Origin of the sequence: Geotalea toluenoxydans JCM 15764 (genome assembly GCF_001311985.1) — a bacterium.
In the GTDB taxonomy this organism is placed as follows: domain Bacteria; phylum Desulfobacterota; class Desulfuromonadia; order Geobacterales; family Geobacteraceae; genus Geotalea; species Geotalea toluenoxydans.
In genome coordinates this window covers 114,654-159,932 of record NZ_BBCJ01000005.1, presented here as the reverse complement: position 1 = coordinate 159,932, position 45,279 = coordinate 114,654, and the positions used below count along the sequence as shown (strand labels likewise).

At 52.6% G+C, this 45,279-nt stretch carries 53 protein-coding genes and 6 pseudogenes (1 of these 59 cut by a window edge); 44 read left to right on the top strand and 15 right to left on the bottom strand.

The features are described 5' to 3' along the window. Positions 1-76 precede the first annotated feature (76 nt). The 5 genes and pseudogenes from JCM15764_RS04740 (at position 77) to JCM15764_RS27850 (ending at position 4,312) form a co-directional block, all read left to right on the top strand. Positions 77-1,387: pseudogene (locus tag JCM15764_RS04740) on the top strand (succinyl-CoA:cyclohexane-1-carboxylate CoA transferase). 101 nt (positions 1,388-1,488) lie between these two features. After that, positions 1,489-2,082: a sugar phosphate isomerase family gene (locus tag JCM15764_RS21860; protein WP_243688365.1), complete on the top strand. Its 594-nt coding sequence runs from the start codon at positions 1,489-1,491 to the stop codon at positions 2,080-2,082. After that, a pseudogene (locus JCM15764_RS21855) lies at positions 2,034-2,674 on the top strand (acetyl-CoA hydrolase/transferase family protein); the annotation flags it as partial. The gene JCM15764_RS21860 and the pseudogene JCM15764_RS21855, both read left to right, overlap by 49 nt. 6 nt (positions 2,675-2,680) lie before the next feature. Beyond that, positions 2,681-3,325, top strand: a complete 645-nt coding sequence (locus JCM15764_RS21850) for a GNAT family N-acetyltransferase (protein ID WP_369412249.1) — start codon at positions 2,681-2,683, stop codon at positions 3,323-3,325. Continuing rightward, positions 3,312-4,312, top strand: a pseudogene (locus tag JCM15764_RS27850) (histone deacetylase family protein). The gene JCM15764_RS21850 and the pseudogene JCM15764_RS27850 overlap by 14 nt, the downstream one beginning before the upstream one ends. 3 nt (positions 4,313-4,315) lie before the next feature. On the opposite strand, the gene JCM15764_RS21835 reads toward JCM15764_RS27850, so the two are convergent. Then, a complete protein-coding gene (locus JCM15764_RS21835; RefSeq protein ID WP_243688363.1) occupies positions 4,316-4,465 on the bottom strand; it encodes a hypothetical protein in 150 nt (49 codons plus the stop codon). 379 nt (positions 4,466-4,844) lie between these two features. On the opposite strand from JCM15764_RS21835, the gene JCM15764_RS04720 reads away from it, so the two are divergent. The 11 genes and pseudogenes from JCM15764_RS04720 (at position 4,845) to JCM15764_RS27835 (ending at position 14,391) form a co-directional block, all read left to right on the top strand. Beyond that, positions 4,845-6,515: a class I adenylate-forming enzyme family protein gene (locus tag JCM15764_RS04720; RefSeq protein WP_054693123.1), complete on the top strand. Its 1,671-nt coding sequence runs from the start codon at positions 4,845-4,847 to the stop codon at positions 6,513-6,515. A 294-nt stretch (positions 6,516-6,809) separates the two neighbouring features. After that, positions 6,810-7,001 (top strand): CsbD family protein, encoded by a 192-nt coding sequence (locus JCM15764_RS04715; RefSeq protein WP_054693120.1) that lies wholly within the window; start codon positions 6,810-6,812, stop codon positions 6,999-7,001. Positions 7,002-7,275: 274 nt separating this feature from the next. Beyond that, positions 7,276-8,121, top strand: coding sequence for an AI-2E family transporter (locus JCM15764_RS04710; RefSeq protein WP_243688362.1), 846 nt, complete (start codon positions 7,276-7,278; stop codon positions 8,119-8,121). Positions 8,122-8,335: 214 nt separating this feature from the next. After that, positions 8,336-8,911, top strand: coding sequence for a formylmethanofuran dehydrogenase subunit E family protein (locus tag JCM15764_RS04705; RefSeq protein ID WP_054693117.1), 576 nt, complete (start codon positions 8,336-8,338; stop codon positions 8,909-8,911). 52 nt (positions 8,912-8,963) lie between these two features. Beyond that, positions 8,964-9,614, top strand: a complete 651-nt coding sequence (locus JCM15764_RS27845) for a CBS domain-containing protein (protein ID WP_369412246.1) — start codon at positions 8,964-8,966, stop codon at positions 9,612-9,614. Continuing rightward, complete coding sequence (locus JCM15764_RS27840; RefSeq protein ID WP_369412245.1) at positions 9,583-10,611, top strand: putative manganese-dependent inorganic diphosphatase; 1,029 nt, start codon at positions 9,583-9,585, stop codon at positions 10,609-10,611. The genes JCM15764_RS27845 and JCM15764_RS27840 overlap by 32 nt, the downstream gene beginning before the upstream one ends. A 548-nt stretch (positions 10,612-11,159) precedes the next feature. Beyond that, a complete protein-coding gene (locus tag JCM15764_RS04695; protein WP_243688361.1) occupies positions 11,160-11,666 on the top strand; it encodes a DUF1440 domain-containing protein in 507 nt (168 codons plus the stop codon). 24 nt (positions 11,667-11,690) lie between these two features. Beyond that, entirely contained in the window at positions 11,691-12,029 is a 339-nt protein-coding gene (locus tag JCM15764_RS21830) for a hypothetical protein (protein ID WP_243688360.1), read from the top strand. Further along, positions 11,939-12,706 carry a sterol desaturase family protein gene (locus JCM15764_RS21825; protein ID WP_243688359.1) on the top strand — a complete coding sequence of 256 codons (768 nt, stop codon included), beginning with the start codon at positions 11,939-11,941 and terminating at the stop codon, positions 12,704-12,706. Before JCM15764_RS21830 ends, JCM15764_RS21825 begins: the two co-directional genes overlap by 91 nt. Positions 12,707-12,837: 131 nt before the next feature. Beyond that, a complete protein-coding gene (locus JCM15764_RS04685; protein ID WP_054693111.1) occupies positions 12,838-13,548 on the top strand; it encodes a hypothetical protein in 711 nt (236 codons plus the stop codon). 196 nt (positions 13,549-13,744) lie between these two features. Continuing rightward, positions 13,745-14,391 (top strand): annotated as a pseudogene (locus JCM15764_RS27835) (DUF6448 family protein). A gap of 92 nt (positions 14,392-14,483) precedes the next feature. Here JCM15764_RS27835 and JCM15764_RS04675 read toward each other — a convergent pair. Genes JCM15764_RS04675 through JCM15764_RS04665 form a run of 3 tightly spaced genes read right to left on the bottom strand, consistent with a single transcriptional unit; the run spans position 14,484 to position 17,249 of the window. Continuing rightward, positions 14,484-14,918, bottom strand: coding sequence for a response regulator (locus JCM15764_RS04675; protein ID WP_243688358.1), 435 nt, complete (start codon positions 14,916-14,918; stop codon positions 14,484-14,486). Beyond that, positions 14,881-16,662 carry a PAS domain S-box protein gene (locus JCM15764_RS04670; protein WP_243688372.1) on the bottom strand — a complete coding sequence of 594 codons (1,782 nt, stop codon included), beginning with the start codon at positions 16,660-16,662 and terminating at the stop codon, positions 14,881-14,883. Before JCM15764_RS04670 ends, JCM15764_RS04675 begins: the two co-directional genes overlap by 38 nt. After that, positions 16,659-17,249: a PAS domain-containing protein gene (locus tag JCM15764_RS04665; RefSeq protein WP_243688371.1), complete on the bottom strand. Its 591-nt coding sequence runs from the start codon at positions 17,247-17,249 to the stop codon at positions 16,659-16,661. The genes JCM15764_RS04670 and JCM15764_RS04665 overlap by 4 nt, the downstream gene beginning before the upstream one ends. A 409-nt stretch (positions 17,250-17,658) precedes the next feature. On the opposite strand from JCM15764_RS04665, the gene JCM15764_RS04660 reads away from it, so the two are divergent. The 13 genes from JCM15764_RS04660 (at position 17,659) to JCM15764_RS04600 (ending at position 27,232) form a co-directional block, all read left to right on the top strand. Continuing rightward, positions 17,659-18,084 carry a THUMP domain-containing protein gene (locus JCM15764_RS04660; RefSeq protein WP_054693098.1) on the top strand — a complete coding sequence of 142 codons (426 nt, stop codon included), beginning with the start codon at positions 17,659-17,661 and terminating at the stop codon, positions 18,082-18,084. 97 nt (positions 18,085-18,181) lie between these two features. Beyond that, positions 18,182-18,544: a CidA/LrgA family protein gene (locus JCM15764_RS04655; protein WP_054693095.1), complete on the top strand. Its 363-nt coding sequence runs from the start codon at positions 18,182-18,184 to the stop codon at positions 18,542-18,544. Continuing rightward, a complete protein-coding gene (locus tag JCM15764_RS04650) occupies positions 18,541-19,260 on the top strand; it encodes an LrgB family protein (protein WP_054693092.1) in 720 nt (239 codons plus the stop codon). Before JCM15764_RS04655 ends, JCM15764_RS04650 begins: the two co-directional genes overlap by 4 nt. A 6-nt stretch (positions 19,261-19,266) precedes the next feature. Beyond that, positions 19,267-19,449, top strand: coding sequence for a nucleoside/nucleotide kinase family protein (locus tag JCM15764_RS04645; RefSeq protein WP_243688357.1), 183 nt, complete (start codon positions 19,267-19,269; stop codon positions 19,447-19,449). Continuing rightward, positions 19,431-19,820: a shikimate kinase gene (locus JCM15764_RS04640; protein WP_054693086.1), complete on the top strand. Its 390-nt coding sequence runs from the start codon at positions 19,431-19,433 to the stop codon at positions 19,818-19,820. The genes JCM15764_RS04645 and JCM15764_RS04640 overlap by 19 nt, the downstream gene beginning before the upstream one ends. Positions 19,821-20,058: 238 nt before the next feature. Continuing rightward, complete coding sequence (locus JCM15764_RS04635; RefSeq protein WP_054693084.1) at positions 20,059-20,400, top strand: ArsR/SmtB family transcription factor; 342 nt, start codon at positions 20,059-20,061, stop codon at positions 20,398-20,400. A gap of 62 nt (positions 20,401-20,462) precedes the next feature. Then, positions 20,463-21,506, top strand: coding sequence for an ACR3 family arsenite efflux transporter (gene arsB / locus JCM15764_RS04630; protein WP_054693081.1), 1,044 nt, complete (start codon positions 20,463-20,465; stop codon positions 21,504-21,506). A 250-nt stretch (positions 21,507-21,756) separates the two neighbouring features. Beyond that, complete coding sequence (locus JCM15764_RS04625) at positions 21,757-22,350, top strand: DUF6036 family nucleotidyltransferase (protein WP_054693079.1); 594 nt, start codon at positions 21,757-21,759, stop codon at positions 22,348-22,350. Beyond that, the gene (locus JCM15764_RS04620) at positions 22,337-23,008 is read left to right on the top strand and encodes a hypothetical protein (RefSeq protein ID WP_054693076.1); all 672 of its coding nucleotides are present in this window, start codon (positions 22,337-22,339) and stop codon (positions 23,006-23,008) included. Before JCM15764_RS04625 ends, JCM15764_RS04620 begins: the two co-directional genes overlap by 14 nt. A gap of 142 nt (positions 23,009-23,150) precedes the next feature. Next, the gene (locus JCM15764_RS04615) at positions 23,151-23,432 is read left to right on the top strand and encodes a hypothetical protein (protein ID WP_054693073.1); all 282 of its coding nucleotides are present in this window, start codon (positions 23,151-23,153) and stop codon (positions 23,430-23,432) included. Further along, positions 23,414-25,051, top strand: a complete 1,638-nt coding sequence (locus tag JCM15764_RS04610) for a hypothetical protein (RefSeq protein ID WP_243688356.1) — start codon at positions 23,414-23,416, stop codon at positions 25,049-25,051. Before JCM15764_RS04615 ends, JCM15764_RS04610 begins: the two co-directional genes overlap by 19 nt. A gap of 70 nt (positions 25,052-25,121) precedes the next feature. Beyond that, positions 25,122-26,012, top strand: coding sequence for a hypothetical protein (locus JCM15764_RS04605; protein ID WP_054693067.1), 891 nt, complete (start codon positions 25,122-25,124; stop codon positions 26,010-26,012). Continuing rightward, positions 26,009-27,232, top strand: coding sequence for a hypothetical protein (locus tag JCM15764_RS04600; RefSeq protein ID WP_054693064.1), 1,224 nt, complete (start codon positions 26,009-26,011; stop codon positions 27,230-27,232). The genes JCM15764_RS04605 and JCM15764_RS04600 overlap by 4 nt, the downstream gene beginning before the upstream one ends. A gap of 308 nt (positions 27,233-27,540) precedes the next feature. Here the strand turns inward: JCM15764_RS04600 and JCM15764_RS21820 are convergent, their stop codons facing one another. Further along, on the bottom strand, positions 27,541-27,798 hold the full coding sequence (locus JCM15764_RS21820) for a hypothetical protein (RefSeq protein ID WP_243688355.1): 258 nt from the start codon (positions 27,796-27,798) through the stop codon (positions 27,541-27,543). Positions 27,799-28,006: 208 nt separating this feature from the next. Here JCM15764_RS21820 and JCM15764_RS04590 point away from each other — a divergent pair, with 208 nt between their 5' ends. After that, positions 28,007-28,249 (top strand): DUF6364 family protein, encoded by a 243-nt coding sequence (locus JCM15764_RS04590; RefSeq protein ID WP_054693058.1) that lies wholly within the window; start codon positions 28,007-28,009, stop codon positions 28,247-28,249. Beyond that, positions 28,246-28,668, top strand: a complete 423-nt coding sequence (locus tag JCM15764_RS04585; protein ID WP_054693056.1) for a type II toxin-antitoxin system VapC family toxin — start codon at positions 28,246-28,248, stop codon at positions 28,666-28,668. Before JCM15764_RS04590 ends, JCM15764_RS04585 begins: the two co-directional genes overlap by 4 nt. A 152-nt stretch (positions 28,669-28,820) precedes the next feature. Here the strand turns inward: JCM15764_RS04585 and JCM15764_RS04580 are convergent, their stop codons facing one another. From JCM15764_RS04580 to JCM15764_RS04545, 8 genes are all read right to left on the bottom strand, one after another. Next, positions 28,821-29,108: a type II toxin-antitoxin system RelE/ParE family toxin gene (locus JCM15764_RS04580; RefSeq protein WP_054693054.1), complete on the bottom strand. Its 288-nt coding sequence runs from the start codon at positions 29,106-29,108 to the stop codon at positions 28,821-28,823. Continuing rightward, a complete protein-coding gene (locus tag JCM15764_RS04575; RefSeq protein ID WP_054693048.1) occupies positions 29,108-29,374 on the bottom strand; it encodes a type II toxin-antitoxin system ParD family antitoxin in 267 nt (88 codons plus the stop codon). Before JCM15764_RS04575 ends, JCM15764_RS04580 begins: the two co-directional genes overlap by 1 nt. Before the next feature lie 214 nt (positions 29,375-29,588). Further along, positions 29,589-29,990 (bottom strand): type II toxin-antitoxin system tRNA(fMet)-specific endonuclease VapC, encoded by a 402-nt coding sequence (gene vapC, locus JCM15764_RS04570; protein WP_054693044.1) that lies wholly within the window; start codon positions 29,988-29,990, stop codon positions 29,589-29,591. Beyond that, positions 29,990-30,217, bottom strand: coding sequence for a type II toxin-antitoxin system antitoxin VapB (gene vapB, locus JCM15764_RS04565; RefSeq protein WP_054693040.1), 228 nt, complete (start codon positions 30,215-30,217; stop codon positions 29,990-29,992). The genes vapC and vapB overlap by 1 nt, the downstream gene beginning before the upstream one ends. A gap of 130 nt (positions 30,218-30,347) precedes the next feature. Further along, positions 30,348-30,719, bottom strand: a complete 372-nt coding sequence (locus JCM15764_RS04560; RefSeq protein WP_054693037.1) for a pyridoxamine 5'-phosphate oxidase family protein — start codon at positions 30,717-30,719, stop codon at positions 30,348-30,350. A 137-nt stretch (positions 30,720-30,856) separates the two neighbouring features. Beyond that, positions 30,857-31,633, bottom strand: a complete 777-nt coding sequence (locus JCM15764_RS04555; protein ID WP_054693034.1) for a sugar phosphate isomerase/epimerase family protein — start codon at positions 31,631-31,633, stop codon at positions 30,857-30,859. Continuing rightward, on the bottom strand, positions 31,633-32,373 hold the full coding sequence (locus JCM15764_RS04550; RefSeq protein WP_054693030.1) for a nucleotidyltransferase family protein: 741 nt from the start codon (positions 32,371-32,373) through the stop codon (positions 31,633-31,635). Before JCM15764_RS04550 ends, JCM15764_RS04555 begins: the two co-directional genes overlap by 1 nt. A gap of 98 nt (positions 32,374-32,471) precedes the next feature. Continuing rightward, positions 32,472-32,960 (bottom strand): universal stress protein, encoded by a 489-nt coding sequence (locus JCM15764_RS04545; RefSeq protein WP_054693028.1) that lies wholly within the window; start codon positions 32,958-32,960, stop codon positions 32,472-32,474. A 195-nt stretch (positions 32,961-33,155) separates the two neighbouring features. Between JCM15764_RS04545 and JCM15764_RS04540 the strand changes: the two genes are divergently transcribed. From JCM15764_RS04540 to metK, 9 genes and pseudogenes are all read left to right on the top strand, one after another. After that, positions 33,156-34,697 (top strand): hypothetical protein, encoded by a 1,542-nt coding sequence (locus JCM15764_RS04540; protein WP_054693015.1) that lies wholly within the window; start codon positions 33,156-33,158, stop codon positions 34,695-34,697. A gap of 428 nt (positions 34,698-35,125) precedes the next feature. Beyond that, positions 35,126-35,650 (top strand): FmdE family protein, encoded by a 525-nt coding sequence (locus JCM15764_RS04535; RefSeq protein WP_054693011.1) that lies wholly within the window; start codon positions 35,126-35,128, stop codon positions 35,648-35,650. 94 nt (positions 35,651-35,744) lie between these two features. Continuing rightward, positions 35,745-35,888, top strand: a complete 144-nt coding sequence (locus JCM15764_RS21815) for a hypothetical protein (RefSeq protein WP_243688354.1) — start codon at positions 35,745-35,747, stop codon at positions 35,886-35,888. Between the two features lie 8 nt (positions 35,889-35,896). Next, positions 35,897-36,595, top strand: a complete 699-nt coding sequence (locus JCM15764_RS04530; protein ID WP_243688353.1) for an ExeA family protein — start codon at positions 35,897-35,899, stop codon at positions 36,593-36,595. 23 nt (positions 36,596-36,618) lie between these two features. Then, entirely contained in the window at positions 36,619-37,065 is a 447-nt protein-coding gene (locus JCM15764_RS04525; RefSeq protein WP_054693009.1) for a hypothetical protein, read from the top strand. A 2-nt stretch (positions 37,066-37,067) separates the two neighbouring features. Continuing rightward, on the top strand, positions 37,068-37,331 hold the full coding sequence (locus JCM15764_RS04520) for a hypothetical protein (RefSeq protein ID WP_054693007.1): 264 nt from the start codon (positions 37,068-37,070) through the stop codon (positions 37,329-37,331). A 7-nt stretch (positions 37,332-37,338) separates the two neighbouring features. Then, positions 37,339-37,629, top strand: coding sequence for a YcgN family cysteine cluster protein (locus JCM15764_RS04515; protein WP_054693004.1), 291 nt, complete (start codon positions 37,339-37,341; stop codon positions 37,627-37,629). Between the two features lie 55 nt (positions 37,630-37,684). Next, positions 37,685-38,959 carry a DUF6178 family protein gene (locus JCM15764_RS04510; protein ID WP_243688352.1) on the top strand — a complete coding sequence of 425 codons (1,275 nt, stop codon included), beginning with the start codon at positions 37,685-37,687 and terminating at the stop codon, positions 38,957-38,959. Between the two features lie 112 nt (positions 38,960-39,071). Beyond that, a pseudogene (metK, locus tag JCM15764_RS04505) lies at positions 39,072-40,237 on the top strand (methionine adenosyltransferase). Positions 40,238-40,385: 148 nt separating this feature from the next. Here metK and JCM15764_RS04500 read toward each other — a convergent pair. Together JCM15764_RS04500 and JCM15764_RS04495 are read right to left on the bottom strand one after the other, a co-directional pair. After that, a pseudogene (locus JCM15764_RS04500) lies at positions 40,386-41,084 on the bottom strand (response regulator transcription factor); the annotation flags it as partial. Continuing rightward, positions 41,081-42,043 carry a sensor histidine kinase gene (locus tag JCM15764_RS04495; protein WP_054693001.1) on the bottom strand — a complete coding sequence of 321 codons (963 nt, stop codon included), beginning with the start codon at positions 42,041-42,043 and terminating at the stop codon, positions 41,081-41,083. The pseudogene JCM15764_RS04500 and the gene JCM15764_RS04495, both read right to left, overlap by 4 nt. A 395-nt stretch (positions 42,044-42,438) precedes the next feature. Here JCM15764_RS04495 and JCM15764_RS04490 point away from each other — a divergent pair, with 395 nt between their 5' ends. The 4 genes in view from JCM15764_RS04490 to JCM15764_RS04480 are tightly spaced (each overlapping or abutting the next) and all read left to right on the top strand, a layout consistent with a single transcriptional unit that may run on beyond the window. Then, positions 42,439-42,774 (top strand): RCC1 domain-containing protein, encoded by a 336-nt coding sequence (locus tag JCM15764_RS04490; RefSeq protein WP_054692998.1) that lies wholly within the window; start codon positions 42,439-42,441, stop codon positions 42,772-42,774. Further along, positions 42,749-43,036 carry an RCC1 domain-containing protein gene (locus JCM15764_RS27830; RefSeq protein ID WP_369412244.1) on the top strand — a complete coding sequence of 96 codons (288 nt, stop codon included), beginning with the start codon at positions 42,749-42,751 and terminating at the stop codon, positions 43,034-43,036. Before JCM15764_RS04490 ends, JCM15764_RS27830 begins: the two co-directional genes overlap by 26 nt. Further along, positions 42,973-43,776: an RCC1 domain-containing protein gene (locus JCM15764_RS04485; protein WP_054692995.1), complete on the top strand. Its 804-nt coding sequence runs from the start codon at positions 42,973-42,975 to the stop codon at positions 43,774-43,776. The genes JCM15764_RS27830 and JCM15764_RS04485 overlap by 64 nt, the downstream gene beginning before the upstream one ends. Further along, a protein-coding gene (locus JCM15764_RS04480; protein WP_243688351.1) for a hypothetical protein crosses the window boundary here: on the top strand, positions 43,773-45,279 show its 5' portion. 623 nt of this gene lie beyond the right edge of the window; only the first 1,507 of its 2,130 coding nucleotides appear in the window; it begins with the start codon at positions 43,773-43,775; its stop codon lies off the right edge, out of view. Before JCM15764_RS04485 ends, JCM15764_RS04480 begins: the two co-directional genes overlap by 4 nt.

The window sequence follows — 45,279 nt, the reverse complement described above, 5'->3', positions numbered from 1 at the left end:
ACTCCTAGAGGTCCACTGCTGTGGCGACCGAACGGACGGACGAAGTCAAGAGACACAATTAAAAGGAGCCATCACCATGGACATCGTGAAAAACGCCAAAAGCAGCTATGGCCGACAATACCGGGATAAACTGTGCTCTCCGGAAGAGGCCGCCTCCATCGTCAAATCGGGCGATGCCCTTTGTTTCCCCATCAGCGTCGGCGAGCCGACTCTTTTCGTCCGGGCGCTGGCGGCACGCAAACACGAACTGGAAGGAGTAATCGTCAATCAACAGCATCACCTCTGCCCCGACTATTTCACAAAAGACTCGGCCCCGCACATCCGGGTAAATGCCTGGTTCACCAGCCATGTATCGCGAGAGGCGGTACAGAACGGCTGGGCCGACTTCATACCCAATTATTTCCATGAAGTACCGCGGCTGTTGCGGGAATACTGGCCCATCGACGTGGCCGGGACGGTGGTGTCCCCCATGGACGAGCATGGCTACTTTACCTGCAGCTTATCGGTGGCCTACACCATGGAGGCGGTAAAAAAGGCGAAGAAGGTGGTGGTGCAGGTGAATCACCAGGCGCCACGAACCCATGGCAATTGCCATATCCATATTTCAGAAATAGACCACATCATCGAGTGCAACGAGCCCTTGGAGGAATTGACGATATCGCCATATCACCCATTGAGGAGGCCATAGGAGGCTACATAGCCGAACTGGTGGAGGATGGATCGTGTTTGCAACTGGGCTGGGGAGGCATCCCCAATTCGGTCTGTAAGGCGCTCTTGCACAAAAAGGATCTGGGGATCCATACCGAGCTCCTCTCCGACGGCATGGTGGACCTGATCCTGGCGGGCGCGGTCAACAATTCCCGCAAGCAGACCCACCTGGCAAGACGGTGGCAACCTTTGCCCTGGGAACGAGACGTCTCTATGAGTTCATGAATGAAAACCCGACCATAGAAATGCATCCGGTGGACTACGTGAACTACCCCCACAACATCGGCAAGAACGACAAGGTGGTTTCAATCAACGCAACCCTGGAGGTGGATCTCCTGGGTCAGTGTTGTTCCGAATCCTTCGGCCATCTGCAATGGAGCGGTACCGGCGGCCAGGCCGACTTCGCCCGGGGCGCAAATATATCCAATGGGGGCAAAGGCTTCATCACCACTGCCTCCACTGCTAAAAACGACACCATTTCGCGGATCGTCCCGACCCTCAAGCCGGGTGCATCGGTCACCACAGGAAAGAATGACGTGGACTACGTGGTGACCGAATTCGGGGTGGCCAAGCTCCGGGGACAGACCGCCCGGCAACGGGCGCTCAACCTGATCAGCATCGCCCATCCCGATTTTCGTGGGGAACTGACGGAGCGGCCCGCAGGATGAACAGGATCTAAATGCCTGACTGACGCGGTTAAATTCCCTTTACATCTGCACCATTTGTCGATTACTGTCGAATCAGCCGGGCTATTCGGCAAGGAAAGAATGGGGGGGAACCATGGAAGAGATCACCGGCAGTTCCTGGACCAAGTTCATCAAAAACGGCTATCGCATTTTCCTTGGCTCAGGAGTCTCCTGTCCCCACACGCTCATCGAGCAATTCCTGGAATCGGCCAAGCACTTCATGGACCTGGAGCTGGTCTACCTGCTCACCATCGGCGAGACCCCCTGGACCGATCCCAAGTACGAGCATAACCTGCGGGTCAATACCTTCTTTCTCGACCAGGGGACCAGGGATGCCGTGCGATCCGGCCGGGCCGACTACACCCCCTGTTTTCTCTCGGAGATTCCGGCGCTCTTCACGGAAGACGTGCTCCCCGTGGACGTGGCGCTCATCCAGGTAACCCCCCCCGACGCCAGGGCTATTGCTCCCTGGGCGTCGCCGTTGATATCGTCCTGGCGGCGGCCAAATCGGCCAAGTACATCATCGCCCAGATCAATGACCAAATGCCCCGCACCTTCGGCCAATGCTACCTCCATCAGGACGAGATCGCGGCATTCCTCCGGGTCTCCCAGCCCCTCCCCCAGGTGCCCGCCTTCGAGATGGACGAGGTCACCCTGCAGATCGGCAAGTACGTCTCCCTGCTCATAGAGGACGGCTGCACGCTGCAGGCGGGGATCGGCAAGATTCCCGATGCGGTGCTGCGCCGGTTGACCGGCTACAATGACTTGGGAGTCCATACGGAGATGTTCAGCGATGGGCTCTTGAACCTGTACAAGAACGGCAACATCACCAACAGGTTCAAGGGGCTCCATGAGGGGAAAACCATCGCTTCCTTCTGTTTCGGCAGCCAGAAGGTCTACGACTTCGTTGACAACAATCCCCACGTGGAGTTTCATGGCACCGCCTACGTCAACAACCCTTTGGTCATCGCCCGAAACCGCAGGATGGTTTCCATCACCAGCGCCACCCAGGTGGACCTTACGGGGCAGATCGTCTCCGATTCGGTGGCAGGGCAGTTCTACAGCGGCCTCGGCGGCCAGGTGGACTTCATCCGCGGTGCGGGCATGAGCCCGGCGGGCGTCCCATCATCGCCCTGCCTTCCACGGCAAAGAACGGCACCATCTCGCGCATCGTCTCCGTGGCCAGCCCTGGAGCAGGAGTGGGCGCCACCAGGGGTGACGTCCATTACGTGGTGACCGAATACGGCATCGCCACCCTGCGCGGCCGCAGCATCCGGGAACGGGTCATGGAGCTTATCCAGATCGCCCATCCCAGGTTCCGGGACCAGCTCCTGGACGACATGCTGAAATCCTACAAGGTGCCTGCCTACCAGCGGGACACACCCGCGCCGGTCAAGGAACTGGGGGACACGGAGGTCATCAGGCTGGAAGGGAAGGGGGAGGATTACTTTCTGCGCCCCTTGCGCCCTTCGGACCAGCGGCGTCTCCAGACCTTTTTCTATTCCCACGACAAGGCGACCCTCTTCCAGCGCTATCGCAACGAGCCGAAAAAAATGGGCACTGCCAAGGCCTACCGCCTGGTGAACACCGACCTGAGCAGGGATATGGCGTTATGCATCGTCGAGCGCCAGGGTCCCCGTGAGGTGATCCTGGCCGTGGGGCGCTACTACGTGCTGGAAGGGGGAGAAGAGGCGGAAGCGGCCTTCGTCGTCCATGAATCCATGCGCGACAAGGGATTTGCCAGCCTGCTCCTGGGAAAGCTCATCCACATCGCCCGCAGGAGAAACCTGAAGGTACTGATCGGCAATGTCCGTGCCGACAACACTTCCATGCGGCGGGTATTCGAAAAGTTCAAATTTACCGCGGCCTCTGCCGAAGATCCGTCGGAGCTGCGCTACCTGCTCAACCTGGAGGGTCATGCGGAGCCTTGAAAAGAAATTTACCAAGGGAGAAGGGCGCTTCGTGCTCTTTTCCCATCCCGACTGCCTCCTGCACCAGGTGAGGGAAGGTCACCCGGAAACTCCCGCCCGCCTGGAGAGCATCCTGCGGGGCTGCGCCGCCTTGCCCGCCTCCCTTCCCGTGTCCTTTCAGGTCCCACCCCAGGCTACCGTGGCACAACTGCAACTGGTCCATGAAGAGAAGTACCTGCTGGAGCTGGAGGCAGCCTGCCGTCGGGGGGACTCACTTTTCATGACCCCCGATAATCATATCTGCCCCGATACCTTCCGGGCGGTGCTTGCCGCCGCTGGCTGCGCCCTGGCCCTGGGGGAGACGCTGCTGGAGAAGGGGGCCGGTTTCGCCCTGGCCCGTCCGCCGGGGCACCATGCGGGCAGAAAAAGCGCCGAGGGATTCTGCTTCGTCAACCATATCGCCCTGGCCATCGAGACCATCAGGCAGCGGCAACCGGCAGCGACATTTCTCGTGGTGGATTTCGACGTCCATCACGGCAACGGCATCGACTACATCTACTACAACGATCCCAAGGTCTTTTACTACTCCCTGCACGGCACTCCCGATCATATCTATCCCCATTCGGCTATGTCCACGAAACGGGCCAGGGGCCGGGGGCGGGTTTCACCTGCAACATTACCCTGCCGCTGGATACGTCGGGGGACGAGTGGCTGCGGCAGTTCGCCCTCAACCTGGAATGTGCCGCCCATAAAATCCGCCCCGACTACGTGCTGGTGGGGGCCGGGTTCGATGCCCATCGCCAGGACCCCTTCGGGGTCATGAACGTGGAGGACCGGCACTTTCTCCGGGCGGTGCGCCTCATCCATGAAACGGCGCGAAACCACTGCGGAGGGAAAGCCGGTTTCTTCCTGGAAGGAGGCTATTCTACCGCCGTCCTTGAGCGGCTGGTGCCGGAAATCATCACCATCCTTGCCAGCGGGGCTGATTCCCCCTTCTGTCCCCCCTGATTTTCACTCACCTGTATCTTTTTCTTTTCCAGCTTTACCATCGTGGCAGCCTTCCTTCTGCCAAAATTCATGCTGATCAGCGCCGATCTGCCGCTGGGAATTACCCCCCCCTTTAAGAAAGAGGGGGCAGGGGGGATTTTCAATGTCCCTCAAAGGCAAATCCCCCTGAATCCCCCTTTGCCAAAGGGGGACCGGAAGATTGACGCTCATCCGCAAATCCGTTGGCCTCTCTAAATCCCCCAAATAAGGCCTTGCAGCACCGGCCCTGCCGGTAATGTAGTCATAGGGGGACATGTCTTCTTATGCTACGCCCGGAAAGGGCCGCCTGGTGTGAGGTAAGGGTGAAATGTCTCTGTGTGGCTACAGTATACAATTCATAATACAAGGTATTATATCTGTGCAGTGCAAAAATATATTTAAAATCACATAGTTTGCTTATGGTGCTAGTTGTATAAATTTGGCATAAACAGTGTAATAAAAAACTGTTATATGAAATGCAATACCCTCGGCCAAACGACAAAGGAGTGATTCCATGGCAGACGACAAACAATTTACTTATGATATTTCAATGTTCCGGGACACCTTCGAAAACGACTTTACCTATCTCAACGGTTTTCTCCGGAATACCCACCGCTATGCCGACCGCACCGCGCTCACCTGTTACCTGCGCAACCGGCAGTGGACCTACCGGGGGCTCAATGAGGACTGCAACCGTCTCGCCCACGCCCTCAGAAACGACGGCGTCGGCAAGACCGATATCGTCATGTACCAGTTGTACAATTGCGCCGAGTGGGTCTTCATCTACCTGGCGCCCCAGAAGATCGGCGCCATCAACTGCCCTATCAACTTTCGCCTCTCCTATGGGGAGACCGCGACGATCATCGACGACAGCAAGCCCAAAGTCTTTTTCTATGACGGCGCCGATGGGGAGATGGCCGAAAAGGCGCTCAATGCCGCTCAGCACAAACCGAAAACGGTGGTCATGGTGGATATCTTCGGCACGGCCAAGCCCTTTGCCGGCGCAATTTCCTATGAAGATTACGTGCGCGACCAGCCCCACACGAACCCGGACATTCCCCGTCCCACCCATATCTACGACGAAGTGACGCGCCTCTACACTTCCGGCACCACCGGGCGGCCCAAGGGGGTGCCCTTGAACAACATCAACGAGATCTTCAGCGCCCACGACGTCATCATGCACTTTCCCCTCTCTCCCAGGGACAAGACCCTGAACATGACCCCATGGTTCCACCGGGGCGGGCTCTACTCGGGGGGGCCGAACCCCACCCTCTACGTGGGGGGAGAACTGGTACCCCTGCGCCATTTCGATGCGGCAACGGTCATGGGGCTGGCTGAGGAGCATGGCCTCAGCTTCCTTGTCGGCGCGCCGGTTACCCTGTCGGCACTGGCCGACGAACAGCAGAAAAACCGCCGGGACCTGAGCCGACTGAAGGGGATCGTCACCATGGGAGCCCCCCTGGAGCGGGCAGCCTGTATCAGGTTTCAGGAGGTGCTGACCCCCAATATCTTCAATGGCTACGGTAGCACGGAGGCGTTCTGGAACACCTTCCTGCGCCCCTACGACCTGCCGGACATGGCCGGATCGGCCGGTCGATCCTGCACCGACGACGACATGGCGGTGGTCAGGGTATACCCGGACCGGCTGGCGGAACCGGACGACCACGTGGCGAAGGACGGTAACGAGGTGGGGGAGGTGATCGTCCGGGCTGCAGGCAAGTGTTCGTTCAGCTATGTGAACCGTCCGGAGGACGCCAAGGCGAAGTTCTACAAGGGATGGCTCTATATCGGCGACCTCTGCACCTGGAACGAGGAGGAGTTCATGACCGTAGTCGGCAGAAAAGACGACATGTTCATCTCCGGCGGTGAAAACATCCATCCGGTTCAGGTGGAAGCAGTGCTTAACGAGCATCCCGAAGTGACGAACAGCCTGGTGGTGGGTATGCCGGATCCAAAGTGGGGGCAAGTGGTGGTTGCATACGTAATAAAATCTGGTGAGATGCTTACCGCTAAAGGACTGGATGAATATTGCCTGCAACACCCGATGCTGGCCAATTACAAGAGACCGCGATACTACCGCTTCGTCGATGCCTTGCCGATGACAGCAACAGGCAAGCTGCTCCACTACAAGGCGAAGGTGCAAGTGCAGGAGGATTCCCAGGCCGGGCTGTTCGAGAAGGTTTGACGCAGATTTTTTGTACGAGGCATTGCCGATGTCCGTAACGCCTCGCCGACCACTGTGCCATGCCATCGGTCGTTTCTGCCCGTCTGATAAGGGCCAGCCGGGGATGAAGTCAAAATAGCAGCATGGGCCGGATTGTGGAAAAATGGCAACCCCAATGGTGGGTTAGATGTCGGCAAGTATTGACACGTTAGGTTGCTAAACTACAATTTTCATATGGATCAAGGTCCTGCTTTTCCGGCACTTACAAGAGGTAGTCCCAAGCTCTTTCTCGGAGAGGGCTAAAGGAGGCCGATCATGAAAGAAAGCGAGAAGGAAAGTGTGAAGGACAGGGCAGAAGGCAAATACCATCAGATGAAGGGCAGCCTCAAGGAAGCTGCAGGCAAGGCATTGAACAAGCCGGGCACAACGCTGAAAGGGAAAGCTGAAAAGACAGCCGGCAAGGTACAGGAAAAAGTGGGTAGGGCAGAGAGGAGCTCTCATAAATAAGGACTATGTATCTCTTCATTCAATTACTGAGCGAGTCTCACAAATGTGGGACTCGTGCTTTTTTCTGCTGATGGAACTGAAGTCAAAGGACTTCAGCTCAAATATCTTGATCTTTATTCGAAATGTGATATTAGAGACAATACCTGAAAGGGAGTAGCTGGTACTGACGTACCTGGCCTTGTCGTTGGCTGAGGCCAATTAGCGAGACTCTCGGCATCACCCTGGGGTGTGCTGATCGTCTCGCTTTTTCGTTCAAAATTCAGAGGGCAAATTCATGCAAAGATATACCACAATCAGCTATCTGCTGGCCGTCAGCGCCGTATTGCTCGTTCTGCGCTTTCACCTGTTGCCTGCTGTGTTCGCAGGCCTGGCAGTCTACGTACTGACATTGAAGCTCGCCGGTCATCTCCCGAAAAACATGAACCGTTTTGCCCACAAGGTGGCTCTGGGGGTTGTGGTAATCTGCGTCATAACCTGTCTTACCAGCGCCGGGGCTGCAATCTGGTCCTTCGTGGGCAGCAGTCATGGCATCGCTGCCCTGCTTGCCACGGTTGTGGATACCCTTGACAGCCTGCGTCGAACGCTTCCCGACTCCGTGGCCGAGGTGCTGCCGACGACAATTGAGGGGCTGAATGAGCAGCTTGTCGAGATACTGCGTAATCATGTCCAAAAAATATCCGTGGTAGGAATGGAGGGTATCAAGGTATTTGCCCACGTTCTCCTGGGAATGGTGGTCGGCGGAATGGCTGCAGTACATCATTTCATTGAACACGAAAAGTCGCCGCCATTTATCGGAGCCTTGCGATCCAGATTGGGAAAACTTGCGACAGCCTTCGACAAGGTTGTTTTTGCCCAAGTCAAGATTTCCGGCCTCAATTCAATTTTCACTGCCCTTTACCTGCTTGTGGTGCTGCCGCTTTTCGGTGTTCACCTGCCAATGGCATCACTGCTGGTTCTGCTTACCTTTGCCGTCGGCATGCTTCCCGTGGTGGGCAATCTCATATCAAACACGGTTATTGTTGTCATAAGTCTCGGAGTATCGCCACTGGTAGGGATTGCCTCCCTGGTTTTCCTGGTGCTGATCCATAAAGCCGAGTATTTCATGACGCCCGGATCGTAGGCCATGAAGTACAGGCAACAGCATGGGAATTGTTGTGCGCAATGCTGCTGCTGGAGGCGGTGTTCGGTGTTGTCGGCCTGGTGGCAGCGCCGGTTGTCTATGCCTGGTTAAAGGCTGAGGTCAAGGAAAGGGGAATGATATGAGGACAACTATCATTTTCTGTTACTCGTGCTTAAGCAGGAAAAATATACAAAATTAAGAGAGGATCAAAAGCATGAGAGTTAACTTCTGCAAACTTTTACCCTGTGTTGCCTTTGCCGGTGTCATGTCTATGGCTGTCTCCTTCAGTAGTGCTACGGCGGCCGACACACCCACGCCGGCCCCTGCTCTGTATGAACAACTTGAGGTGTTTCACGGGCATGTTTGTGCCGGATCACTCTTTGGTGCGCGGCTTGGTTTTGCGGCTAAAGAAGCACTCAAAGCAGCAGGCGGCACTGGTAAATTCAAGTCCAATTATTATGACCTGTCCTGCCCGGTGGACGGTATCCAGGTCGGCGCCGGCACCACATACGGCAATAAAGCGCTGGTGGTGCAGGACCGGGATGAACACCGGCTTGTTTTGACAGCCGAGGGTAACGGGCTGACGGCTGAGGCGCGGCTGACCCGAAAGGCGGAAGAAATGGGGCTGCGGACTCGCGATTTGGGGAAAAAGGCCAAGGCCCTTGGGGCAGGCTCACCTGATCGACAAAAGCTGGAGCAGGAAATCGAGGACATTTATATATGGCTTAAGACTGCCCCTGCTGGCGAAGTGGTCAAGGTCACCATGCTGAACAGGAAATTAAAACGCTGATGTTCATCTGCAGCAGCACCAGCGGCTGCCCAAATGGACTGGAGGTATAAGAATGGAGAGAGTCGTTTATGTAATAGGGCATCGCAACCCCGACACCGATTCCGTTGCCTCGGCCATTGCCTATGCAGCACTGAAGGTGCGCCAGGGAATGGAAAACGTAGTTGCAGCCATGGCGGGACCGCCAAACCACCAGACCCGGTTTGTCCTGGAGAAACTGGGTATTCCGGAACCGGTGTACCTGCCGGATGTGCATCCAAAAGTTCGCGATATTCTGCAACGTCAACCGATTACCCTGTCCCCCTTGGATAGTGTCTATGAGTCACTGGAAAAATTCCATCGACACCAGGTAAGAAGTCTTCCGGTGCTCGATTCTCAAGGCGTGCCACAGGGAGTAATCTCGCTGCTCAAGCTTTCAGAATCACTTCTTCTTCCTTGTCCGGAACAGCAGAGGCTGATCACGACCACCCTTGCAGCGCTCACCAGAACCCTTGGCGGGAACCTGATTGCCGGAACTACCGATGATGCGCCCTTGAGCCTGAAACTTTTCGTCGGCGCCATGCACGAGGAATCGTTTTCGGAAAGAATCGGCGGCATAAACCCGGAGCAGCTGCTTGTCATTACCGGCAATCTCCGCAGCATCCAGGAGGCAGCCATCGAGAAAAAAGGTCCGGATGCTGGTGATAACGGGAGGCCACCCCGTTGATCCCGACGTTCTTGACTATGCCCGCCGGCAAGGAGTGGGGGTGCTGATCACGCCACATGACACGGCGACGGCAGCCTGGTTGACCAGGCTGTCAACTCCGGTTTCCCTTGTTGCCGAGGGAAAGGTCGTTACCATCGGCACAGGAGAGCCACTCTACAAGCTGCGTCAGAAACTGCTGGTTTCAGGTGAGGCGGCAGTCTTTGCCGTGGAAGAGGGGGGAACTCTCGCCGGTGTAGCCACCAAGTCCTCCCTGTTGGCGCCACTCCCCTTTGCCTTGATTCTGGTAGACCACAATGAAACAGGCCAGGCTGTGCCCGGGGCCGACGCAGTGGAGATTATCGAGGTCATTGATCACCATAAACTGGGAAACAGCCATAGTGACACTCCCATCCCCTTTTTTACGGCTCCGGTCGGCAGTACCTGTACGTTGGTGGCAATGCGCTATCGAGACAGCGGACTGGAGCCCGATCGGCACATGGCCTCCCTGCTTCTGGCAGGCATCCTTTCCGACACGGTCATCTTCAAGTCACCGACAACAACTGCACTTGACCGTGAAGTAGCAAGATGGCTTGAAAGCGTGGCCAAGCTCGATGCCAGCGCGTTTGGCAATGAGATCTTTGCCGCAAGCAGTTCCCTCCGGGCGTATCCTTCTGCCAGAGATGCCGTTACCGCCGACTTCAAGATTTTCAGTCAGGAGGGAAAAACCATTGGCATCGGCCAGGTGGAGGTGGTCGGCTTTCAGGATTTTTACGAGATGAAGGCGGACTTGCTGACTGCCCTGACGGAACTGAGGCTGAAGGATGATCTGTTTTTTGCCGGATTGATGGTCACCGACATCACAACCGAGAGCTCATTGTTTCTCGTGGAGGGGTATACGAGAATCGCCCATTTCATGAACTATCCCCAATTGGAGCCGCACCTTTTTGAATTGAAAGGGGTGATGTCCCGCAAGAAACAGATGGTCCCCCATCTGTTGAGGATTCTTGCGAAACAATAGTGAAATTTCTGCCGGTTTTTCCCCCATTCCCCATCATCCACAACAACTGTGGATAAATAACCTGCAGCTGTGGATAAAGGTCAAAAAGTATACGTTTCATCAGGCACTTTTACATTATGCACAAGAGATAGGCATGGGGCGTAACTGGTTGAAATAGCGTGTCAATGCGAATAATGTGAATGAAATGTTATTTTTTGTAATGAGTTGTCGGGCGATGGAAAAAAGGATGGAAAGTCCTGTGTATAACTATAGAAAAATCAGTAAAGTAGGGGCATAAAAAGGAAAAAATGAACAAGGTGTAACCTTGTAAAGAAAGTGTTGAAACAGCAGTAGCCCGGTGTAATGGTTACGAACTGCCCAAAAATCGAGATTCGCCATATTGTTGCAATTTCACTCCACGCTAACTCCCCACCCCTGATTATACCTGTTAAAGCTTTACCATCCTCTTAGTGCCGTTTGGTACGGGTGTGTTAAAATTATCTTAGAAAATCGGTTCTTATTTAAAATAACCGGAGGGTCGTTCCTGACCCGGTTCCAGGAGGTACACCATGTCTGAGATGACAGGACGACACTTTATGGACCGGAAGATGCTGGTAACGGCAGCAGCTGCCGGTCTGGTGGCAACGGCTTTCACGGGCGTGGCCGACCGGCTTTTGGACCGCCTGGTCAGCGACGAGCAGAAGAAGCGCGATCGCATGGTAAGAAAGGGGACTGCCCACGAAATGGCCGGACCCTATTTTGCGGAAAAGATGACCGGCAGGGAATTGGACGAAAAAGGGAAGAAGCGGGCGAAGACAACCTTCAGCATCGCCTATTCCCTCGTCTGGGGAGCTGCATATGGCATAATCCGGAAGAAGTACCCGCAGCTTTCACGCTATGCCGGGTTACCTTTTGCCGTTCCGTTCTTCTTTGCCTGTGATGGCCTACTGGCGCCGCTTTTTGGCGTTTCACCGAATCTCAAAAAAGTGCCGTGGCAGCCAAGTGCGAAGGAAATGGCGAATCATGTGGCGTGGACTGCCACAGCGGAGATGGTACACCGGGCGGCGGCGAGATAACGTCATTCAGAAGGAGATTTTGTCATGGCACGAACAAGAGATATTCTGAATCGGGAACTTCCCCCATGGCTTAATGCGGTACTTGTTTTCGGCACCCTTGCCACGGTTGTCTATTTCGAGATCAAACGCCCGTTGCGCAAAATGCGCCAGGACAAGGTCACCCGCAACGCCAGGAACGTCTTCATGTCCTGGACGACGGCAGCGACCATTGCGCTGACGGAAAAGCCGGTAACGGCACCCCTGTCCCGGGCGGTGGAGCGCTATGCTTCGGATTGCTCAAACTTCGCCGGCTGCCGGTATGGGCTGATCTCCTTCTTTCCGTGGTGCTCCTGGACTACACGCTCTACATCTGGCACTACCTGACCCACAAGGTGCCGTTCCTCTGGAGATTCCATCTGGCCCACCATGTGGATATGGACCTGGATGCCTCGACGGCGCTCCGCTTCCATGCGGGAGAGATGCTCCTCTCGGTACCGTGGCGGGCGACGCAGGTGGCTGTCCTGGGCATTTCTCCGCTGGGACTTGCCCTTTGGCAGACACTGACTCTGATGGAAATCATGTTTCACCATTCCAACGTGCGGCTATCTTACCCTGTGGAACGGCGACTGTGCCGCCTGATCGTCACTCCCCGCATGCACGGCATCCATCATTCCGTGGTACAGAAGGAAACCGATTCCAACTGGTCGACTATCTTCAGTTGGCCGGACTATTTCCATGGCACCATTCGGTTGAACGTTCCCCAGGACAAGATCATCACTGGTGTCGCCGCTTACCAGAACCCGGCAGAACTGACAGTAGGGAAGATAATGAAGCTGCCCTTTACCGTCGACCGTCCGAGCTGGGTGGTCCCCCAACGCGGCCGGCCTCAACGGGAAGGACTGACCGATCCGGCGACCGGTTTGCTGCCTGAGGGGCTGTATCGGCGTCAATCACCAATGCCCCGCTGGAAATTCCTCCGGCCCGACCTGCGCAAGCCGGCAAGAAAGAGGTTTATCCATAGGCCCCAAAGACCTGGCCATCGTCACGATTGTTGTGGATGACTTCATTTCTTTTGACTTAGGTCAATGGTCACAAAGAAAGGAGCGTCTATGATCCTGTTACCATTTAAGCTCCGGTGGCAGTGCGATCTGACCCTCTTTTAAAGACTTGTCCATTGAAAGGATGTTTATCCATGGGATTCATTACCCGCAGTAGTTTTCAGCTCAGCCTGATCTTTCTCCTCATGATTCCCATGCCGGCACTGGCCATCTCTGCCATTACCTGCCATTGTTTCACCGATCGTTCCTATGATCCGGCACGCCCGACGGTAGCCGACCCCTATCTCCTGGCCACGACCCAGAACTCTTTTTTTGCTGCAGCATTCGGCGTGGACAAAAAAACCATCGTGATGAAGAAGCAGAAAGGAACGTCTGCCGACGACCTGTGGATAGCCTACTGGTTCGCGGCCAGATCAGGAGCAGACCCCGAAGCGCTATTGCAGGAGCGCCAAACAAAAGGCTCGTGGCGGCTGGTGGCGACACCATTGACTATTCCTGACAGATCATTGGGGGGCAGGGTTGCCGAGGCGCTCAAGACCAATGCCCCTGACGAGAGGCTGGCAGGCACGGTGGTCGACCAATTGTTGCTGCGCTTCCGTTTTCATGGCGAAGCTGAATTGGCGGCACTGCGCAAGGCCGGCGCCGGGAATCAGGAACTGGTGTTATCCGGTCTGATCGCGGCAAAAACCCACCAGCCGGCAATGCAGCTTTACCGTGATGTGAAAAAGGGTGCCACGAGCTGGGGGGCGCTTCTGCAGCAGGCAAAAATAAATAACTCGGAGATCCAGTCCGAGGTCACGGCGCTGGTCATGGCCACCAACGGTTCCAGAGCCAAAAAGGAATAACCGGTGATAACCGCAAGTGAAATAGTCGCAACGGCAGCCATCTGGAGTCTGACGGCGATTGGTGGGTTCTTCGGCATCCGTCGCACACTGCGCAGCATGAAAGCGCGACATTCTGGCAAAGAACAGCCCTTCCATTAACAGCAGGACGGATCGGTAGCTCAGAATATGGTAGCAGTTACCATTGATACAAAGGAGAATGATCATGACTGGATCAACGTTTGGATTGATAAAGGCCCTTAGAGCCATGACTATGGTCGCAGCAATGATGTTTGGGGGCTATAGCCTTGTCTCTGCCCACTGCGATACCATGGATGGCCCGGTTGTGCAGGATGCGCGCAAAGCATTGGCCGCCGGAGATGTCACACCGGTACTCAAATGGGTGCAGGTAAAGGATGAGAAAAGTATAAAAGCCGCCTTCAATAAGGCACTTGCCGCCCAGGGAAAGAAACAGCAACAAGCCGAAGAAAAGAGGTTTTTCGAATCGCTGGTGCGCATCCATCGAGCCGGAGAGGGAGCACCTTTCACCGGACTTAAACCTGCAGGCGAAGTGGAACCGGTTATAGCCGAGGCTGACAAGCGCTGGCTGGTGGGTCTCCCGATGGACTTGTCGGAATGGTCAACGATGCCGTAAGCCAGGGCATCCGCCAGCGTTACGAAAAAGCCGCCGAAGCATCGAAGCATAAGGATGAGAGCGTCCAGAAGGGGCGCGAATATGTGGCGGCCTATGTGGAATACACCCACTACCTGGAGCGGCTGCACATGACTGTCGAAGGGCATGCGGCCCATGGCAATGATGCCGCTGACAAGAAACATGGCGCCCCAAAGCACAAGCACGGCCATTGATGGAATGCCAAGGCTGAAGTTCTAGAGCAGCCAATCGGGGGACTCTTCCGTATAAACGCATTTCCGGTATGGTTTTGACCTACGGGATATTGTCACTCGCTTACCTTCGGAAACCGCACCATGCCGAACCAGAAATCCTGAATCACCTGGACTATCCTATAAGTTTGGTCCAGCTCCATCGGCTTGGTGATGTAGCAGTTGGCGTGGGAATCGTAGCTCTTTTTCACGTCTTCTTCCGATTCCGAGGTGGTCAGCACAATAACCGGTATGGCTTTCAGGTTGGGATCACCTTTCACTTCTTCCAGCACTGCCCGCCCGTCTTTTTTCGGCAGATTAAGATCCAGCAGAATAATGTCCGGCCGTGGGGCGTTTTCGTAACTTCCCTTCCTGTGGAGAAATTCCATGGCCTCCAGGCCATTGGCTACCACATTGACCTTGTTGCGATAACTGCTCTCCTGAAACACCTCCTGCATCAGGAAAGCATCCGCTTCATTGTCTTCCACAAGCAATATTTCCACGATCTTCATCTGGTCCTCCACGGGCAGGAATAGTGAAATAAAAGGTCGATCCTTCGTCAAGCCGGGATTCAACCCAGATTCTTCCCCCATGCAACTCAACTATCTTGCGGCAGATGGCAAGCCCGATACCGGTGCCGGGATGCTCAGACCGGGCATGCAGCCGTTGAAAGATGACGAATATCTTGTCGAAGTAAAGGGGTTCTATGCCGACACCGTTGTCACTGACGCTGAAACACCAAGCATCTGCGAGGCGCTCTGCAAAGATGCGGATCTGAGGCACCACATCGCTTTTCCCGAACTTCACGGCATTGCAGAGCAGATTTTGCAGAAGCTGCACCAATTGTCCCTTATTGCCATGGACTTCAGGCATGGCATCCAAAACAATGACGGCGTGGGTTTCCTCTATCAACTGCCGCAGGTTGTCCATGGCCTCTTCGGCAATGGCCAACATGGAGACCGGCTTGAATTCCCTTGCCGCCACCCCCAGCTCGGAATAGGCCAACAGGTCGTTGACCAGTGCATGTATGCGATTGGCTCCCTCCATGGCAAACTGGATATAGGTGTTGGCCCTCTCGTCGATATGATCTTTATACTTGCGGGAAAAGAGGTCCATGTACCTGGTCACGTTGCGGAGCGGCTCCTGCAAGTCATGGGATGCCACATAGGCGAATTGTTGCAGCTCACGGTTTGTCAGCTCAAGGGTTTTAACGGTCTCCTTCAAGTCTTCTTCGGCTCTTTTCCTCTCGGAAATGTCGCGAACTATCTTGGAAACTCCTACAATCCTTCCGACAGCATTCCTGATGGGAGACATTGAAAGAAAAACAAAGATCCTCTTTCCCTGTTTGGTGAGGCGCATTGTCTCGAAGTGGTCCTGAATACCCTGCTTCATTTTGCGGGTCATTTCCTCAAGCTCGCCGGCTAATTCCGGTGGGACAACCAGGGAGATATGTTTGCCGATAATTTCATCGCTTGAATATCCATAGAGTTTCTCCGCCCCTTGGTTCCAGGTCTGGACGATGCCGTTCAGGTCTTCGCTGAAAACTGCGTCTTCAGCTCCCTGGACAATGGCTGCAAGACGGGCCATGGCTTCTTCCGCCCGTTTGCGCTCGGTTATTTCCACCACATAAGTCCCTACAGCTACAGGCTTTTCTGTTGAAGCGAATACCGGATAGAATCCTGTAAGCCAATGGCGGATAATACCAGGTTCTTTGGGGGTCTCACCTGAAATTTCCGTCTCCACTGCTTCACCTGAGTCGAACACCTGGTCAAGAATAGGGTCAACTATCCGTGCATTGACCGGGAGAACCTCCCCGATGGTTTTCCCCAGGATTTGCTCCTCGGATATGCCGTTTATCTGGCAGAGGGCCTTGTTCACCCGCAGATACCGGTGCTGGTTATCAAAGAAGGCGAAGCCGATAGGAGCATGTCTAAGGAGGGACTCAAGTTCCGCTGTCCTTGACCGCAAAGCTTCTGCAGCCCGTTCACGGTCGCTCATATCATGGAAAAAAACGGCGATGCCGTCCACATAAGGGTGAACATAGACATCCAGTAATTTGCCGTAGCACTGGTAGTATTCCTCGAAATGTACCGACCTGTTTTCTTCCATGGCCGAGCGGTAGGCGTTCTCGATGCGAGAGCCAGGCATTTGTGGTGCTATTTCCCAGTAAGTCTGCCCGATCAGCTGTTCCGCCTTCAATCCGGAAAGCTCCTCCGCCTTGCGGTTGAAGTAGGTAACGCGCCATTCGCGATCTATGGCGATGAATCCGTCGGAGGTGCTGTCCAGAATCCTCCGATCCGTTCCTTGGCGCTCTTGAGATCGTCAATGTCGGTTGATGTGCCGTACCACCTGATGATGTTCCCCGCAGGGTCACGCACGGGAACGGCCCGGCACAGATACCAGCGGTAGATGCCGTCATGTCGCCTGAAGCGATGTTCGATCTGGTACTGGTTACCGGTCTGCATCGCCTCTCGCCAGATAGTTTCCGTTGCGGCACGGTCTTCGGGATGGATGCAGGAGGAATCGTAGTATGTTTCCAGCCCGGTAAACTCTTTAAAGATCTTGTTCACATAATCAACCGTGCCGTCAGGCTTGGCAGTCCAGACAAAGCTGGGCATGGAATCGGCAATGAGGCGGAACCTCTCCTCGCCGGCAAAAGAAGCCTCCTTCAGCCGCTTCGAGTACCTGATGATCAGCAGGTAAAGAAGTGCTGCTGAAAGTAAAACAAACGCTTCACCCTTATAGAAAGAGAGACTTTCCCTGAGCTGCGGGTCGATATTCACGAACAGCAGCCTGTCGGAGGTGTATATCCAAAGGGTGCTGAAAATGATATAGATCGACACGATCAGCAAGACCTGGATCTGCTCTGACTTACAGAGTATACATTTCATACGATGATGGTCCTAAAGACATCATTCTTGTATGGGTGACCATTAACTTAAATTGTATCACATGTGTCTGGAGGCGATTCAGGACAGGTGACGGGAAAAGGGGGGCTGGTAGGACCGCACGGCGGGCGGCAATTTTTCCTGGAGTGGCACAGGAGTGGAAAAGGGGTGTTACACTTTAAAATATCGACCATACATTATGCACGGGCCGGTTCAGGGAGATACCCGATAAATGGGAAAGGGGAGGCGACATGCGCGAATGGAATGCGGTCGTTACTGTTCATGAGGGTGGATTTACCGAGCACGGCGACTTCTCGAACAACACGGCCCCGTTGCCAAGTCCGATTTTTTCAATATTCTGCTTATGCGAGCTACCGATCCTTTCCAGGTTCTGGCAGCCCTCCATGGGCAGCTTGCCGACAACCGGGCCATTGCCACCTGCATTTCCCGATTCATGCCCATGGAACGGCTGTTCACATTCCAGTCAGCGGCAGAGTTCGAGCAGCGCTGCCGTCATGAGGTGCTTTCCTTTATCCCCCGCCTGGCAGATTCCAGGTTTCATGTGCGCATGCACCGGCGCGGTTTCAAGGGGAAGCTCTCCAGCATGGATGAGGAACGCTTTCTCGATGAATTTCTTCTGCAGCAGCTTGCCGAAGCCGGCACCAGCGGCAAGATTACCTTCGATGATCCCGATGTGGTCATTGCCCTGGAAACGGTGGGGACCCAGGGAGGACTTTCCCTTTTCACCAGGGAGCAACTGGCACAATTTCCCCTTTTGCATCTGGACTGACCTTGTCACCACATCACAATGTTTTTAATTTCTGGCTTCGGCAAAATGTAGTATAAAGATGCCCTCCCGATAATGTTGCCGGCGGTAAAGGATATTCATGCTTGAAAATTTAACCATTATTCTTCTCTGTCAACTCATCGGCGAGGTCATCACCAGGATGGCCAAGCTGCCGGTTCCCGGCCCTGTGCTCGGCATGGTGATTCTCTTCAGCGGGCTGATGATACGCAACAAAATGCCCAAGGAACTGGAATCGGTGGGAGGTTTTCTGCTCCGTTACCTGTCGCTGCTATTCGTTCCGGCGGGGGTCGGGGTCATTACCAATCTGGACCTGCTGGTCAAATCCTTGGCTCCCATTGCCGGCGCCATCATCATCGGGACCATGGTTACCATTGCCGTGACCGGTCTCGTCATGCAGTACCTGAACCGCCGGCAGAACGTCCGCAGGGAGACCCGGTCATGAATGGGGATATGCGAGAACTATGGGTTTACCTGTCGACAACGCCGCTGCTCTGGCTGACTTTGACTCTCATCGCTTATCAGCTGGGGGGCTGGCTGTTTCGCCGTTTCGGCTCACCTCCTTTACTCAATCCGGTGCTGACAGCGGTTGTATTTCTGGTCCTCTTGCTCAAGACTAGCGGAACAGACTACCAGACCTATTTTCGGGGCGCCCAATTCATCCATTTTCTTCTCGGGCCAGCCACCGTTGCCCTGGCGATCCCCTTGTACCGGGAGGTTCATGCCGTAAAAAGCGCCTTTCTGCCCATTGCGCTGGCCTTGCTCATCGGCGCTCTTACCGGCATTTTCAGTGCCGTTGGCATCGGCTGGCTCCTGGGAGGGGAGAAGGCCATTCTCCTGACGCTGGCTCCCAAATCGGTTACCACCCCCATTGCCATGGGTATTTCGGAGAAGATCGGCGGCCTGCCTTCCCTGACTGCAGTGGTGGTGGTATTGACCGGTATTGCCGGGGCGGTGATCGGTGACGTTGTCCTCAACAAGATGAGGATCAAGGACGAAATGGCCCGCGGCATGGCACTGGGTGTGGTTTCCCACGGCATCGGCACTGCCCATGCCATCCAGAGGGGGAGGGTGGCAGGTGCGTTCTCGGCCCTGGCCATGGCCCTGAACGGATTGCTGACGGCCATTATTCTGCCGTTCATTGCCCCTTTTTTGCGTTGAGATTCTGTGATGGGATACAAAGGCCAGGCAGGAAATGGAGAAACTGAAAAAATGAATCTGGTGCTGATCGGTTATCGGGGAACGGGTAAAAGTCTGGTTTCGAAGCTGCTGGCGGAGCGCCTGCACATGTCGCTTTTCAGTACCGATGAGGAAGTGGTGAGAATGGTGGCATGCCCATTTCCGAGATAGTTGCCAGGCTCGGCTGGGCCGGGTTTCGTGATATTGAATCCGAAGCGGCGCGGCAGTTGGGCGCTCTGGACAATGCCGTCATCGACACCGGCGGCGGGATCATCGAGCGCAGTGAAAATGTGGATGCTCTGGCGGGAAATGCCCGCATCATCTGGCTCAAAGCTTCCGTCGACACCATCGTCGCCCGCATTGAAACCGACACCGAACGCCCTGCCCTGACCGAGGGAAAAACCTTTACCGAGGAAGTTGCGGAAATCCTCCAGCGGAGAAATCCCATCTACCAGAGGACTGCTCACTACACCATCGATACCGACAGCCTCACGCCAGAGCAGATTGCCGACCAAGTCCTGTCCTTCTGGAGCAACCGGTGAACCGGCTGTGAGATCGCTGTGTTCCTAGGAGTCTGTCGGACTTAGAATGAATCGGCTGCGAAAATGGCAAATCGGTCCGGATCTCCGTAAATTTTCGACAAATAGGTCCACTATTCGCTCTCAAATTTCCAAATATCCGTCCTCGATTTTCCATTCCCTCGCTTCGATCCCTAAGTCCGACAGACTCCTAGGGGATTGATTTCTTGACTATATCCGAAAACGTGGATATAGTTTCGCCATGGAAAAGATAGCTGTCGTTTTTCAATCCCTCGACGATGTAACCCGCCTCCGCATTCTGGCCCTCCTTCTCAAGGAAGGTGAATTGTGCGTCTGCGACCTTGTAGCGGTTTTACAACTTCCCCAGTCCACGGTATCCAGACATTTATCCCTTTTAAAAAATTCGGGCTGGCTGACAGACCGGCGTCATGGGCTGTGGATTTATTATTCCATCAGCCGCTCCCTGGCCCCTGTCCAGCAATTCCTCGTTCCGGTTCTGGTGAACTTCGTCTCCTCATCCCAGACGGCAAAGGACGATCTGGACCGCCTGGAGAACCTGAGCCGGGGGAACTGCTGCGCCTGATAAATCCATTGCAACGGATATAGCGTCTTGTTTTTGAATAATATTTTACGGAGGAGCAGAAGATGACTGAACATGTGTCGAAGAAACTCTCATTCCTTGACCGCTGGCTGACGGTATGGATTTTTGCCGCCATGATCGCCGGGGTAGGGATCGGCTATCTGGTGCCCGGAGTGGAGTCATTCATCAACGGTTTCCAGGTGGGAACGACCAATCTCCCCATTGCCGCGGGGCTGATCCTGATGATGTATCCACCCTTTGCCAAGGTGAAGTATGAAGAGATGCCCGAGGTGTTTCGCAACAAGAAGGTGCTCGGTCTTTCCCTGGTGCAGAACTGGCTGATCGGGCCGGTGCTCATGTTCGTGCTGGCGGTGGTTTTCCTGCCTGACAAGCCCGAGTACATGGTAGGCCTGATCATGATCGGCCTGGCCAGATGCATCGCCATGGTCATCGTCTGGAACGAGCTGGCCAAGGGGAATACTGAATATGCCGCCGGCCTCGTCGCCTTCAACAGCATCTTCCAGGTGCTCTTCTACAGCGTCTATGCCTGGTTCTTCATTACCATCCTGCCGCCGATGATCGGTCTCTCCGGCAGTGTGGTCCAGGTGAGCATCCGCCAGATTGCCGAGAGTGTCTTTATCTACCTGGGTATTCCCTGTATCGCCGGCGCCCTGACCAGGCTGATCGGCGTCAAGGTGATGGGTAAGGAGCGCTACCACCGTGAGTTCGTGCCAAAGATCAGCCCCATTACCCTGATTGCACTGCTCTTCACCATCGTCGTCATGTTCAGCCTCAAGGGGAAGCTGATCGTGGAAATCCCCACCGATGTCCTGCGCATCGCCGTGCCGCTCCTTATCTATTTCGTGGTGATGTTCCTGGTCTCTTTCTGGATGGGCAAGAGGATGGGCGCCGATTACAGCAAAACGACAACCCTGGCCTTCACCGCCGCCAGCAACAACTTCGAGCTGGCCATTGCCGTGGCCGTGGCGGTCTTCGGCATCAATTCCGGCGCCGCCTTTGCCGCCGTCATCGGCCCACTGGTGGAAGTGCCGGTGATGATCGCCCTGGTCAATGTGGCGTTCTGGTTCCAGCGGCGGATGTTTGCCTGATGTCGATGCCAGGATAATTCTGTACGAAAAGCCCGCAACTTCGCGGGCTTTTTTTTGTCTTCTCATTTGGATAAATTTAATAGGAAAGAATTGTGCGTCATGATAGAAGCTTAAATATTTCTACTGCGACCCTTGCCAGGACGATATTCTGTATTGGTTTGGTCCACTTGAAAAAGTTCCATTTTTATTGTAGATTTTGGTACAATATTTTGTACGAAAAAAATACAATTTTTTGTATAAAAGGTTACAAATGGAACAGAGGCTTACTAGAGACGAGCTTTTTGGGGTTTTGGAAGAGTGGAACTACTACATCAAGCGAAACGTTCACCTTATTGCTTGTGGCGGAACGGCGATGACGTTGCTTGGGGTCAAGATGTCGACGCGGGACGTAGATTTCATGGCGCCAGATCTTAAGGAACACAAGTATCTCACAGAAATCATTAAGAAGCTTGGATACAGACAGGAAACACAGCACGGGTGGCAACGTCCTGGCGAGCCATTCAGGTTCGACATTTTTCGCGGAAACTATGTTCACACAACAGGACTGCTTGAATCGCCGCTAGACGAGGGAAACCACACTCTTATCAGAAAGTACTCCAAGCTATATATCGGTGTATTAAACGATTATGACTTAATTTGCAGCAAGCTTATGCGCGGAGACAGAGTGGATTATGACGATTCCATAATGCTGACTGCGGCTCATGTCGCAAGTCTAGACATAGATAAGTTGGTAGAACGCTACAACGAAATGATCCTCTATGATGTGGCCGAGGCAAGACTAAGGCCAAACATTACGTACTTCTTGGAGATGTTACAAGAAAGGGGTCTGTATGAAAGCAAATGAACTTATAAATAATCTGTCAAAGCTTGGCCTGCCCATGTTTGAGCCTAGTGAAGAAGTTAACGTCAAAGAGACATTAGCAGAGGTAGTAAAGAGTCATGATGTCAGGCTCTGGGAGACCTTCCCTGTCTTACTAGCAAACGCCTCTGAAATTGCTGATGTTGATTTTAAAGCTATTCTTGATTTACTGCCAGACAAACAGTCAAAAATCAACTTAAAATATTTACTTATAATGTCGTGGGCGCTTTATTCTTTATATAATCTAAAATTTCCTTGGTATAACAAGTATAAGAGTTATATAAGCAATGATGACAAAAGCCAGATTAAAACATGGAAAAACTATATCGCTCACGATGATGTAATTTCTTGGAATGACAATAAGATAAACCCTGTTCGTCTAAAAAAAAGTTTTGACCTATATTTCAAGCAAGAATTAGCCACAACCAAATCACAGATTCAAAGACATGAAGATTTTTCATTGGCATACTCACTGTCCCAACTGTTTTCTCCAAAACAAATTGATATCCTGAATAAAAAAAGCAAAGGGCTGCCATTATCAAAAACTGAACAAGAATATTATTCAAGATCGATCAAAAAAAAGGTGGTTGCTTTGGCAAACTCTGAGTTACATACCCTTGCCAAAAAGATTCTGCACCAATAATTACTGACATCTGCTTAAATAGTATTTATTCAGATCCTGCTAGTTTTAAGTATTTTGTAAAACCTGACCGAATCGATAGCGAAACTTTTGATGTGACAGATAAATTTTTAGTGTGGCCAGTGATTCATAATCTGGGTAAATTATGCAAGACAGCAAGCCAAAAAATATCGAACAGCCTGCTATCCGTGAATTGCAAACCAATGTCATTGGTCTTCCCGCACCGCTGCAGGGCGACCTCCGACGACAAGCTGTGGATTCCATATCCGGGAACATCTATCAAGCCTGGTGGTCAATCGATGCATGGCTGCGGCTGCCAGGTGCGGACGAAGTCGTCTACCTAGAGGGATCAGAAGATTTTGACTTTGTCAAAAAGACTCCGCTGTCGCAGTTCAAGTCAAGCGCAACATGGGGACAATTTCCTTAGGTTCCGCCAAGGCGCATGAGGCCCTTGAAAATTTTTGGTCTCTGTCCTGCAAAGAATATAATCGCCATGTTGAATTTCACTTTCTCACAACCAGTTCTGTTGCCATGGAACGGGACGGCAATTTCGGTGGACTCAAGGGGATTGAGGCTTGGCGCGCGGCACAGACAAATATTGATTTAGCTGCTGACGTGGCAAAATATATTGTTACGAAGCTGGCTGGCCATAGCCAACTACGGTCGTTTCTAAGCACCGCAGAAGCTACGCAAATCCAAGAACGTCTTCTAAGAAAGTTTCACTGGCTAACGGACCAGCCCGACATCAACACTGTCAAAAAGAGCGTCGATGACAGAATTGCCGTCCTTTTAAGCAATCAGCAACGCCCTATGTCCTTGATACCGAATATTCGGAAGTATCTAGAATCTCGTTTTTGGGAGATAATTCAAGAGCGTTCCTCTTCCAGCAGGTGCTTAACCCGTGGCGAACTATTGCGTCAAGTTGAAGAGGCGACCACGGCTTACATGCCAGTACCGTTAGAACAGTTGCCTGAACTACTTAATAACGCTAGGCCAGGATGGGGTTTGCTCCACCTGTTGCTTCAAAAGCCAACCAAACCTCCAGAACCTCTTTTACGGAGGCCTGAACTCACGCAGCGTCTTGAAGAATTGGTCAAGCATCGTAAAGTGGTGTTGCTGACCGGAACAGTTCACAAAGGCAAGACTACCAGCGCTCAGCTTGTTTCTTCAACTCTGTGCCCTAATGCCTGGTGGGTTAAATTAACCGGGTTAACATCCACCCAAGTCGATCATGTTTTTTTTGCGCTGGCTGGTCGAATCGAAAGCGGAGACTGTCCAGGGCTTGTTGTTATTGACGACCTTGACATTAGCCCTGTGGCTCATGGTGTATACCGAGACTCCTTGGCACTAGTTTTACACCGAGCCACTACAACCGGGCGAGGCGTCATTCTTACAGCACAGGGAGGTTCGAGCGAGTCAGTTGTTGTACAGGATTTCAACAACGTCGAGATTCTCGATGTGCCCGAGTTGTCCACCGACGAAACTAAGGCTTTATGCATCGAGCATGGCTGTCCTCAAGATATTGCCACGTTTTGGGGTACATTCATTACTGGATTAACGAGAGGTCATCCGAAGCTCGTCCAGGTTCGGTTGGCCGAACTTGCTGCCCGTAACTGGCCTAAACCCACTGCAGATGACCTCGTGACGCCATCTGTTGCTGTGACATCAACTCGCCAAATGGCTCGGCAGATGCTCTCCAATTCTTCACCAGCTCCGGTTGCTGAATTTGTCTATTTGGTTTCCGAGTGTTCAGTGCCAATACATAGATCAGTTGGTATCCGACTGACACAGAAAATTAAGGGCTTAACTAACGGTGGTGATGTTATCGATAATCTTGTCGGGAAATGGCTTGAGCGACTAGACAGCCATTATTTTCGAGCTACTGCGCTGCTCAGCGGTGCCGCAAAGGATGTATGGTCCCCAGAGAAGATCAAGTGGGCGCATATCTGCCTGCACGACACCATCCTAGCCAAGCACACACTTGACCCTTCCGAGGCTGCTGCACTCCTTTACCACGCATATTTTGGAGGTGACCCAAGACGCTAGCACGCACAGCAATGCGACTCCAGCTTCTCGAAAATGACGATGCGAAGAGAGAAGTTGAGCGACAGCTGATGTGGTTGCCTTTGTCGCACTTGAGGCTGGGCAGTCTATTACTGATGATGCATTTTCTGGTGCCATACTGAGAGGGTTGCAGTTTCGAGTGGCCCGTACACTTGATTCAGAGTCTTTACATCAAATTTACGAACGGTGGGCGGAAGATATTGAGCGGATACAGCATTCTGAAGCGAGAGCCGCAAACCGTGCCATGATGTGGCTATCGATATTTCTTGCAGATGGTCCAAAATTACCGCTCAAATGCTACCTGGACGCCATATCAGGACTTTGTTCTTTGCCGCTGAGTGAGATAGTCACAGCTCAAACGGATCTCTGCAAAAACTTTTTTCAGAGTGTTAAGGCAACAGATGGAATGCCTAATAGCGGAACACCAGCACAAGCGATGTTTCTCAGTGTGATCAAGCATGTCCGTGACCTGCCAAGCCTTGATGAACTTTTGCAGTGGCTTGATAATGTGGCGACAGATAAGATCAGGCAGCAGTTTGACACAATGCTCGAATGGCCGCTTATACAGAACCTCGGGGCATTCGTGTTAGGTGCTTTTGCTGCTGTCTATGAACAAACTGAAAATTGGGAACCATGGCTAGACTTGTTACAAAAGATCGATGAGTATGCATCTCGACGAAGATCTCCTCAATTTGGTCATATGGCAGCTAAAACCAATGCCATCATCTTGACTGAATATCTTTCAAGGAGCGAAGACGCTCTAAAAGTTCTTGAGCAAGCCGAGGCTACTTTTGGGCCATCACCTGTGCTTATGGAACAGCGAGCCAACATTATGTTTCAAACAAATGACGATGAAACCATGCTTGCAATTTGGAGCAACCTGACAACCGACCAGGTGAGTAAAGCGACGCTTGACCCTTTGCGTTTCGTCGGGCAGGAATGAGCGCAGCTCGCCTAAAGCAGTGGGGAAAAGCAGGACAAATATTCCTCGAGGGAGCACACTCCATTCAGCCTGGCACCTTTGAATTGACCAAATTTGGTCTGTGTGTTGATGCATCGCTTGCAATATCTCTTTCAGGAGATCAGACTACCGCTGCGAAACTATTATCTGATGCAGTCTTGTCACTGCCAACAGAATCTGCGGTGGAGGGTAATGAGCATTGGGAGGCTGTGCAACGAGTTGCTAGTTCGGTTTGTTTCTTCATAGAAAATGCCGTGTGGAATCCTACAGCAGCGGTAAGACCGCCATGCGAATGCGGTTATGCTAGCTTGCCCGGACTAAAATATACCAAGCCTGAGCAAGAGGCAGATATTGGCCAAGTTGCCCGGAGTGAGATAACCCGAGTTAAAGTTCTGCACCTAGTTTCCACCGTCGAGAAAAAGCCTGCTGGAGTTGCACAGGAACTGGAGACATTGGCTGGATCGAAATACTGTTATGTCCGATGGTTAGCAGCCGAAGCTCGACTTGCGCTACTCTTTTCGCTAGCTGCGGGGGATGGCTTTATAGAGGCATTAGTGTCTTACGACAGAGCAGTAACCGACGTTTCAGCAAGGATTCAGAATGGGGTGCCAAGGTTCGAACCAGATGATGGCCCCAATTTAGCTATTCCAGCTGCTCCTCAAAGATGGTTTGGACTGCTATGTGCCGGCGTTATTTGCTCTGGTTTTGAATTGGTGGCCCACTTGCATATCTGGCTCGATGATAGCATTCGACTATTCGGTGAAGATGCTATTCTGACGCAGCAAATTCGTTTGCTTTTCAAAGGAGCATCACAGCCGCTCCCATTGCTCCCTTCAACCATTACTAACCCGACGTCTTCTATGCATGAGCGGTATGGGGCAGTCGCACAATGGTTGCGCAATGGTCTTTCAGCCGAGGACACCTTAAAGGCTCAAGCTATTTTGACATCAGGATTGATGAGAGATGATGTACATGCGCGACAGCAAATTTTCAACTGTCACGTTGCTCGATGCTTCGCGGATGCCTGGCGTGCGCAGGCGCAGAACCGTTTCCAGTTTTGCTCTCCGACCACATCTGTACCAGCGTTACTCGCTACGTTGGACAGAATTGACCATGGCAACGCTACTTTGAAGAGTGTACTTGTTGCTGCCTCAACTGCGCTGAAAGAGCCACTCGGGGAATTCATTGAAAGAGTGCTATAGCAGAGAGGGCATGGGGACTATAATTTCCACTCTGATGGCTGACGACATTACAACTCACGCCTTGACCGGCCAAGCCGGTCAGGCTGGCGTTGAGCTCACAAAAGTATCCCCAGGCCACATCTTTCTCCCATAAATTGAGAAATTATGAACAAACATTTCGAAGACCTTCTTTTCAATACAAATCTGGACCTGAGCCTTAGCGTGATCAGCAGGGACAATCCATCGCAGTTATCGGTAACTTCCCGGATCGGCGCACCGAGAGTCTTCCTTGGCCTCCTCTTTGGCATCCCTTGTCTTCTTCTGCTCTTCTATGCGATACGCCACCAGGGAATATATCTCCTGCTTTCACTTGTCTTTTGCCCGCCCCTTGGGATACTCGGTCTTCTGTTCGGTCTGACCAGACAGAAAAAGACTTCATCCCCTCCCGCGGCCAGGCCATCAAATCCTTCAGCCTGCTCCACATCCAGCGAGATATGCCTGTCCAGCTCCCAAAGAATGGCGTGTTGCAGGCCTATAAGCGATGGAGTTCCGGAGGCGAATCCGGGGGCGGTTGCTACTTCTATCATGTGGAGATTCAGGGATTGAAGGGCTTTGGGTTTAGCATCGCCAAAAATAAGAAAAAGCGGGATGACTTTGCAACTGATCTTTCCAAATTTCTGGGCTATGAAGTTCATGATCAGGATGGGCAGTCATGAGTGGTAAGAAGATTGACACAGATTGATGGTTGACGTATAGTTTATATAAATATGTACGTCATGCCCTTTGGAGGCTACAATGCAAACCAAGCTGACTCTTCGACTTGAAGATCAATTAATCGAGCAGGCAAAATCTTACGCGGCTCATGCAGGGAAATCCGTATCGCAGGTAGTGGCAGATTATTTCAGGATGTTGGCCTCGGAAAAAAACAAACCCTCATCGCCATCAGCACCAATAACCCAATCGCTTCGGGGATCATTGCGGGGATCGAATCTTGATGAAAAGGATTACAGAAAATATCTGGAGGATAAACACCTTTGAAAATCCTGTTCGATACGAACATCGTTCTCGATGTGCTGATGGACCGGTTGCCATACTCAGATTCCGCTGCTGAATTATTCTCAAAGGTGGAAGATGGGACCATCATTGGCTACTTGTGCGGCACTACAGTAACTACTGTATTTTATCTTGCAGCCAAAACAGTAGGTACTGCAAGGGCACAAGAAGAAATCAAGAAGCTTCTCAGTCTGTTTGACGTGGCCCCTGTCAATAGACATGTCCTCGAATCAGCCATAGAACTGGATTTCAATGACTTCGAAGATGCAGTAATCCATGCAGCAGCATCCCATATCGGCGCTGATGCAATTGTAACGCGCAATCAGAAGGATTTTAAAAAATCCACGATACCTGTTTATTCCTCCGAAGAAATGGCAAAAATCCTTACTCCTGACAGTGTCTGATGGCAAGCACCTTCTGTCGTCAGAAATGAAGAGGAATCGAACTGGCTGAGGGGTCTTTCCGGTCGCAGTGGTATGTATCCAGAGATTCCGAAAGGAACAACTACCGCTGGTGGCGTGCAAAAGGCAGTCACAAGCACAGTGAACCGGGTATTTTAAAAGAAAGCGTCGATGTCCATCATGCCATGCAAAACCCTGACAATATGAATGCCGCCGCTTATGGGCATATAGAAAATCAGATACATGCCGACCGGGAAACTTTTCAGCCCAGAATGGAGTTCGTCCCGATTTCTCCCCATATCTGAAAAACGGCAGAGTTTCCGGCTTGCTTCCTCAATTTCGTCAAGTAGTTTGTCAGCACTGTCGGGATTATCCTGGGCAATATACCACCAGATTTCGTCAAGATCGTTTTCAGCCGCGGGGCTCTTGAGGATTTTCAGCATCAGCCGTTTACTTTGCGTTGCTGTGCTTCAAGTCGTTTACGGCCCCGAGATTTGACGGCTCCAACATCTAAAGGAGTCGGCTCGCCGCTATCCAAGCCTTTCTTTATCTCGGCGCGAAGTTCTTCAACGCGCAAGGACTGTCTCCGGTCACGTTCTTCAAGAAGGCGTAAAGCATCACGCATGACTTCGCTCGCGGAGCCGTACAGCCCGCTTTCAACCTTGCTTTTAACCAGTGCTTCCAGTTGAGGCGTAAGTGAGATGTTCATGATTTTATTTCCTCCTTCGGAATACATAATAACAGATAATAGCAATCTTTGTTATTATAAAGTCGAATTTGAGAATAGACCCGAAGGTAAGAGTTATGAGGGTGATCAAGGGGCCGTGGTGCCAGCCGTTGGATGCAGCCGGCCTGTCTCCGCGTCGGTGACTTGCACCGTCCGCTCCGATAGGCGGCTGATGCTGAACGTTGAGTTAAGGTAATTAAACTGTCCAATCAAGAAGGTTGATGGAGGGGACGCGCAAAAACTCGCGGGTGTTATTTGTAACCAGAGGGATTCCCAATGATACGGCGTGAGCGGCGATGAGCATATCCATGGAACCAATGGGCGTGCCGGCTTTTTCAAGAGCTGACCGGATATCTCCATAAACGTGGGCAGCTGCTTCATCATAAGCGACCACCTCCAAGGGAATGATGAACTCGTCGAGAGCTTTGGCGTTTTTCTCTCCGTGAGCGCTTTTGGCGGCCCCGTAGCGCAGTTCGGAGAGAGTTATGGAGGAAATGCCAATGTCGCCGATCTCGTACTCCAGAAAATGCTTCAACACGGTGGCCGGCTGTTGCTTGATAATGTAAATGCAGATATTGGTGTCGAGCAGCAGTTTCATCAGAAATTTTCCCGCTTGTCCTGTTCAGGTTGTATGCGTTCGGACATGAAGTCCCTTGAGAATTTTTTGAGACTGCCGAATAAAGAATTCCAGGAATCGCTCCGGGGAATTAATTGAACGATGTTGCCGCATTTCTTTATGAATACCTCGCTGTCATCGAAGCGAAATTCCTTAGGAAGCCTGACTGCCTGGCTTTGTCCATTTTGAAATATTTTTGCTGTTTTCATGATCGGCCTCAGGATTAATATATATTCAAAGTATATATTTTGATGTTTGGGCTGGCAAGTGAAATTTCAACCGCGAGAGCAAAAATGAGATCCCAACAAGGCTTGCCAATCTTCCTTTCTCTTTATTGAACTACCACGTTTGAGTTACAGAATCGGGAGTTACCGCCAAGGTGGCGCGCAACCAATCGAATTTCGACTTGAGCAGATCGAAGTCAGGGCCGGAAGTGATGAAGGCTGCCTTGCCCTTGATCAGGAAACCGGCGCCCGGGCCATGCAGGCCTTGCACTTTGCTGCTCCCCAGGGTAATGAGAACTTCGGGATTATAGGCTATGTTCTTCTCGGTTTTATGCATGTAACCGGCGGGGATCAACAGGCGGCCATCGGCGGAGATCCGGATGTAACTGTTCCAGGTATTGACCATATGCGGCCCATCCTGGCCTAAAGTAGCGATGGCAACTACGCCGTCCTGTTTCAGTATCTCCAGCAGCTCTTCGGGAATCATCGGTACTACCTCCTTGATTGTGTGTTGTAAGAGTACATGTTCTGTGGGGAAAGGTGACTGCAAAGGTGGTGATGGTAACCGATGACGAGCGTCTGGTCAAACAGGATTTTCGGCGGGCTTGATTTTGGAAAATAAAATCAACTTACCTCCTCCCATACCCGCCGCAGTTTGTCCGCGCTGAAGCGGAGCAGTTCCCGGTCCGGGGTAAAGACCTCCAGAGTGATGGTGCCGTCATAACCGGCCGCCTTGAGGCTCTTGATGCAGCTGCCCAGATCAAGGGTTCCTGCCCCCAGCGGCAGGTGCAGATCGTCGGTGCCGCGGTTGTCGTGCAGATGCACGTGCCGCACCCGGTGGCCGTAGCGCTCCATGATCCCCGCCGTGGTATTGTGCTTCACCATCAAGTTGGTGTGGCCGATGTCCAGGTGGAGGCCGAGTTCCGGTATCGCTTCCAGGAACCGCCCCAACTGGGGCACGTCATTGATGTTGTCGGGGAGGTTCTCGATCATCAGCTCCATGTCCAGGCGGCGGGCCAGGGGGAGCAGCTCGCGGATGCTCTTCAGGTTCTGCTCAACGGAAAAAGCCGCATCATGCATGGGGGCCTTGAAATCGGGATGGATATTCATGCAGCATGCTCCCAGGCGGGCCAAGATTTGCAGTGTGCTGGAAAAGGCCTCGACCGCCCCTTCACGAACCTCTTCGAAGGGATGCCCCAAAGGAAGGTAGTAGGCGGTATGGCCGATAACCCCCAGCCCCGTTTCCTTCAGAAGCTCCTGTATTGATTCAACATCCACCTGCCAGTGCCCGGCTCCAGGGGGCTCCAGGGTAAGGTCGATGAAATCGAGACCCATCTCCACCATCCACAAAATTTCGTCCTCTACCCGGTGTCTCGGGTGATTCATGGCACCGATCCGCATCACCATACCTCCGTCGTAAACCAGTCGTTTGCCTTGAATAGCGTGGTTCTGGTTCTGTCTATCAGTGGCCCGTCATGTGCCGGCGGTCTCAATTCCATCCCCAGTCTTTTCCATATGAATTCCGGCAAGTCGGCTGCCCTGCCGGGGCACATCCAGCAGAACAGGCTCATCAGCGATGTCAAAACAGGCCTGTCTTCACCTACCCTTGCCAACAGCCGTTCCCAGTCCATTTCCGGCCCCTGGGCGAAGATTAGATTGAGGATATCCGGCCAGTCGGCCCTTTCCCGTCGCAGGATGTAAAGCTTCGACCATGCCAGTTCTTCGGGCGGGATCAGGCGAAGGGCAACACCGCGCACGGTCAGCGCCCATCCCCTGGATGTCCAAACCTCGTCCACTGCACCACGGCCGTTGAGCATCTTCCATAAAAGATCTACGATAAAGCCTCGCCGACTGCCCCGGTAGCTCCAGGTCGGATCGTACTCCACGGCGTTGTACTCGGCAAAGCCCTGCTCGATCATCAATTTAATCAGTTTTTTCTGGTCGGGCTCCACCACATAAAGATCCATATCCTTGGTATTACGCATATAGCCCGAGTAGGCGGACAGGGCAAGACCGCCGCCTATGGCAAGCCTCAGCCCGTTCTTTTCGGCTGCCTGCAGGAGTTGGGCGTAGACAGCCAACTGATCATCCAAAAGCAATTGGGCAAGGATCGATTCGGCCTTGGCCGGGGGGAAAACCATCGGATTCCTCCAGTTGGCTGAAGATAAATCTTATTTAATAGTAGCATAGTTTCCGGAGCGAGCGGCAACCCAGCAGATGGACCCTGCAACAGTTTTTATTATTCCGGTTCCTCCCACCGCACCGGCCCCGGTTCATGTTTCACCAGCAGCATGGAGCAGGGGAGTCTGCGCATCAGCGTATCGTTCTCACCGCCAAAAAGCATATGCTCCAGGCGTCCTTCCTCGTGGGCAGGAACCACGATCAGGTCGATCTTTTCTTCTTTGACCAGTCGCACCGCTTCCTTGACCGGGTCATCCCAGGTCACGTACTCCTTTACCTGGAATCCCCCCCTGGTCACCTGTCTGATTGCCTGATCCAGTTCTTCTTTGTACTGTTCCCGTCTGGAGAGGTAGTTCTTATATTCCTCCCCTTTGAAAAAGAGACCTGGTGCGTTAACCGCCGCTCCCAGCTCCACTTCATTGGGAATGGGGCGCAAGACGCTCAGTTCTGCGCCAAATCGTTTAGCCAGTCCGATGGCATCATGCAATATCTCTCCGCTGTTCTCGATCATGCGGATAATCAGAAGAATGTGCCTAATTTCTTCCATGGTCCCTCCTTTTGCTCCCTGTAGGCTTACACATATGGCATTCCGGTAATAATCTTAGCACAGGCGGGAACTCTTGCCAGTATCAGCAGGCATATGTGCCTGTTTTGCGGCAAACCCCGTCTCAATTGACTTTACTTGTCTTCATGTCATTATTATTAATAATATTAAATTAATAAAGGGAAAGGAGCGTGCTGGATGAAAACGAAAAAGGGAGCAGCTTTTGTCTCACTGATTGTCGTTGGTGTTCTCCTCGTTGCCTCGGAATCATGGACCCAGTCCAAAGATTCATCCACGCAGAAGGTTCAGCGTGATGCGGTTCAGGAGGCACAGACTCCCAAGGTCGTGCCTATCACCCGCCCGGAACAGAAAAAAAATGAACATGATTTGAAAGATATTTTTGGTTCGACTAAGGCCGAACCATCCTCGACGGCCTTCAAGGGGCAGCCGGATGAAGGGAAGATGGAGGGCTTCGAGTTTTACCGCGACCCGCTCAATGCGAAAAAGCCGATGATGACCTTTGATGAGGTTTACAAGGCAGATGTGGAGGACAAACCGAAGGTGATGGCGGAGCAGAAGCAACTGCTGGAAAAGCGCTACAACCTGAAGCCGAATCTCTCCCCGGATGTGAAGATGACCAGGGGGAAACCGATTGCTGTCGGCCCGACGGCCCTGTTGCAGGGAGGGGCCAGTTGGGACATCTTGGCGGCAATGACAGCCGAAGAAATGCGTTCCAAGAAAGCCTTCCCTTATCCGCCGCTGCCCCATCCCAAGCAGGTTGCCGGGGGGCAGGTCTTTCCCCAGATGCAGATCGACATGTTTCCACGGCTGCAGCGATTCGATGTGGACTTTGACCTGCCCGATGCATTCCTGCCTGAGTTTCCGCCCGCCATTTTCCTGCAGAACCGGCCGGAACTGGGTGATGTATCACGGGGCGAGGTGGTGTCCATCAACAACTTCCACCGCCTGTTCAAGGACCTGCTGACGCCGGTGCAACTGGACGGTTTGCGTCTGCTCCTTACTCCAATCCCCCAGGAGGAGTTTAACGCCACCGATGACCGCAAGACAGCCCAGCCGAGTCTAGGCGTTACCTGCCTGGACTGTCATGTGAACGGCCATACAACCGCTCAATTCCACCTCAGTCCGGATATCCGGCCTCAGGAACGCAGGTTCCGCCTGGATACAACCAGTCTGCGCGGCATGTTCAATCAGCAGATCCATGCTTCCAAACGAAGTCTGCGCTCAGTGGAGGATTTCACCGAGTTCGAACAGAGAACTGCCTACTTCAATGGTGATCCCATCCATGCAATGAAGAAGGGCATCGTGGAGATCCCTCGCCTTCTGGTGGCCCATATGGCACAGATGCAGAACATGTTCGACGTTCCGCCTGCTCCCAAACTGGATCCAAGCGGGCGTCTCGATCCTGCAAAGGCGACCCAGGCTGAACTTGCCGGGGAGAAGATCTTCTTCGAGAAGGGGCGATGCGCCAGCTGCCATTTGCCGCCGTTCTATATGGATCAGCAGATGCACGACCTTAAAATGGAGCGCTTTACCCAGGAGCCGGGCGACGGTCCCATCAAGACGTTTACCCTGCGCGGCATCAAAGAGAGCCCCCCTTATATGCATGACGGACGCTGCCTGACCTTGGAAGACACCGTCGAATTTTTCAACCTGGTGCTTGGTCTCAAACTGACCGGCGAGGAGAAGAAGAACCTGGTGGCGTTCATGCGGGTGCTGTAATCAGATGCGAAGGTGATATGTACTCCGGCAATTAAAACATCACGATCCTGCTGCAGGGGCGCTGCTTGCCGCGCCCCTGCCATTCATATGCCTAGGAGTCTGTCGGACTTAGAATGAATCGGCTGCGAAAATGGCAAATCGGTCCGGATCTCCGTAAATTTTCGACAAATAGGTCCACTATTCGCTCTCAAATTTCCAAATATCCGTCCTCGATTTTCCATCCTCTCGCTTCGATCCCTAAGTCCGACAGACTCCTAGCCACCGAGACAAATACCAGCGTTGACCGGAAACGGGTGCTCATGGTAGATAGTTCCCATCCCCACTCAATCCCCCACTCTGTAAGGGGGAAGCGGACGTAAGTGAGCAGGGGGGAAATTAACCGGGGACAAGAATTTCTACGATTCTGTGATATTGTCCCAGGGGGCGTTATGAGATATGAGGAGATAGTGAAATTCCATGGCCATGCCTGTCCTGGTCTCGCCATCGGCTATCGCATGGCCAATGCCGCCATGGAGGCCCTTAAGGCAGTGCGTGCCGGGGATGAAGAGATTGTCGCCATAGTGGAGAACGATGCCTGCGGCGTCGACGCATTGCAATGCATCAGTGGCTGTACCTTCGGTAAGGGAAACCTGATCTTTCGCGACTATGGCAAACAGGTATATACCTTATATTCACGTACCAGCGGCAAGGGAGTGCGGGTCGTCTATCACGGAAACGGCATCCCTGCCAAACTTGCCGGTGACCGGGCCGCTCGCGCCGAGTTCATACTCGGTGCACCCGCCGATCAACTCCTGACCATGACCGAAGTGACGATGACAGAGCCGGAAAGGGCGCGAAGCCGTCCATCGGTTTTATGTGCCCGGTGCAACGAAGAAGTGATGGAGACCCGGCTGCGGGAGGTGGCTGGAGAGCGGCTTTGCGTTCCATGTGCCGAGAAGGTCTCTGCCCATTAAATTCTAATCATGCAGCGGTTGCGGACATCAGCCCGGCGTGTTATTGTATGATTTTTCATGGGCGCAAAATGATCACTGCCGGGGCAAGCAAGACATGTATCTGGAATATTACGGCTTCAGAGAGAAACCATTTTCCATAACACCTAATCCCCGCTTCATTTTCCTCAGCAAAAACCACCAGGAAGCCTTCGCCCATCTTCTTTACGGCGTAAACAGCGTTGTGGCTTCATTCAATTGACCGGAGAAGTGGGAACCGGCAAGACAACGGTCCTGCGCACCTTTCTCAACCGGCTCGACGAGGATGGCTATCGGACCGCACTCATCTTCAACCCGTGCCTGTCGTCGGATGAACTGCTCCGCACCATCAACCGCGATTTCGCCATTCCCCACGAGGATCTGAGCCGGGCGCAGCTCCTGGAGGTGCTGAACGCCTTTCTTCTTGAACAGAGGGAGGCCGGGCGGATAGTTGTTCTGGTCATAGACGAGGCACAGAATCTGGCTGCCGATGTCCTGGAACAGATCCGCCTCATTTCCAACCTGGAAACGGAAACGGAGAAGCTGATCCAGATTATTCTGGCAGGCCAGCCGGAGCTTGAAAAGCTGCTGGCCCGGACCGACCTGCGGCAGCTGAAGCAGCGGATACTGGTACGATACCATCTGCTTCCCATGGATTTCGAGGATACAACGGGATATGTGGAACATCGCCTGGAGCTGGCCAGTGGTGGGGTGATCTTTTCCGCTTCAGCGCTCAAAAAAATCTTTCGCTATTCCGGCGGTATTCCCCGTCTGATCAACATTGTCTGCGACAGAGCACTCTTGGTGGGTTTTACGGAAGGAAGCCGCGAAATCAGGGGGGGCATGGCGGGCACTGCCATTGCTGAAGTCGAAAACAGCAGGAGAGGTTGGTGGAAGCGCCTGTGGTGCAGGCTTCGGCTGGCCGACTAATTTCGAGGAGATGGGAGCATGCCATGAGTTCCATTCTGAAAGCCCTGAAGAAAGTGGAAGAGGAAAAAGCTGCCCAGCGTAATGCCATGCCCCTTGCCAGTGATGTGGCGAGGAACCGACGCAGCCGGAAATCGGCATCCTTCTGGAAAATTCCTGCTGCACTGGTTGTGGTTGCCGTCACTGCGATACTCTCTACGTTCGCTGCCATGGGTGGTTTTACTACTGCTAAAACAAGACCAACCACACCTCCAGACGTGAATGGGGCGGTTATCCCCCTGGCAAAGGGGCAAATCCCGTTGCCGTTCAGGTGCAGCCAGTCCAGTTTCCTTCAGATGGAACGAATGAGCCGGCGGTCGTGCAAAAGCAGCAATCTGCACCTGTGCCAATACCAAAGCAGCAGGTTAAACAGCCTGCCGTCAAACCGGCTGTCCCAACATCGGCCAAACCTCCTGCCTTCGCCCCCGCAGTAGCTGTGCGAAGGGAAACGGGGCCTTTTCTTCGTACCACCAGCGGTTCGATTTCAGTAAAGGAGAACCACCTCGACTTCAAGGTAAGTGGCATTGGCTGGCAGAAGGAAGGCTCGTCGCGACTGGCAGTGGTCAACGGTGTTGCCGTTACCCAGGGCGCAACGGTGGATGGGGCGAAGGTGTTGGAGATCCTTCCGGACAGGGTGCGCCTTTCCCAAGGCGGCAGTATATTCGAGATATTGCTGGGCAAGATCAATCAATACAGGTGAACCCCCAATGACAGTGGAAAATCAGGCAAAAGACATGGCCGCGTGGGAATCTTTATGTGAACAGTGCGGACTCTGCTGTTTTGAAAAGATAGAAGACGAATCGGGGGCAATCTTTTTCACCTCTACCCCATGCCGCTACCTGGATGTGGTGACCCGGGAATGCAAGATTTACGAGCGGCGTTTCCAGATCTGTCCCGAATGCATTCAGCTGACCGAGGAGCTGGTCAGGGAGCTGAATTGGCTCCATGATGACTGCGGCTATCGTAAGGCACAGGGATTGAAGCGTAGAAGGCGCTGAGTTGCAATTGGCGACCGGCACAAACAGATGATGAAGACAAAAACAGGAGTTCGATTTGCAAAAGAAGAACAATGACGCTGCAATACTGAAACTGGTGAAGGGGGGGCGTGCGTCTTCGCTGACCTTCGCCGGGCTCCCCTTCGTGGAGAAGGCCCGATATCTGAAAAGGCTTGGGGCCAAGGAACGTATGGACCTGATCATTGGCGATGCCGAAGGGGAGCGCCTGGTCCGGGAGATGGAGCCCCAGGAATTCTTCTGGATGGTGAAGGATGTGGGGGAGACAGATGCCCTGGAACTGGTCCAGCTTGCTTCTCCTGAGCAGTGCCTGTTCCTGCTGGATATGGAGCTATGGTCCAAGTGGTCCTTCTCCCATGATAAGGCGGTGGAGTGGTACGGTTACCTGCTGGAAGGGGGAGATGACAAGCTCAGGGAACTTCTGCCGAGCATGGATTTCGAGCTGCTTCAGCTTTTCCTCAATCGTGAAATCATCGTCGGCGGCGGCATAGGAGACATGTCCAATGACGAAGAGCGCCTGGCGGACTGGGATCACACCTTTGACGGCACCTTCATGATCACCTTTAAAAATCCCAAACACAGCCAGGTTCTGGGCCGATTCATCGAAAGCATCAGGCGAATCGACGAGCAACTCTATGTGGCTCTCATGGAAGGGGTCAAGAGTGACGTGGACCTGGAACTTGAGGATATCTGCTATCAGTTCCGCTCCGGTCGCCTGGCCGATCTGGGTTTTCCCCCCCTTGACGAGGCACTCTCCATCTATGCAAGGGTGAAGCCCTCTTCCTTCAGCCTTCATGGGGACAAAAAACAAATTGCAACCGGTTCCACGGCAGCTCTGCCGGTGCCGGTAAGTGCCGATAATGCTCTTTTACAGCGGGCACTGGCTCTGGCGGATTCGGAAGAGTTGTATATGGAGCTTAACTACCTGATCAATAACGCCCTGGTGGCGGACGGGACCGCACTTGCCGACACCGAGGTGATGCGCATGGTGGTTACCCGGGTTTATGGTTACCTTAACATGGCTTTGGAAACAATATGCGGCGATGATGCAAAAAAAGCCGGTGAGGTCTTGACTGGGGAATTTCTGAAGAGGCTTTTCCAGCTTGGCTACAGCATTCTTTTGGATCTGAAGACCCGCGCCGAAGGCGTTATTATCGAGGATTACGCGGCGAATAAGCTCCTCGACGGCCTTAAAAACAAGCGGCCCAGGTTCTATCGCGGCCTGGATGCGGATACGGCCGATGGCTACCGGGAATTCCGTTCAATGGCCGATGTTGCCAAGGTCGATGCATTTCTGCGCCGTATGGGAGCCTGAAGGTTCTGGTTAATTTTATTAAAGATTGACAAATTATTTTAGCGGCTATAAAATTCGAGGTCTTTTTCTTGAACTTTTAGTCCATAAAATATGGTTGAGGAGGGTTTAAACGATGGAAATGAAGGATTACATTTTTACCTCTGAATCGGTTTCCGAGGGTCATCCCGATAAGGTAGCCGACCAGGTTTCAGATGCCATTCTCGATGCTATTCTTGCCCAGGATCCCAGATCCAGGGTTGCCTGTGAAACACTGGTCACAACCGGCATGGCGGTTATTGCCGGAGAGATTACCACCAATGCCATTGTCGACTATCCGAAAATTGTTCGCGAGACCATCAAGGAGATCGGCTATAATGACTCTGCATGGGCTTTGACTGGGAAACCTGTGCCGTTCTCACCTCTATCGATAAACAGTCCCCCGATATCGCCCAGGGTGTTGATGAAGGGCAGGGGCTCTTCAAGGATCAGGGGCCGGCGACCAGGGGCTGATGTTCGCTACGCCTGCACCGAAACTCCGGAACTCATGCCCATGTCGATCCTCCTTTCCCACAAGCTGGTGAAAAAGCTTGCCGACGTGCGCAAAGGCGGCATCCTCGATTTCCTTCGCCCCGATTCCAAATCCCAGGTTTCCATCAGGTATGAGAACGACAGGCCGGTTCATGTTGACACGGTCGTTATTTCCTCCCAGCACACTCCGGAGGTTTCCTACGAAACCATCAAGGAGGGAATCATCGAAGAAGTCGTCAAGAAGATCATTCCTGCTGAATTGATGAATGACTCAACCCGCTTTCTTATCAACCCCACAGGCCGTTTCGTCATCGGCGGACCAATGGGTGACTGTGCCTGACCGGCCGTAAGATCATTGTCGACAGCTATGGTGGCCATGGTGCCCACGGCGGCGGCGCTTTCTCAGGTAAGGACCCCTCAAAGGTCGACCGTTCCGCAGCCTACATGGGGCGTTATGTTGCCAAAAACCTGGTTGCTGCCGGTCTTGCCGAGAAATGCGAAGTGCAGGTGGCTTATGCCATCGGCGTTGCCGAGCCTGTTTCCGTCATGGTGGATACCTCGGGCACCGGCAAGATCCCTTCCGCTAGGATTGCCCAGATTGTCCGCGAAGTATTCGACCTGCGCCCCCGGGCTATCATCGAGCAGCTCGACCTGCTCCGCCCCATCTACAAGAAAACCGCCGCCTACGGCCACTTCGGCCGCGAACTGCCGGAATTCACCTGGGAACGCACCGACAAGGTATCCCTGATCAGGGAGAAGGCGGGGCTTTAAAGGCGGTGATTGGTGACTGGTGACTGGTGACTGGTGACCGGTGACCGGTGATTTTAAAGGCCGGAAGGATTTTCTTCCGGCCTTTTCTATTGCAGCGTAACATCGAACTTAGAACTTCGAACCTCGAACTTCGAACCCCGTTTTTCACGCTCCCCGTGAAACGGTACCCCACCCCGCGCACTGTTTGAAAATAGACCGGTTTGGCAGGATCAGGCTCGAAATACTTGCGCAGGCGGACGATGAAGTTGTCCAATGTGCGGGTTTCGGCATCGGAAGCATAGCCCCAAACGCTTTCCAGCAGTACTTTCCGAGGGATAGCCTCACCTTCCTTCTGAAAGAACAGCGACAGCATCTTCACTTCCAGGTCAGTCAGATCAATTTCTCCCTGGGGTGTTTTCGCCCGGTAGGAGAGCAGGTAAACCTGATTCTCGCCGAAGCGGTAACCCTCCTCAATCGGGTCCGGCCTGTACCATGCAGAGCGTCGGAGCATACCTCTCACCCGCAGCAGAAATTCGTCCAGGTTAAATGGTTTGGTCAGGTAGTCATCTGCTCCCCCTGCAAGTCCGGCGATCCTGTCCCGCTCATCGGAACGGGCAGTCAACATCAGCACCGGCACCCTTGCATCCAGCTCCCTGACTTTTTTGCAGACAATAAAGCCATCGATTCCGGGGAGCATCACATCCAGGATAATCAAGTCGAAGCGTTCGAACTTGACTCGTTCCAGTGCCTCCTCACCGCTCTCCACATGGCTCACCCGAATATTTTCAAGCTCCAGGTTGAAGCAGATGCCCCGCGCCAGATGGATTTCGTCTTCCACCAGCAGTATGTGCGGTTTATCATTGCTCATGCTGACTTTCTCCTGTTTTCAGGATCTACCAGCGGCAGAGTGATATGGAATGTGGAGCCTTTCCCCAAGCCTTCGCTGGTTACGCTAACCTTTCCGCCATGGGCGTTTACTACAGATTTTACGATATACAACCCCAGACCGGTGCCGCGGATGTTTTCACCGGGGGTCCGCACCCTGTAGAAGAGGGCAAAGATTCTGCTTACCTCATTCTTTTCAAGCCCCTTGCCTTTGTCCTGAAAGTCGAGCTGACAGTTTTTGCTGCTTCTCTTCAAGGTTACCCTGATGTCGGGTGAAACCGGGGAGTAGAGCAAGGCATTCTCGAAAAGGTTGCGCAGGGCCATCTCCATCCCTTCACTATCTATTTGTGCCATCAGACCTTTTTCAACCTCCACATGCAGCCTTCCCCCTTCGGGCAGTTCCCCCCGTTTTTTCTCCATGTAATCCTGGACGAACTCTGAAAAATCCACCGTTTTCTGCTCGACCCCCAGTTGGCGATACTCGATGCGGGTCGCCATCAGAAGGTTGCTGATGAGATTATTCAGCCTTTCCGTATCCGAGAGCATGGTGTCGAGAAACATGTCCATTTTTTCCTGTGGAGGCTTGCGCAGCTTGATGGTCTGCAGGTGAAGCTGGATCGAAGCCAGGGGAGACTTCAACTCGTGGGTCAGTTGGGAAATAAAGCTCCTCTGTTGCCGATAAAGCTTGGCCTGGCGCCGCCAGTAGAGGAACATGACGTAGACCCCGGCGAGGATTGCCACCAGCAGGATCAGCCCCTCTACCAGCACGACCCAGTTAAGACCATGGCCGATCAGTTCCGGCTTGTAACGCTGGGCCAAATCGCGGAATTCCCGATTCCGGCCGAGGAACCAGTAGATCCAGAAGATCACCAGCAGGATCCAGACCAGCTGAATGCCGATCAAGGCAATAAGAGGGGTGAAGATTTTTTTATACCATTTCATGCCTCTTGTGTAGCATCGGGATCGCTGTTTTGCAAGGGTATTAATGGAGGCCTGCTGGTACAGGAGGACTTTTGCCCGTGATAGCTTTAGTTGGCACAATAGCAATGTTTAATTAATGCTGCTACTTGATATTAGGTAAAATAAATATTAAATTATCTATCTTTTTTTATTTAACAGATATATGTTGGGTAACCTAAAATATTAAAATTAAATATTAGTACGCCGAAAAGGTAATACCCAGGCAACCGGTGGCACAAAGCTACCATCCACAAGGGGATGAGAGGGGCGTGTCGAAGTGAAGTGGTAATACTTTAGAGGCCTATCTGTGTACAGGGGTAGGCTTTTTTGTCTTTTCCAAAAGCATTATTGTTGTTCTACTATTATGAGGAGGGGGCATGGGATTTTTGAAGAAGATTTTTAAGGTATTTGCTCTATGTGGACTGATATTGTCTCTTACATTTATTTGTCCATCTGCTTATGCTGCACCGGGGGATATTGTCCCTCTGTCTTTTTCACAAATTGCAGCAGGTCAGGATCATGTTATTGCGCTGAAAACAGACGGTTCTATGTGGGCATGGGGGTCGAACTTTAAAGGACAATTAGGTGACGGAACGACTATAGCAAAGACCGCTTCATTCATGGTGAACAGCTACATATGGAAATCCATTGCATCGGGCAGATTTCATTCGGTGGCAGTCAAAGACGATGGCACCTTATGGGGTGGGGGATAACCAATACGGTCAAATTGGCGATGGTTCAATTGTAGAAAGACGTATTCCTGTTCAGATCGGCAATGACAGCAATTGGGTTTCAGTGAAAGCTGGCGCATATCACTCTGTGGCGATTAAGACAGACGGTAGTTTGTGGGCATGGGGGTATAATGCTTATGGGCAATTGGGTGATGGGACAACAGTCGATAAGATGAGCCTGTGCAGATCTTTGCAGCCGGTCCCGGCTGGAGAGCTGTTGCCTGTGGATATGGCCATAATATAGTAATCAAAACTGATGGCACCTTGTGGGCATGGGGGGATAATGCTTACGGGCAGCTTGGCAACAATTCCACCACGGGAACGATGACCCCGGTCCAGATTGGGACTGATACAACCTGGACGACTATTTCATCATTTTTATTCCATAATCTTGCCCTCAAATCAGATGGGACGTTGTGGGCGTGGGGGTATAACGAATATAAGCAATTGGGAGATGGTACTGTTACAAACAGAAATTATCCTTTTAAGATAGGTAACGAAAACACCTGGACTTCTGTCTCTGCAGGTGCACTCCACTCACTTGCTGTCAAGACTGATGGGACATTGTGGACATGGGGATTTAATTATTATGGCCAATTAGGAAACGGAACGACTTTCGATAGTTATGTTCCATCCCAAATCGCAGGGGATAGTTGGACCTCAATTACTGGGACGGGTGAATTTTACTCGGTTGCTCAGAAAGCGGACCATTCCCTGTGGTCGTGGGGATACAACTACCTGGGCGAGGTTGGTGACGGCACAACGATAGAAAGGCACAGCCCGGTAATTATAGATTTAGCAACGGCCATCAAGATCAATGATGGTGCTGCTTATACAAATAGCCTGACAACTGATTTGACGTTTTCTGTTTTTGATAAAAACAGTATCGCTGAGATGCAGTTTAGCAATGATAATATCACCTGGACTGCACCAGAAGCATATGCGACGTCAAAAACTGGATTCTTTCCCCCAATGATGGCTTGAAAACCGTCTACTGCAAATTTAAAAGTAATCTCGGCACCTGGTCGCCTGCCTACAGCGCTTCAATTTCCCTTGACACCACTGCTCCAACAGTAAATATTATTTCGCCGACGGCAGCAACACAAAGCACGACTCCGTTATTATCCTACGCAGTGAGTGAAGGTACCGTGACGGTTAAGGTTGACGGCGTGACGGTAAACAATGTATCCGGCGACACCCTGTATCTTGCAGCAGGACTTCACACCGTGCTGGTGGAGTCTTGTGACGGGGCAGGAAACAAGGGTTCTTCCGAGATACAGTTCACAGTACTTCAACCACCGACAGTAATTCTCAACTCCCCTGCTGCTGGTTATACTAACAATAACTTACCACTTTTGACTTATACTGTTAGTAACGGCACCGTAGTGGTGAAGGTTGACGACGTAGTGATAAATAAAGTGTCAGGCGACACTTTGGGACCGCTGGTGGACGGAACCCATTGGGTCCAAGTGGTGGCAACCAACGCTGGCGGAAGCCGTATGGCTCAGCAACTTTTTACTGTTGATACTGTGGCACCGACTGTTTCGATAACATCTCCTACATCAGGAACCATAAACACCAGCTATCGCTTACTTTCCTACACTGTGAGTGACGGAACTGTCGTCGTAAAGCTGGATGGTGTAACGGTGAACAAGACTTCCGGCAGCAACCTGGGCCCTTTCGCCGATGGTCCGCATACCGTGCGGGTGGAAGCAACTGATGCGGCAGGAAACAAGGGGTTTGCAGAAGTTAGTTTTACGGTTGATGTGCTGCCGACAGTCAGCATCAGCTCTCCTGCTAGCGGCCTGAATACCAATAATAACTCCCCGATCCTTACCTATACAGTGAGTAACGGCACCGTGGTGGTGAAGGTTGACGGGATAGTGGTGAACAAAGTGTCAGGCGACAGTTTGGGGCCGTTGGCCGATGGGACGCACCTTGTCCGGGTGGAGGCAACCGATACGGCCGGGACTGGTTTTTCTGAAAAAAGTTTCATCGTTGACACGGTAGCACCAGACATTTCGATATCATCTCCGACAACCGGAACCACGACCGATAACCAGCCGTTACTGACTTTCACAAGTAACGCCGGCGGCACCGCAACTGTCAAGGTGGATGGAGTGGTGGTAAATAAATTTAACGGGAGTCGTCTTTCTACTTTGGCCAACGGCCCCCATACCGTCAGAGTTGAGATGCGGGATATGGCAAGCAACGTCGGCGTTGCCGAAGTGACCTTTACGGTTAATGCTTTATTGACTATCCCAAGCGAAGACTTCGAGACTGGAAATCTCGGCAAGCTACCATGGGTGACCAGCGGTAATGGCTTATGGACTGCTAAGACGACGACCAAACACGGTGGAATTTACTCAGCAGAAGCACCAGTATCTATTGTTGACAGCCAAAGCGCCTCGCTTGAAGTTCCAGTCAATTGTGTTGCCGGCAATCTTATTTTCTGGTACTCAGTGAGCTCCGAGGCCAATTTTGACT

Coding starts and splice junctions, on each gene's coding strand:
- JCM15764_RS04525 (WP_054693009.1), top strand. CDS start 36,619: ATGAGTTCCATTCTGAAAGCCCTGAAGAAAGTGGAAGAGGAAAAAGCT.
- JCM15764_RS27830 (WP_369412244.1), top strand. CDS start 42,749: ATGGCACCTTATGGGGTGGGGGATAACCAATACGGTCAAATTGGCGAT.
- JCM15764_RS04650 (WP_054693092.1), top strand. CDS start 18,541: ATGAATGGGGATATGCGAGAACTATGGGTTTACCTGTCGACAACGCCG.
- JCM15764_RS04535 (WP_054693011.1), top strand. CDS start 35,126: ATGAGATATGAGGAGATAGTGAAATTCCATGGCCATGCCTGTCCTGGT.
- JCM15764_RS21850 (WP_369412249.1), top strand. CDS start 2,681: ATGGAGCTTATCCAGATCGCCCATCCCAGGTTCCGGGACCAGCTCCTG.
- JCM15764_RS21830 (WP_243688360.1), top strand. CDS start 11,691: ATGGCACGAACAAGAGATATTCTGAATCGGGAACTTCCCCCATGGCTT.
- vapC (WP_054693044.1), bottom strand. CDS start 29,990: ATGAAACTGCTGCTCGACACCAATATCTGCATTTACATTATCAAGCAA.
- JCM15764_RS04695 (WP_243688361.1), top strand. CDS start 11,160: ATGTCTGAGATGACAGGACGACACTTTATGGACCGGAAGATGCTGGTA.
- JCM15764_RS04640 (WP_054693086.1), top strand. CDS start 19,431: ATGCCCATTTCCGAGATAGTTGCCAGGCTCGGCTGGGCCGGGTTTCGT.
- JCM15764_RS21860 (WP_243688365.1), top strand. CDS start 1,489: ATGGAAGAGATCACCGGCAGTTCCTGGACCAAGTTCATCAAAAACGGC.
- JCM15764_RS04655 (WP_054693095.1), top strand. CDS start 18,182: ATGCTTGAAAATTTAACCATTATTCTTCTCTGTCAACTCATCGGCGAG.
- JCM15764_RS04600 (WP_054693064.1), top strand. CDS start 26,009: ATGAGCGCAGCTCGCCTAAAGCAGTGGGGAAAAGCAGGACAAATATTC.
- JCM15764_RS04550 (WP_054693030.1), bottom strand. CDS start 32,373: ATGGTTTTCCCCCCGGCCAAGGCCGAATCGATCCTTGCCCAATTGCTT.
- arsB (WP_054693081.1), top strand. CDS start 20,463: ATGACTGAACATGTGTCGAAGAAACTCTCATTCCTTGACCGCTGGCTG.
- JCM15764_RS04710 (WP_243688362.1), top strand. CDS start 7,276: ATGCAAAGATATACCACAATCAGCTATCTGCTGGCCGTCAGCGCCGTA.
- JCM15764_RS21820 (WP_243688355.1), bottom strand. CDS start 27,798: ATGATAGAAGTAGCAACCGCCCCCGGATTCGCCTCCGGAACTCCATCG.
- JCM15764_RS04515 (WP_054693004.1), top strand. CDS start 37,339: ATGACAGTGGAAAATCAGGCAAAAGACATGGCCGCGTGGGAATCTTTA.
- JCM15764_RS21815 (WP_243688354.1), top strand. CDS start 35,745: ATGTATCTGGAATATTACGGCTTCAGAGAGAAACCATTTTCCATAACA.
- JCM15764_RS04685 (WP_054693111.1), top strand. CDS start 12,838: ATGGGATTCATTACCCGCAGTAGTTTTCAGCTCAGCCTGATCTTTCTC.
- JCM15764_RS04705 (WP_054693117.1), top strand. CDS start 8,336: ATGAGAGTTAACTTCTGCAAACTTTTACCCTGTGTTGCCTTTGCCGGT.
- JCM15764_RS04490 (WP_054692998.1), top strand. CDS start 42,439: ATGGGATTTTTGAAGAAGATTTTTAAGGTATTTGCTCTATGTGGACTG.
- JCM15764_RS04675 (WP_243688358.1), bottom strand. CDS start 14,918: ATGAAGATCGTGGAAATATTGCTTGTGGAAGACAATGAAGCGGATGCT.
- vapB (WP_054693040.1), bottom strand. CDS start 30,217: ATGAAAACAGCAAAAATATTTCAAAATGGACAAAGCCAGGCAGTCAGG.
- JCM15764_RS04495 (WP_054693001.1), bottom strand. CDS start 42,043: ATGAAATGGTATAAAAAAATCTTCACCCCTCTTATTGCCTTGATCGGC.
- JCM15764_RS04615 (WP_054693073.1), top strand. CDS start 23,151: ATGCAAGACAGCAAGCCAAAAAATATCGAACAGCCTGCTATCCGTGAA.
- JCM15764_RS04540 (WP_054693015.1), top strand. CDS start 33,156: ATGAAAACGAAAAAGGGAGCAGCTTTTGTCTCACTGATTGTCGTTGGT.
- JCM15764_RS27845 (WP_369412246.1), top strand. CDS start 8,964: ATGGAGAGAGTCGTTTATGTAATAGGGCATCGCAACCCCGACACCGAT.
- JCM15764_RS27840 (WP_369412245.1), top strand. CDS start 9,583: ATGCTGGTGATAACGGGAGGCCACCCCGTTGATCCCGACGTTCTTGAC.
- JCM15764_RS04580 (WP_054693054.1), bottom strand. CDS start 29,108: ATGCTGAAAATCCTCAAGAGCCCCGCGGCTGAAAACGATCTTGACGAA.
- JCM15764_RS04575 (WP_054693048.1), bottom strand. CDS start 29,374: ATGAACATCTCACTTACGCCTCAACTGGAAGCACTGGTTAAAAGCAAG.
- JCM15764_RS04610 (WP_243688356.1), top strand. CDS start 23,414: ATGGGGACAATTTCCTTAGGTTCCGCCAAGGCGCATGAGGCCCTTGAA.
- JCM15764_RS04720 (WP_054693123.1), top strand. CDS start 4,845: ATGGCAGACGACAAACAATTTACTTATGATATTTCAATGTTCCGGGAC.
- JCM15764_RS04620 (WP_054693076.1), top strand. CDS start 22,337: ATGAAAGCAAATGAACTTATAAATAATCTGTCAAAGCTTGGCCTGCCC.
- JCM15764_RS04715 (WP_054693120.1), top strand. CDS start 6,810: ATGAAAGAAAGCGAGAAGGAAAGTGTGAAGGACAGGGCAGAAGGCAAA.
- JCM15764_RS04545 (WP_054693028.1), bottom strand. CDS start 32,960: ATGGAAGAAATTAGGCACATTCTTCTGATTATCCGCATGATCGAGAAC.
- JCM15764_RS04560 (WP_054693037.1), bottom strand. CDS start 30,719: ATGATTCCCGAAGAGCTGCTGGAGATACTGAAACAGGACGGCGTAGTT.
- JCM15764_RS04590 (WP_054693058.1), top strand. CDS start 28,007: ATGCAAACCAAGCTGACTCTTCGACTTGAAGATCAATTAATCGAGCAG.
- JCM15764_RS04635 (WP_054693084.1), top strand. CDS start 20,059: ATGGAAAAGATAGCTGTCGTTTTTCAATCCCTCGACGATGTAACCCGC.
- JCM15764_RS04555 (WP_054693034.1), bottom strand. CDS start 31,633: ATGCGGATCGGTGCCATGAATCACCCGAGACACCGGGTAGAGGACGAA.
- JCM15764_RS04625 (WP_054693079.1), top strand. CDS start 21,757: ATGGAACAGAGGCTTACTAGAGACGAGCTTTTTGGGGTTTTGGAAGAG.
- JCM15764_RS04660 (WP_054693098.1), top strand. CDS start 17,659: ATGCGAGCTACCGATCCTTTCCAGGTTCTGGCAGCCCTCCATGGGCAG.